Below are 57671 nucleotides of genomic sequence, written 5' to 3'. Positions count from 1 at the left end.
ATCATTATTGATGATGATAATAATTTTATTCATAGTTTTCATTGAAAACCAAATATAAACATAATTGTTAATCCAACTCAAACGGCAATTATTAAAACATCTGTTATTGTTATATTGCGTCAAAAACGATATTTGGCATCTTTTAGTTTTTTTGGTATTACATTTTTCATATTTTGCATCTCTTTCTTTTAAATTAAAAACGACATTTAAAATGCCGGTTTAAAAACTATTTTTATAATAAATATTTTTAATAATAAAATAATTTTAATTGTTAATTTGCCCCTTAAAATGCGTAATAAGGATATTAAATAAAAGGGGAATAAATAGATATTATTTATTGTTTTTTTGTTTCCTTTTTGTTTTTTCTTTTTTTCCCCCAATTTTTTTATTTAATTGATTTTTAATGATAATTCAAGTTATAAATCCACCAACTATCCCACAACTAATCAAAGTCATAAAAAATAAATTAACTGGTTTTCGTAAAAACTTTTTTCATCCTGTTTCATTATTTTCATTAGGATTGGGGTCTATTGGTTTGTTTGATTTTTCTGGTTTATTTGGATTATTATTCTCTCCATTACCATTATTTCCATCGGGATTATTGAGATCCATTGGTTTATTGGAAATGTTAGGTATAATTCCCTCTGTTGGGGTAATTTCATTTGGTTTATTGGGGGCATTTTCTGATGTTGGGTTGTTTGTTAATTTATATGAACCACTCCCAATAACTTTTAAACTATTATCCAAAGCATAAATAGTAATTTTTAGCTCAGCACCTTTATTTTCTTTGATTTTTTCCATAAATTCTTGTAATTCATTATCATTAATGTTAATTTTTTTACCATTTAATCCTTGCAATGATATTCGATAATCAACATCTTGTACTAATATTTCATCTAATTTATTAATCTTAAAACCTTGTTTAATATATTCCATAATATAATTATTAAAAATATTATCTTTTGTTTTATCTTTAAAATTATATTCTTGATTTTTATACTTAATTTTACTTAAATCAATGACTTTACTTTCATCATAATTTAAGTTGTTAATAACTTTAAATTGGTTTGTTTCTCCAATTAGTATCATTGATGTATTTAGTGTTTTAATTCTTATCATTGTTGCTTTTGTTTGTTCTTGTTGATTAGTTATTAGTTCATTTAAATCATCATCAGTTAATTTTTGTCATTGCTGATTTTTATATATTTGAATAATATAATCTTTGTTTATTATTGCTAATAAACTGATTTTATTTATTTCTTGTCAAACATATTTATTAATTTTATCTCTAATAGTTTTAATATCTTTGGCATTCATTTTTAAAGCACTAATATTTAAATCATTTAGCGACTTAAAATTATTGATACTTTCATTGACTGCTAAGTGATTACGAATATCAGAAACATAGTCTCGTCAATATGATAACACTGCTTCATAATTTAATTTTGCTAAATCATTGTCTGTGTTTCACTTTTTATAGTTAATCATGTAATTTTTTAGATGTCTTCCTTGTGTTGTATTTCAAAAATCACTCGCATTTTTATTATCAACTGAATTTAAAAAATACTGATAATTTGAAGTTTTATTTTTATCAACATAGATAAATTTGTGTTGATAAAATGGCGTTTGAGTATTCCCATTTAAATCATTAAAGCGTTTTTGCTGAATGATAAAATGAAATCAACCAGCACTGGTATTAACATCACTAGTTTTGTTTTTTTCTAATTGATAACCATTTTCGAATTTAGTATTTAATTTTTCATTCGATAAATAACGAATAACTTTTTCAATGTTGTCATTATTGTAAAAATTTTCAAAACCAGCTCCGACGGCACTTGCTTCTGCTAAATAACCGATATCATAATCATTAATATTACTAGTTTTTATTAAATTTCCATCTTTGTCAATTGGATCTAATGGAAAGGGGCTGTTAGATTGATGTCGAATTCAGATTAATTGCTTTTTTGTCCCTGTTTCTTTATTAATTTCTTTATCATAATTAGGATTTTTGATTGATTTATTTTCATTGCTAGGGTCTTTGATAAATTCATTTGTTAGTTTTTCATAGTCAATATTCTTTGGCCCTCATCCCATTAATTTTAATTGTAATGATGGGGTAATTGTTTCAATTAAAATGGTTAACTTAAAATTACCTCCAATATCTCCATCAATTTTGGGGTTTGGCCTGTGGATAATTTCAATTTCATATTTATTAACTTTTTCTTTATCATCAAAAGTATATGTATATAAACCATTAACAGCGTTTAAATTAACCCCATTTATTTTAACGATATCATAATCAGGATCATTGTTGTTTTCTTTTGGTTCAATATATTGAAAAAATGTTGTTGTATGATATTTTATTATTCCTTTATTATATTTATTTTCCTTTCCCTCACCATTATTGATAACTTCTTCGACATCATTAATCATTTCAATGCCCTTTTCATCACTAATTTTTCCCGGTGTTATTAAAATCCGTTCCTGAATTTTACTTTTTCAATATTTCGCACTTAATGAAAAATTGAGTTTTGTTTTAAAAACTCAATTTTCTCATTGTTCTGTTAAATGATTAAAAATATTAAAACTTGTTTTAAGATAATAATTATTATTTTCTGTTATTAAGGCGTAATTTGGTTTAATAAGTTTTTTTCATTCAATTATGCTTCCTTTTTTGCTTAAAACATTAAATATTTTATTATCTAAGATAGTTTTAATTGCATTTCAATTAGTTTTATCTAAAATATTGTTTGATGTATCACTTTGATAAATGATTGTTTGCTTTAACTCGTTTTCGATTCTATTTTTGGCATTAACAATATTATAATCGCTATTAAAATTTAAAGGTGTTTTAAATTCTCATATTTTAGAACTGCCATTTTGGTAATTTTCAATATTAAAACTTGTTTTAAGATAATAATTATTGTTCCTTTTTTCTAATTGATAATTTGGGTTTAAAAATTCAATTCATCCCTGTGTATCATTATTATCATTTAGTGCTTTTCTGATTTTTCTATCCATTTCTGTTTTAATTTGGTTTCAATTATTAGCGCTTTGTGGGTTATTATCAATATTAGAATAATAATTAAGTTCTTTATTTAGTTCCTTTGTTAAATTATCTTTCATCTCACTAAAACTAAAACTAGTATTAAAAAACAAACTATTAACTTTTAATCAAGTTTTAGCTCATGTATTCATTGAATTTCATCCATTACCGGCATAAGCATAAACTAGAAAATCAATTTTAATTTGATTATTTTCTAATTGGTATCTTACCTCCACTCATCCTTTCCCCTCGTTTTGTGTATAACCCGCATAAGAATTAAATATTCGTGATGTTTTTTCATTGGCACTTATTTGACTTAAATTTATATAGTGATAAGCATTATAATCAACCATATCTGCCATACTATGATCAACATATCCTTCATAATCTATTTGAATCTGGGAATACTTATTTTTAAAATCATTTCAATTGCTGGCATAATCTAAAATATTAATATAATAATATGGTGATTCTACTTTTTCTGTATAAGCACCACTTCAAGTTCCATCAGTTTCAACATAAATATCATCATTTCAATTAATATTTTTTGTAAAACTTGGGGCTGTTGGGTTAAAACTTTGCTTTGCATTTTTACTGATAATTTGTTCTTGCTTTGATATCAAAAATTTATCATTGATGGTTGATTTAAAAATAAGTGGTTCACTTATACTGATTGTAGCTGTTAATAACAATGACACCAATATAGTTTTTTTAATAGCATATAACCTCCTTTCTCTAAAATTTAAAAATCATTTTTATATTCCTCCTTACTGTTTATTAGTATTGATTAAGAAACAAAACACAATATAATATTCATAATTAAAATACCAAAAATTAAAAATAGTAGTGGTAAGATTAATAAAATAAATAATTTTTTACCCTCGATTTCTTTTTGAAACACAATAAATCTAGTTATTATTTGTCATAAAATAGTTATAGTAAATAGTACAAATATTGCTATAAGTTCAATTTTTCAGTTCATTAAATTTACTTCTTTCTTTAAAATTTAAAAATAATTTTTATTGAAATATAAAAACCACGCAAATGAAGGACCGCGTAGTAGATATTGTGCAAATTCGTTTTTTGAATTTATAAAATCTGGAATAATAAATATTAAAAATTTGAATACTTTTTCCATTTTATTTCAAAGTTGGATATATTAAACCAAATCATAACCCAATCACTAACACAAACAACACCAAACAACCTATACTAACATAAAATATTATTTGGCAAGTTTTTTTGTATTTCGTTAACTCAATTTGTTTTTTCATTTTTTGCACTTTAATACCTAGAAACTTTCATAAACAACCAAGCAAACCAATTACAGCAATGGTTCCCACCATTCCCATTATATTGTTTAACATCATTTACACTTCCTTTCTTTTTTATCTCTTATTTGTGGTAAATAACTTGTCAAGTATTCGTTTCAAAATTCTCATGTTTTTGTTTGCATGTTTTGTTTCGTTAATAACCAATATGCAAATCCCTCTGCCAATAACTCATCATCATCACTTAATCCATAATTACTGTTGGCAAGTATCTTTAACACTTTTTCTTTGTCTAGTTCTGCAAATTTATTTAAGTTATTAATTTTTTGTGCTAAAAATTGCTTTAAATAAAAAATATGATTGATTTTAAATATTTCTCAATCATAAAAATAAAAGATATGTCCTAATTCGTGGATTAAAATATGAAAAAAGTTATTGGTTGTAAATTGTCCTTTGTGTCATTCATTATTTATTGTTTTTTCAAATGTACAAGATAAAATCTTTTTGTTTAGCAAAATAGTTTGGTGATTATTTGTTTGTCCCAAGACATTATTATCACCATCAATCACATTTTTAATTTCTATTTTCCTTAAAATTTCATTGATATTTGTTTTATTTCAAATATTTGCAACAAAATTATAAAACAATAAAATAAGTTGTTTTAAATTATCTTGGTATTGTTGACAAATATTATTAAGTAAATTTTGTCAGTAATTTTGTTGTTCTAATTTTCAATAACCTTGTAGTTGTTTATAAGTACTAAATTTTGTTTTAAATTTCATTGATAAATTATTATCTGCTTTGCTTAAAAAAGCATTTGTTAGATGTTTGATAGTATCTGTCTTATATTGATTAAAGAAAATTCCTTTATAACCTCGCTGTTGGATTAAAACAGGGTGGGGCAAATATCTTTTTTCTAAATCAATATTGGTTTTTAAATTAACTTTTAACTCATTTTCTGTATTGAGCGAATGCAGAGGTGGTTTGTTATTTACAATATTACCACAACTAAACAATGTCATTGTGTTTGTACACGATAACGAAAATATCGTCAACAAACTAAGTAATTTTTTCATCCATTTTTGTATTTCCTTTCTCTTTTGACAAAATAAAAACCAGCAATTAAAATTACTGGTTTGAATAGTTTGCTTATTTTTCACAAACAATTAAACTATTGAAGTATTCAGAACTAATTTTGGTTCTGCTTCTTGTGTAAAAGAAATTTTTGCTTTTCCATTAAAAGTTATACTATTATCTTCATTGATAGTAATTTCGCTTGGCAATAAGCTATATTTTTGTAATATTTGCATTGCTTCTTTAATTGATAATGTAATTGTTTGTTCTTCATTATTATCATCAATTATTTTAGCCGTAATTGTTCCGCTAATTTTTTGTTTTAAATTTAATGTAGTTTCATATTTAATTTCTCTTACTGAATATTTAATTAATGCTTTTTCATTAGGAGCAAGTTCTATTTCATCTTCAGGTTCATTAAAAACTAAAATCATTTCTTGTTCTTGTTTATTTGTGTTTGATAAATCAAATTCATTTGATAATACATTAATGATTTCAGAATTTTTATTATTTATATTTGTAAAATCTGTTAATTTCATTTCATCATTAGAATCTATGTTTCAATCATTTAATTTATTTTCTTGTTTTGTTTTAATTAAGCCTGTTATAATTTGAAATCCTAATTTTGATTTTGGATTATATTCACATTTAGGTATTTTAACTGTTTTTATAACTGAAGAAGTATTAATTCGTTCTCTTTTTTTAAAACATGCCTCTTTAAAATTAACACTATGTAATAATTTTGAATCTCTTGTAACTTCAACATTTCCAAAATTTAAATTATTAATGTTAATAACAAAACTTTTTATTTTAGAGACTGAAACATTTGTTGTTCCTGAATGTAATGTAAATGGAAATAATTCTCGTTTTATATTATAAGGTTCTGCATTAATTAATTTATTTAATAATTTTTCAAAAGAATTAATATTAATTACATTAGTAATTTTATAATTAACATTAATTATTAATCAACTATATCCATTTTCTATTAATATTTTTGAATATATAGAAGATTTACTAATAATTTTTATTTTCTTATTTTTTAAAAAAAGAGGATCTTCTAAAAATAAGTTAGATATTATTATTTTATCTTCATTATTATAAATTTCTCCTAAATTAAAATTGTTATTAATTTCATCTAATGAGCTTTTAAAATATATGCCATTGTCAGTTGCAAAAAATATATTATTATTTTTATCGATACTTATTAAATTAACTATTATATTATTAATTTCTTCATTTTTTATGGCTGTTGTTTCGCCATTTTTTAAAATATAAGTGCCTAATCCTCTTCGTTTAGAAAAACCTTCTTCACAAATTTGTTTATGATTACTAACAGTAAAGCATGATAAAGCGGATGAACCAATATTATGAATATCAATAGTAAAATAATTTTTTATTTTTTGTATAACATTATTATTGTTTTTGATAGTGTATATATCATAATTTTTTGTTCCAAAATAAATATTATTTTTACTATCAATAATAAAATCTAAATATTCATTCATTTTTTTATCTATTATACCTATAAAATTTCCATTTTCAGTACGAAAACTAACATCAACCTCACCTAAAAAAATATTATCATTTTTATCAATTAAAATTGAACTGGGAACAAAATGTTCTTTATTAAATTTTATTAGTTTTGTTTCATTTGATTTTAATAAATACAGCCCATCACGTCACCTAGAAAAATAAATGTTATTTTGACTATCAACAGCTAGTGCTAAAATATTGTTTTTTACTCCATTTATTTTTGTAGCCGTTGTTTCACCGTTTTTTAAAAAATAAGCCCCGTTTAAACCACCAAAATAAATTATATTTTCTTTTATGTAAATTGTTCAAATTGTATCATCAGTATTTATTCCATTTATTTTGGTTGCTGTTAATTCACCTGATTTTAAAATATACAAATCCTTGTTTTTTGTTTGAAAATAAATATTATTATTATTTTTATCTATATAATAATGAATGAAATTATTGGGAATATTTTCAATCTTTGTTGCTGTTAATTCACCTGATTTTAATAAATAAATTTTGCCACTTTCAAAAGAAATATAAACATCATCCTTTTTATTTATATCTAATGATATTAATTTTTCGTTTGAATTAGGAATTAAATTTGAAAAATTAATTGATATTATTTTCTTTTCTTTATATTTAAAAATATAAAGAGAATCAAAATACTTCCCGCCATAACCAGGAGAATCTTTTATAGTATTAAAATAAATATTATTTTGATTATCAGTTGCAATATTTTGTATTGATTTATTAATTTCTTCAATTTCTTTAAAATCTTTGTTAATAAATTTTAAATAATTATTTAAAGAAATTGTTTTTGTTGTATTTATTTCTAAATTATTTATTTGTGAATAATTAACTTCACTATTTATTAATTTTATTTCTTTTTCTTGTGTTGGATAAGGACTATTGGCAACGATTCCGGTCATTCCACCACTTGATATTGTTATTGTACTTAATAAACTAAGTAATTTTTTCATTTTGTATAATTTCCTTTCTTTTTGTTATTTTATTAAATTGTAAAAAATAACTTATTTTTTATTCGCCTTTATTTCCACAAATATATAAAATTGTTAGAATTGTTTGATCTACTTAATTGTAGAAATATTATGCTTTTTTACTAGGTTGATATTTTCTTTTTAATTTAATTCATAACAACCTAAACATTATCTGTTTAGTAAGTTAATACTATCATAAAAGATAAAATATGATAGATGTTGCATATTTTATCTTTCTTTATTTGCGTCTTTTAATTTTAGTTCCATTTCTAAAATTTCTTTTTTCAAGAGTAAATTTTCATTTTCAAGGGTCAAATCATTATTGTTTATATTATTATGTTTTTCCGTCTCAATTAATTTAGTAATTTTTTGGACAATTACATCAACACTTGATTTATCAAATATTTTATCTTTAATTGTTTCTTTAATTTCTCGTGTTGGAACCCCATAATGTGTGGCTTGTTCTTGCAAATCTAACAATCGATTTTTTTGTTCTTCTTGCTTTTTTAATGGTTCCAATTCTGCTTTTAATTTATTAATTTCTTCTTTTTGCTTAGGAATATTTCGTTCCCGATAGTTAATTAATTTATAAGTATCACGATTGGGTTTTATATTTGGCTTATTTTCTTTTGTTTTATTTTCGCTATTTTTTCAGGTATCCCAATTTTCTACTCGTGATTTATACTCCGCTAAATCTTCTTCCATTTCTTCCAATTCTTTTTCGCGAATTTGAATCCGATATTCGAGAAAAAGAATTGCTCCTTTTTTATATTCGTCGTATCATTCTCACGCTTGATCTCAATCTTTTTGCTTAGCATTTTTAGGTAACAAATTTTCAGCACCAATATGTGAATTTTTTAATCATGGATATTTAGCAGTTGTAGGAATATCACGGCCAAATTTTTCTAATACTCACATGACATTATTTTGTTTATCATCATTTAATCTATCAATGCTTAGTGGAATATTGATTGATGTTCCCCCCCAAGTGCATTTAAAATTGTAGTATAAATTTCGGTTGCAATACCTCGGTTTTGCATTTTGGCAACGCGTTCTCAGTTGACTTCGCCACCTAATAATCGTCATAATCCCATAATTTATCACTCCTTTTTATTAAATTATACCTTATTTATAAAATTTGTCAGGTGGTTTTATCTTATGATTATTTATTTTTTTGTTTTTGATTTAAAGTCTTTTTTCGCATTTTTTAAATTATTTTTGAAATTATGAATATTAACTCTATTTGCCATATTTTTTGTTTTATTTAAATCTTTAATATTAGTTTTTATGTCTTGTTTGTCTTTAAGATAATTTTGTTTATCATTAAATTTTTTAATTATATCTTTAACCTTAGTTTCTCTTTTTTGTAATTTCGGAGTTTTATTAATTAATTTAGTAATTTGCTTGTTTAATCTTATTTCTTTTTTAGTTTGTGGATTTGTAATTGGTTTAACAATTAAATTACCTCTTACTTTCTCTAGTTTTTTATTTAAAGATTCTTCTCTTAATCTACTAGAATCTATTGTCTTTGATATATTAGTTTCCGTTCCTTTGCTAGCCAATTGTGGATTAAATTTTTTACCAATTGCTTTGAATGGGGTTGCAATGCCGGTTCCAAATTGTTTTCAGAATCCTTTTGCTCCACCTCCGCGAGCTGCTCCCACTAGTTTACTTGTTGCAAGGGTTGCAACCCCAAGTCCAAAGCCTGCTAAACCAGTAATGCCAGCACGCGAACTCATTCCCTCGGTGGCGTTTCAGAAATGGCGAAAGTCAAGGGGTTTTTCTTGGCGAGATTTACTGCTTGATGTTTTCACACCATCACCCCAATCATCATCACCGCTAGAACCCATCGCATTCATGGTTTTTTCACCCATTCCATAACCATCCATTGCCATCGCTCTTTTCGCTCTTTTGCTTTTGACAAATCCGAATGCTTTTCCTGCCATTTTAGCAGCACCAAGTGCCAATCATTCCGCCGGCAACAGTCGATTTCATCGAATTCATTCCTTCGCGAACACCAGCTGCTTCACCAATTAAGTTGGCAACAACATCCGAAAATGCCATCACTGCCAATCCGCCACCGCACATAAACAGAATAATAAACAATGATTTACCATATCCTTCAATGCCTAAACCTGCTAAATTAGTACTTAAAATCGTTTGAATTGTTGTCATAAATATAAAGTATCCTGTTAAAGTGGCGGTTGACGCTAGAAATTTTGCAATTACCATATCTTTTCAAATAAATGCTCCTTTACCATTATCAATGGTCATAACAACCATTACTCATGGTGAAATAATAAATAAGAAAAACAATTCAATTATTTTTTGCACCAAAGCAATTCCAATCATAAACATTGCAAATAACATAAATCATACCCCAAAAACTTCGGCAATCATATTAAAATCACCAATATTATCAGGATACGCATAATTGCTTGGTATATTATCGCCACTTCCGTCTCAATATTTGTTTCCAATATTGTATAGGTAATTTGCAATATTTCCGTTTTCGCCGCCAAATCCCGATGTAATCATTTTCGCAATGTTAGCGATTGCAAAATTTGCCAAAAAGAAAAAGATTGGGATTAAAAAGATAAAAACAAACGCCTTACTGCCATTTTGCAAGGCAACAATAAATTTTGTTTTTGTTTCGGTGGCATCTTGAAACAAAATTTTAATCATGGTAATTGTAAATATTAAGGAAAATAAGCACAGAGCCGTAATAACAAAATATCAGAATGCCATTGGGATATTTTGAAAACTAAATTCTTGCTTTGATCCAAACATTAAATCGCCAACTACACCTCCTGTTAAATAATTTAATACGTTGTTAAATGATCCAATTAATTGTAATGGCCCTTGTACAAAAATCGATCATATTAACCTATATAATGCATTCATTATCATATATATTCACCTCCTTTTTTAGTTTTTATATAAACTATAAAACTATCCACCGATCGCGGGATTATATTCTTTATAAGCTTGCAGAAAAACATTAATTACGGCAATTACTACCAACGTTCCAATAATTACTATAATTGGTCATTTCAAAGCGCCTAGATCATTTGCTCTTGCCTCTGGATTATCAGCATTTCGCATAATTGAGATTAAAATAATAATTAATTTTCAACCTGCAAATATAACCTCCAATGTTAGAATAACTCCTAAAACAATATTAGTTCACATTATGGCAACATCAATTATTCCACTTAAATCGACTGTGTTATTTGCTTTCATATTTTCTTCCTCCTTTGTTATTTTAAAAATTTGCTTTTGTTAAATTTGTTTCTTTTTTGATAATAAATATTTTTCTTTTTTTGATAATATTGTTGTTGATTATTAAAGTAATTTTTAATATTGTTTTTCTTAGCCATTGCTATCTTTCATTTCGAAAGGCAAACAAAATAAATGCAATAATAAATCACCAAGCATAAAATCACAATCAATTCCAAGGGCAATTAAAAATAAGATAGGGGAAATTAATAGCAACAAAATTCCAATAATAATTGTTAAAGGATATAAAAGTCATTTTCATCAAACTTTTCTCTTATTTTGCATCTTTAATTTTTCCTTTCTATTTGAAACATTGCTGTAAAAATTCTTTCTAACACATCAACAACAATACTATTGCCAGCTTGTTTATAAAGTTGGGTTTCTGAAACAACTTTTCGTGCTTTATCAAAATCTTTATTTCTAAATCCCATTAATAATCAACATTCTCTTGGAGTTAATACTCGCAAAAAATATTCTTTTTCATCAATTAAAAAAGATAGTATTTTAATACTATCTTGTTGTTGTAATTTATGGTTATTAACGATGATTTTATTGACATTACTTGCTACGATTGTTCCCATATGGTTATTTTCTGTTTTTCAAAACCGATTATATGAACCGTTAACTAGTAAACCGTCTTTTGCTCGTGGCAAAACAATAAAATTTCTATAATTTTTAATTGGAATTGCTATTTTTGCTGATTTTGAATTTATAGTTAATGTATCTAGATATATATTTTCATTACTAGCATCATATACTCTACTTTCTTGTTTATAAGAATTAAAGTCTATTTCCGTTTTGCCGCGAGCATTAAATTTTATATCATTTGGAATTGCAATAATTCCAGCATTTCCTCATCGCATTTGTTTTGTTGTAATTGTATAAGCACATTGTTGAATGATTTTAAGTTTATTGTTTTCAATTGCTTTTTTCATTGATTCTTGTCTAATAAAATATTTTTCATTTATATTATTTTCTAAAATATCCTTTATCAAAAATTTTAAATTACAAGGTTGGGGATATTGAAATTTAAAATCTTGCTTTAATGTTGAAATCATAAACAATCTTTTCCGATTTTGGGGAATTCCATAATCCTTGGCATTCATTGTAAAATATTGGTTATAATATCCTAATTCACTAAGTTGATTTTGGAGATTTTGAAATCCGACAAAAAACTTTTTACTTAATAAATTTGGTACATTTTCCATTAAAAGATATTTTGGTTTTGTTGGCATTGTGCTTATTAAATCAACAACTTTGTACGCTAAACCACTTCGCTTGCCATTTAATCCTTGCCCATTATTATTGGCATTTGATATGTCTTGGCATGGAAATGATCAAGTTATTAAATCAGCATACGGTAAAGTTTCTAGTTTAGTAATATCACCTAAATTTGGTGTGTCATAATCATTAAATATTGCTCGATATGATTTTTCAGCGTATTTATCGTTATCACAAAATGCAACTACTTTATGGTTAATTCCAATCTTTTCTAATGCTTTTCTTTGACTTCCAATCCCAGCAAATAATTCAATTATTTTAAGCATATTTTAATAACACTCTTTTAATTCTCTATAAATAATTTGTTTGGGTAAAATATTGTGACATATATATGCTGTTTCACTTGGAGGATTTTTACAAACTATACCATTATAAGCAATAAACTTTATTCTTTTATTAAAAACTAATAATTCACACTGATCTATTTTTTCTCTAATTGGTTTTAATGCAATACTTACTAATGGCATTAACATTGCAAATGGTTTTCCTAAAATAAATAAATGTTCTATTACTTGTTTTCTTTTACTAAATGGAGGGTTAGAAATAATATAATCATATCTACCCACATCACTTCTAATGTAATTAAAGAAATCAATTCCATCATCAATATGACTATTTCAAACTTTATGTCCATTTCTTTTTAAAACACGGACAAATTCACTATCAATATTATCAAAAGGGCATAAAATAGTGCTATTAGGTTTTAAAAATTCTAAAATTGGTTTAATCGCATATTCCTGTGTATATCATTCATCATTAACATTAATTTTATTTAATAAATTAGAATTTAACATAATTAACTACCAATTCCTTTCTTAATTGTTTTTAATTTCATCTAAAATAATTTTTGTATTTTTAATCTTTGTTTTAATTTTTTCTAAATCTTTCTGATCAAAATCACTATTTTTAATTTCACTTAGTAAATTTAAAGCACTATTTAAGTTGTTTATTTGTTTTTCTAATAACTTAATTGCTTGTTGTTTTTGTTCGTCTGTAAACTCATTTTCTTTTTGACATAGTAAAATTTGATATTCACAATTATTTAGTTCAGATATTTTGATAAATTTTTCTGCTTGTGTTTGTTTTAGTTCTGTTTGATAGTCTTCTTCGTTTTCATAATCATTTTTACTATTTTCAATTTCTTTAATTGCTTCATCATATTCTTTTATTTCTGCTGTAATTTCTTGTTTTAATTTTTCATAGTAAAAAAAATCTTTGATTATTGGTTTTTTTGGTTTTGATGGTGGTAAGTGCGGTTTGTTATTTGTAATATTGCCACAACCAATTAATGGCATTGTACTTCCGCACGATAACGAAAATATTGACAAAAAACTAAGTATTTTTTTATATTTGTTGTATCCTAAATAAAAACCATTATCTCAATAATTGGGATTATTAATATTTTCTAAATCTTCTAGTAATTATTTTAGTTCTGTTGCTGTTAATTTTCGTTGTGTTGTTTTGTTATCGTAATGATTATTATATTTATTTAGTAAATTATTATTAGCATCATTTTTGTTTTGCGAATTAAACTGTTTTTTGTTTTCTTGTTTTAATTTTTCAAAAGTTAAAAGTAAATTTTTTCCCACAATATTACCATTTTTATTATTGATACTACTATTGACTACATAGTTTTTATTTTCATCAATTTCTAAACTAAAATAATTTTTATAACTTGATAAGCCTAAACAATTTTTATTTAAAACAACGCAATCTTTTTGTTTGTTTATTAAAATGTGCGTTTTATTATTTATTTCTTGTGAAATTAAATTTTGGTTTAAATAAATTTTTTTTATCATATTTAACACCTCACTTTATTTTTTATATTTTTGGCATTTATAGAATTTATTAAGCGTTAATCATTCTGAATTTGAAATAGTGAACTCTTGTTCGCATCTAATACAATCAATAATTATTTTTCCATTAAATCTTGCTTTTGGTTTTGAATAATCTTTTTTTTATGATAATTACCTACCTTTATTTTTATCTCCATTATTTTTTATTTCTGATAAATAAAAAACCAACTAATTTTAATAAATAGTTGGTTTAATTTATCTTTTATCGTATTTGATTTAAGATATTTTCAATATTGTTAACTTTAACAAGTAAAGCTTCCATAATTTGTTCTAAATTGCTTAAATTGTTTTCTGTTGTTGTTTTAATTTCGTTAATTAAATCGCTAATTGTATTTTTGATACTATTTTCAACCATATATATTTTCCCGGTAGCGTTTAGTTTTCTTAGGTATTTTAAAAAAAAGAAAAAATAATCATTTACTATAAATTATTTCAATATTAAAATTAAGTATACATTTCTTATGTATGCTTTTTGTTGTAAAAAATTATTTTAATATTGTTTTTATAAGCATTTTACTTAGTTTCTATAACCTTTTATTGAGATTATGTTTGTTAATATTAAATATTTTGTTTTATTACTTATTTTTCAAATAAAAAGGTAATCAATTTTTAGTTACTTTTCTTTCAAAATTATTTAAACCTTTTCCTACCTAACAAAACTTTATGCGTCCTATTTTCCCTTCTTCGTTTATTTTTTATTGATAGAAAGAGAGAGATTAATCAATCTTCTTATATTTTTTTCTTTTTGTTTATTATTAGTTATTTGTTAAATTACTTTGTTGCTTGTTATTCTTTAGACATAGTTTCCCTTAGACATTGGTTTAGTTAATCACTCGCGACTACTTCTTCTGCCCCATGTAGTACTAATTTAATTAATTGATTAACCTTATCAGATTTCCTTCCCACTCCGTTTATTTTTTAGTGTTCCAGCTTGACCACTTTGTGAAATTTCTTACCTATATATACCTATTTTTCCTAATTTTTGATATTAATAATTTTCCATTTATTTTGTTCAAAAATTAATTTTTTAATAATTTGATGATTATTTTGGCATTGCAAATTTAAAAATCAAAGTTTAGCATTTATTTTTTGTTTATTGATAAATTCTAACCTTGCTAAACAATGCCGAGCATACTTTTTACAATACCAACCACCTTTTCTGTTTTTAGTTAATTTTGTAAAGTACTCATTGATATAACACTGACATTTGTTAATTAGTGTTGATTTATTTTTTACTTTAATTTTTAATTGTTTTCAACAGAGTTCTTTTAAAAACACTCGCAGAACCTCCTTATAAATAGTAAGATTTCTAAAATTTTTTTATTGTGGAACACTCACCCTTTAACTATTGCAAGTTAAAGATTTATCCCCAAACCACGATAACTCTTTTATATTGCCCAAAAGAATTGCCTCCATTGTGTCGTAGCGGTACGGCCACCCCTATCTTGTTTATCCTCGCTTGCTTGGTTTAACGACATTCCAAGTAGGAGAGTTTTATTTAGTTGGTTTTGCTGTTATTTTGTTAAACTAAGCAAGATTAACGACAATTTTAACCTAATTAAAAAAGACTGATTTTATTTCAGTCTTTTTCTTAGTAGTTTTTTTAAAATTCTCACCAAACGATTTCTTTATGCGGTCTTAACCTGATTTTATTTCAGTCTTTTTCTTAGTAGTTTTTTTAAAATTCTCACCAAACGATTTCTTTATGCGGTCTTAATAATGATTTAAAAATTCTTTTTCTTCTTCACTAAGACCATATGAACCTAAGGTTCGCAACATTTTAAATTTTTCGGTTTTTGTTACTAATAAACTAGAAATCTTAAAATTATTAACATCACGATTAAATTGTTCAACAATATTATTTTCAAAAAAAATTAAATTATTACTATAATTTACAATTGTTAACAATTGAACAATAGCTAATAAACATCCTTTCATATTTTTAAACTCCTTTATTAACTATGAAAATTATCTAACTGGTTCATATAAATCAAATTTTAAATTTAATTTTGCAAAATCCAATGATAATCCATATCAATTATTAACTTTGCTTATTCAATCACTACCACTAGCTAGTTCAATATAGTCATATTGAGCATAAAAATATTGAAAAATAAAATCTCAATTACGATAAGTTGATTTTGACTCATCAGTTATTACTAAATATAATTCACCTCTTTTTCCTAATTTTAAATTTTTATTTATTTTAGAAATAACATCATCTTTAATTGAACCTTGCAATTGTAAATATTTACCAATTTTATATTGCTTACTTTCAACAGAATAATTTCCTGATACCAATTGAATATTAATAAAATAATTAAAAAGTGATTCATTGCTGTCATATTTTTGATGAAGTTTTTTATAAATTTCATCAAATATATCATATTTTTTACTAAAATATTCAGTATAATCGCCACCATTTCGGGTATCAGCAATTTGATTACCGCTAATATCAATATTAACATCAACAGAAATTTTATTAAGTTCAAGATCCAATCAACCAACATTTTCTAAATCAAGAATTTGCGAAAATTTATAAAAATTGCCAATCGTAACATTAAGAGCAATTAAAATATTACCAGAGGCATTTAAATTATGAGCCAATATTTCCAAATTATCTTTAATATTCACAAACTCAAAAGCGATATGTTTTGCTAATTCATTACTAAATACTAAATTCATCTTTTCTTGTAATGTCTTAGTAACAGTTTGATAATTAGTTTTCGAATTAAAACCTCAATCATAAGTTTTATAAAAAAAAGCATTAACTTCTTTTTTTGCATCTTCATAACTTTTAATATTTTTTAATAACACCTTAGTATTTAAAACTTGACCAAAATAATTAACTCTTATTTCTAAAATATCACTACCACTTTTAAATTCTTGCTCATTATTAATTAATGCCATATCAATATTTTCATAAACATTTTTAATTTTATCTTTAATTAAAGCAAATACTGTCTGAACATCAGTGAACTGATAAATATTAAAATCAAATTGTTCATTAAAAAACTGAACAATTTGAACTAACTTAGCTAAACGATTATCTTTAACATTAACTATTGTTATCGGCATATAAAAAGATATATCACTAATAATAAAATGAAAATCAATAATATTGACACCGACTTCTAAATATTTATTTTCACCAGTAAATTCTGGCAATGATATTTGCATTTTATATTTATTAGCAAGCATTTTCGTTAATTCTTGTTCAATTTTTAATAAAACAAGTTGATAAGTATTAGTATTATCTAAATCATAATCAAATTTCTGATGAAAAAAATTAAAAAGATCAGGTTTAATTCACGACATATTAGCAATATTTTGTAATTTTAAATCATATTGATAAATATCATTATTACCAAAAGAATTATCACTAATAACTAGTTTTAAACTAAAAACACTATTATTAAGCGTTTTAATAGCAATCCGATCAGTATTTTTAGCAATCGCAAATTGAACAATAAAATTTTCACTAATAGTTTTTAATTCTTTTTTAAGTTTTACTAAAATATCACCATAAATATTATAAGTACTAAAACCCCAGTCATAAGTTTTAGCAAAAAAAGAAGTTAATTCTTTTTTAATATCGGCAGCTGTTTTTGATACCATTTTAGTTTCATTACAAAATTCTTGTTGCTTAACTTGATTAATAATAACTGCTACTCCCTGACTACTAAGTAATAAACTACTTAATAATGTCAAACGAATTTTCATATATATCAAAACCTTTTATGAGAATTTTTATTAATTATTTTTTATAACTAATTCCTCCTTTTTAAAACAAAAAATATCAAAAATGATTCACTTCTTATGTAATATATAAATTATTAATTTTAAATTAAATACCGATGTTGCTAACTTCAAAAATATTTTATCATATTTAAAAAATATATATTCAATATTTATTAATAAAATTTAAATTGTTTTAAGCACTAACATCAAATTACTTTTGTTAATTTTACAATCAGAACAATTTTACAAAAAAACTTGTTTTAAAATCTGCTGACAAACTTTAAAATTAGGGCAAAATTGCACCACTAATTTTCAAAATGCTTGACTATGATTAGGTTCTCATAAATGTACTAACTCGTGAATAATAACATAGTCAATAACCTCAAAATTAAAATGCATAATTTTGGAATTTAGAACAATTTTCTGCTTGTTAAAATGACAAACACCTCATTTACTACGCATCACTCTAAACTTAAGTTGTTGATAGCTTAAATTCATTGTTTTAGCAAGTAATGCAACTCGGGAACTCAAATATAATTCAGCTTGCTTACTAAGAAATTTATTAAAATTTTTCACAAGTTGCTTTTCATCATTGCCTTTTAAATTAACAACAACAGTTGTTGCGACAAAAATAACTTTATTGTTATTAGCAAAATAATTAATTTGCACCTCATATTTCTTATCTAAGAAATAAACAAAATATGGTTTTTGACGCAAATTAATTAAAATCTTTGAGGATTTATTAATAATTTTCTGTAATTTTTTTCAATTACTAATAAGAAAATCCTCAATATATTGTTCTTTCATTCCTAAGGGGGCATTGACAATAATATCCGATGAATAATATCTTACTGATAATCTTTTACCTTGTTGCAAATAATAATCCAACGCTACATTTTCATAAACTAATTGCTTTTTAAGCATCTAATAACCATCCTCATACTACTTTTTAAATATTGTTTTAATGTTTAAAAACATTATTCCCAAAGCTTTAAAATCCCACGGTTGTTTTACTCTTTTTAAAGGAACAAATTTATTTCCTTTTTTAGAAAAATAAGGTTGCACCTTCGTTAAAATTAAATAACCTAAAGATGTAAAAAATATTCCAAAAGTAAATATAAAAATATAACCTAATGGTCACAAACGACCAGTCCGATCAAAAATATTAGCAGTAGTAACAAGATTATTACCACTACCTCATAATGGATAACCATCACGACCAATAAATAATAAATTAGTTATTTCATTTTCATTTTTCGCAATAACTAATGAAAACGCATTAAAACTTAAAGCCATTAAACTAAATATAATTAAACTAATAAAACTTCATAATAAATAATCACGATGATATTGCACAATACCATACATATATAAAAATCAATAAGTAAAAATGATAATAACATGTAAAACATAATATAACCAGTAAGAAAAATGTTGCGGTCCATACGATTTATCAGCCGGAATTAGTAAACTTGCAAAAACCATAATTACTACTCAAGGTGCAGTAATACTAAATAATTTATCATTAGCCTTAATTAATAAAATGCCACTAATAATTTGTGTTATTGAACTTAAATGAAACGGGAAAATTCAAGGTCAACCTCGTAAATTTTTTCCTGATTCTTTAAAATAATATAAATATAAAAAATGTAAAAAATAATAAAGAAAATATAAGAAAATTTGAAAAATACCAAGAATTCTTAAAAATAATTTATTTTGTGCTAACTTAACATATCCTGTTTTAAAAATAAACAAACAACCCAAAGCAATTAATGATAAAATAACTGGCAATCAATATTGTCAAGTAACACCAATTTTAGTAATAACTTCACCAAAACTTCCTGCTGGATTAAAAAAATCATATAATGATAAAAACATCTTTACTTCTCCCTTAATAGTTATTACTTATTCGTTGATGATTAATCTCATTTTTATTTAAATAGGCTTGAAAAATATCTTGAAAACTAAACTGCAAAACATTAGCAATTGTAAAAAAATGATTTAAAATGTTAGCATAATCATTAGTAATATTTTTTCAAAAAGCAATCGTATGATTAAAAGTTTCTAATATTAACAATGTTAAATCTTGTTCTTGCTTTAATTCATAAGAATATGCTTCTAAATCAATATTAAAACTTAATCCAATACTAATAAGAAAATGCAGACAATCAATAAATTCATCTAAAACTAATTCTTTTGACTTATATGTCATACGATTTGATCAATATTTAAAGCATCGTAATTCATTACTAAATTCCGATAATTCTACTAATAAAGCTAAAAATCGTTTATCAATTGTTTTTTCAACTAATAATTTTTTTTCTTCTAAAATTCTTGCATCTAACTTTTTTTGCAAACTAATAATTTGTTTTCATAATTGTAAATCTAAAATATGTTTCACACATCCCTAACTTATATTGTTTTATTTATTATAATTATATTTTTTCAAGTTGCAAATAAAAAAATAAAAAAACCTAGTAATAACTTATAAATTATTACTAGATAAAATTAATCTTTTTTTTCTAATGCTGATTTAGATAAATCAACTAATTTTTTAAATTCAGCTGGTTGATGAATTGCCATTTCCGATAACATTTTTCGATTAATATCAACATTCGCTTTATGTAAACCATTAATAAATTGTGAATAAGACATATCACATTCTCTAGCAGCACCATTAATTCGTGTAATTCATAAACTTCGAAACTCGCATTTACGCTTTTTACGATCACGATAAGCATATGCTAAAGACTTCATTACTTGTTCTTTAGCAGTTCTAAATAATGTATGTTTTGAACCAAAATAACCTTTAGCTTGTTTTAAAACCTTTTTACGGCGTTTCTTAGTAGTAACGCCTCCTTTAACTCTTGCCATTATTATATTTCCTTTCTAACTAAGTAGTAAATTTTTTAATCTTCGGTAATCAGTTTTATCTACTGTTCCTTCTTTGCTTAAATGTCGTTTTTGTTTAGTTGACTTATTTTGCGCTAAATGAGAAGTAAAAGCATGCTTTCGCTTTCATTTACCAGTTCCAGTAATTTTAATTCGTTTCTGTAATGCTTTTTTTGTTTTCATTTTTGGCATTTTCTTGCTCCTTTTCTTTATTTAAATCTTTATCTTTTCTAGCAATTAAATACATATCATAAAACTGACCAGTTAACTTTGGTGTTTTTTCAATTTCACAATACTCTTTTACTAAATCATAAAACCGCATTAATGTTTCATAACCAAACTCTTTACGATGTGATTCCCTACCTCGAAACTTTAAAGATATTTTAACCCGATCACCATTTTTTAAAAATTCTATTACCTTCTTAGCTTTGAATTGCAAATCATGCTCACCAATATTAGGTGTTAAACGCATTTCTTTGTTTTGAATAATTCGTTGCTTTTTTTTATTATCTTTATCTTTTTTTTGCTCTTCATACTTATATCTGCCATAATCTAAAATTTTCGACACTGGCGGATTAGCATTAGGTGCAACAACAAACAAATCTAGTCCTTGCTCTTTAGCAGTCCTTAAAGCATCATTTCGTGACATCACACCTAATTGATTGCCATCTTGATCAATAACTAAAACTTCACGAAAAGGAATATTTTGGTTAATAAAATCAGTATTTGGCTTATGTTTCATAAAATAGAAAACCTCCTATAACAACATAGAAAAAGTGTGTACTAATACACACTCACCATTAAAATATTTAGATTTAAAATCTAAAATTATTATTAGCTGTTTACCCATAACGATAATATGTTGCTATCAGGTGAGTGTAACACTACTTTCTTTTATTTATGTTCCTATAAATAATAACATAAATAAATAAAAATGCAAAAAAATATTAAACTTATAAAAAATAAAAAGAAAGTAGAAAATCAAAAACTATTGTGGAAACCGTTTTAAATTTTCTACTTACAAAAGTTATTATAACATAAATAATAACGGTACCAATTAAATTAAGTAACTGTTATTAAAATTCTTAGCTAATATTTTTCAACTCCTAGTTTGCCATTTTGCACTTTAACCAAGAATACATAAGGTAGGATCAACAACAACAACAGCATATTTTACAACAACAATTTTTTCATAACCGCCAATTGTAACTTTAACACGAACCTTAGCGTATTTTTTAGTACCTAAAAACCCACCTACTAAATCTAAAGTTTTTTTCAAGACATTAGGAACATCTAGTGATTCAATCGTAACATCATTTAAGTTAGTAAATCCTCTTTCTTCTAATTGCTTAATTATTTGTTTAACTAATACATCTTTAGGTCTTATACATAGCAGTCCTAAATCTACTTCCATATTATTAATTTCTTTTGCTAAATCATTTAAACGCTTAATATTAGGGTCAACTTTAATATTAATTAATTGTCCTCTAACTTGATATTTTTCACCATTAATAGTAACTTCGTAATCAACAGTATCTTTATTAACAGTTAATTTTTTATTGGCATCAGTTTTTGGATATAATAATTTAATCCCAATACCATATTCTTTAATTAAATCTTTTAATAATTTCTTAACTAACACAATAGTTTTTTCCTTACTATCACCACTAGTTAATGATGAACCATCCATTTGCTTTAATTTATCTTGAACTTGTTTTAAAATATCCTCATTAGATATTTTAACACCACCCAAATCAATAATAACTCCTTTTGACTCCTTACCAGAAACAATTTTAAAGGAAATCTTATTATCTTTAGCATCTAATTTTTGATTTAAGTCCATATCAGTAACAATTTTTACATTCTTATCAGTTTCATTAGCAATTTGTTTTAATCTATTAATAACATCACCAATCGTTTCATTAGTAGTTGCATCAATAATTAACATATCTTTATCTTTTTCAATTTGTTCTTTAATTTTTTTAATAATATCTTTATCACTAACAGTAATTTTTGTAATTGTAATTACTGTTGGTTTCGCATCATTATCAGTTTTAATAAGCACTTTAATTTCATTATCATCTTTAGTTAATTTCTTATCTTTTTCATTTTTATCTAATAATTCAACAGTTGTTCCCGGGGCAATCTTATCTAATTGTTCCTGAACAATTTTTAATGCTTCTTCATAAGTTTGATCAGTCGTAAAACCAGAACCATCAATTTTTTCTTCTTTAAATTTATCAATTGCTTTATCAATCAAATCAACTGGTGATAATTTTACTTTTTCAACTGTTACTTCAATCTCTTTTTCAATACCATCCAAAATAATAGTAATCTTAAATGAATTCTCATTTTCTTTTAATTTACTAGTAGCAACATTAATATTAGTAATTTTAGCAATCGCTTTAGGATTATTTTCTCTAATTTTTGCTAATATTAAACTTAAACTATCATTAACTTTATTAGCAGTAGTTAATGATGACCCATCAATTTTTTTATCTTTAAAAGCATTAATAATTTCATTAATTTTATCTTCCGTAGATTTAATAACGCCAGTTACTTTAACTGTCACTTCTTTTTCTTCATTATTAATTTTTATCTTAAATGTTAAAGAATTATCATCAGGTTTTAATTTTGAAATCGGATCACCTATAAATTCTACTTGGGCATTTTTATCAAATTGACTAATTTGATCTTTTATTTGATTAGCAATTTTTTCAATGGCATCATTAGTTGTTAATTTCGAACCATCAATTTCTTTATTATCAAATCCATTAATAATTTTATCTAAGCGATCACTATCAGTTAATTTAACATTTTTAACAATAAAATTAGTTTCTGCACTCTTATCACCCGATTTAATAACAACACGAATATCATTAGTTTCTTTTAACTTACTATTAGGGTTAATATTATCTGGTAATAAAAATATTACACCACTATCAGGATATTTTTCCTTAATTAAATCTAAAGCATTTTTAACAGTATCCGCAGTAGTCAATGATGACCCATCAATCGTATTAGTAGTTATCTTACTAATAAATTCTTTTACTTTATCAGCATCAGATATAACAACACCAGTAACAGCTACAATAATTTTTTGAACTTTTTTACCTGACTTAATGGTTACAACAATTTTATTTTCATCAACAACTAAATTATTATCTAAAATATTATTATCACTAATAGTTATAGTAACATTTTGATCATATTTCTCAATTTCTTGTTTAATTAAACTTAAAGTATCCTTAACTTTATTATCAGTAGTTAATGATGACCCATCAATTTTCTTATCTTCCATAAATAAGTTTTATTTTTTCTAAACGATCAACATCAGATAATTCAATATTAATAATTTTAACTGGAATATCAACTGTTAAATCACCAACATTAACTTTAATCCGAATAATACTATAATCATCAGTTAGTTTTTCCTTAGCATCTTCAATATCATCCAATGAAATTGTTGCAACTGGATATTGCTTCTGAATTTCAGTAATAATTTTTGGCAATGCATCACTAATATGATTTGATGTTGTTAATCCAATACCATCAAATTCCTTTTCTAAAAGTCATTGCTCTAAATTGTTAATAACTTCTTCATTTGATAACTTAACATTAATAATTTTAAAACTAATTTCTTTTGTTTCATTACCAATTTGAAGAATATATTTAATAATATTCTCATTAATATCTAAAGCACCATTTTCTACTAATTTAATAGTAATATCTTTATCTTCTGCTTTTATTTCATCACTAATAAGGGGTAAAGTTTCAGTAAATGTATTATCACTAGTTAATGATGACCCATCAATTTCTTTATTATTAAATTTATTAAAAATATTTTCTAAGCGATCAGCGGATGACAATTTAACATTATCTACTTTAATAGCAACTTCTCTAGTTACTTCTCCTAATTTTACTAATAAAACCAATCTATTTTCAGGACTAACTATTTTATTGGCAATAATATTTGGATCTTTAAGAACAACTGATATTTTATCATCAAGTAAAGCAATTTCTAATTTAATAAATTCTAATAAATCTTTATTAGTTTTGGTAGTATCAAATGAAGAACCATCAAATTTCTTATCTTTAATCTTAGTAACTAAATTTTCAACACGATCCTTATTAGATAAATTAACAGCAACTACTTTAAAAGAAATTTCTTCTGTTTTACCTTCTAATTCAACTTTAACTTTAATAAGATTTTCATTACTATTAAGTTTAACTTTACCATTATCCACTAAAGTAATCGTTGCTTGTTTAACAATTCTTTCAATTTCTGGTTTAATTAACTTATCAAAAGCATCGTGAACCGTATTGTCAGTAGTTAAAATATTACCATCAATAACTTTATTTTGTAATTCAATTTTTAATGCTTTTAAACGATCACTCGCTGATAATTTAACATCATTAATACTAATCCCTATTGTTTCTTTAATTTTATTTAGTTGAAGAATAACATTAAATAAATTATTATTTTCTATTAATTTTGTAGTACCATTTTCTGGTTTTGCTAATGAAACTTTAATATCTTTATCAATTGCTTTTATTTTTGTTGCTACTAATGTTAATGCTTTTGCCATATTATTATCAGTATTTAATGATGACCCATCAATTGGATTATTAAGAACTTCTTTAATAATTTTTTGAATCCGATCTTCATCTGATAAAGTAACATTATTAACTTTAACTTCAATAGTTTCATATTGATCACCAATCGTAACAATAACCTTAATTAAATTTTCATTACCAACTAATTTCGTATTTAAAGATTCTTTTACTAATGTTACAGTAGCACCAATATCCAAAGTTTTAACTTTATTAGCTATTAATTGTAAAGCATCATTATAAGTTTGATTTGAATTTAATGAAGCACCATCAATAATTGTTTCTTTTAACTGCGTACTAACAATACTTAAACGGTCGTGATGTGATAATTTAATATTATTAATTATCACTTCTTTACTGCGTTTAACATCATTTGACTTAATAGTTATATTAATTTTAGAATTCACAGTTAATTTTTTACTACCATCAACTGATAAATTAGTTAATGTTATTTCAACAAAATTATCAAAGTTTGATAATTTATCAATAAGAAAATCTAAGGCATCACTATGTGTTTGTCCCGTATTTAAGGCACTGCCATCAATCGGATTTTCTAAATGTTTTTCAAAATTATTTAACCGATCTTCATCTAATAATTCAACACCAGTAACACCACCAACAATAGTTGCCCATTCTTTACCAGATGAAATTTTAATAACAAAAGTATTTTCATCTTCTTGTAATTTTTCTGTACCATCAACACTAGGATCTAATGAAAATTTTACCTCATCATATAAGGCATCAAACTCATCCACTCATTGATTAAAAGCATCTGCAATTGTATTGGCACTAGTTAAACCTTCACCATAAATTAGTGACCCATCCAATTCTTCTTTTACTGTATTAACATTTATTAAATCTTGATTTTCTTCTTGTTTAAATAACTGTGAAAGAAAGTAATTATCACTTGAATAATTTTTTGCATTTAATGCAACAAAATTATCTCAAGCACTGTGTTGACTACGAACAACAATATTTTTAATATTAAATATTGCGACCTGCGAAATATTTGCAATCCGAATTACTACCCTAACTTGAACACGATTTGCTTTTATTTGCTGAAAACTTTGATTAACATCTTCTAAACTTATTTTTGCAATTGGCAATGCTTTTTCAATATGATTTTTAATTAACTGTAAAGCATCACGATATGTATCATTAACAAATAATGTTTTACCATCAATAACAAGCTTTGGTTTAACAAACGCTGTTAAAATTTCTTGAAAAAATAAATCATTATTGTCTTTAACATTTTTTAAAGATAATATTTTTTGTTTAATAACATTATTAATTTTTACATCAACTTTAAGAAAATTAGTTCCCAAATTTAGCATTTTTTTGCATCTTGAGAATTATTTAATGAAATTTTAATTTTATTATCTTGCTTATTTGCTAATAAATTAGCAAAATTAATTACTTGTTCATAACTAATATCCTTAGATAACTTGCTACCATCAATAGTTTTCTCTAAATGTTTAATAAGTTCACTAATGCGTTCTTCAATGGAAAGACGAACATTAATTAATCGCCCCACAGCTAAACGAACTTCATTACCAACTATTATTTTAACAAAAAAGATATTAGTTCCCTTTGTAAGACTTTTACTTAACAAGTTTTCATTTTGTAAAACAACTTTAGCTGATGCTTCAATTGAACCGATAAAATTATTAAAAAGTTTTAAACCATGAACATAAGTTCATTCATTTTCTTGTAATGAAGACCCATCAATATCAGGAATAAATAATACTCCCTCAGGAATAGTTTGATCATTATTTTGTTCTTTTAAACTATTAATATACTGATCGCTAAGCGGTGCTAATAAATTACTTCCCAATAGAGAAATAATACTTAATTGCAAAAGCAAATTTTTATTCATAGTCCATTATCCCTTCTATGTTAATTTACGCCTTATTAAAAAATAATAATTAATTTAATAGCAAACTACTAATTTAATAAATTTATTTTCTATATTGCTAATATTCATTTTAATAAGACATTAATATACCAATATTTTACCATTACTAACATTGATTACAAGAAAAATAAATGCTTAAATAGCATTTATTTTAGGTTCTAAGGAATAACGATATATTTAATCTCTTTTTCGTTACTTATTATACGACTACCTTCTAGTTTTCATCTAACATTTATTTTTCTTATTTCTCCTGACTTAGTAGGAGTTTCCGTATTAAATACACTTGTTGTCACCGCTACTAATTCTCAATGAATTGCATAATCATAATTATCTTTCATTATTTGATTTTCCATCGCATTATTCACTAAGTTTTTAAAATCAGCAAGATTTTTTTCTTCTTTACTTTCAAACTTATCCAGATGCGTTACTTTTAAGGTAAAGACAATATCATTTTTTTCAACAATATCTATTATTTGTTCTCATCCCATTTTCGGATTAAAAGTTTGAAAATTTCGTAGTGTAATCTTACCAGTTTGAGTTTGATTATTACCATCTTGTAACATAATTGTCAAAATGTTATCTTTAACACCAGATAGTGGTTCTTCTTTTTCCTTTGCATTACCTTCTTCATCAACAACGATTTTTTTATTAACATCAATAATTTCTGTCACCTTTACATCATTTGCCAAGTTTTCTAATTTTTTATTAATATATGCTATTATTCGTTCCTTTTTATGTTGAGTAGTAAGTTCCTTATTAATATCTAAAATTTTAATATATTTAAGGGCTGCATCCAATGCTGATAATTCAACATTAGAAACAGTAATATTAACAATTTTTGTTGCTTCTTCTTCAGCAATTTTAAAAGTAATGGGAATTACATTATTAGCATCTGACATCTTAATATTTTCACTATCTGGCGATAAACTAATAATAAACTTATATTTATCATTTGCGATATGAGAATTTTTCTTAATTAATTCAAATGCATCTTTATATCTTTGATAACTATTTAAACTTGAACCATCAATCGTTTGTCCTTCTAAATCATTAAATAATTCATTTAATCGCATTTGTAATTCTGAATTTACATTTAATAATTTAGCATTAATTAAAATATTTTGGGTTCCCAACATAACTTCAATTTTAACAATAACACTGTCGTCAGTAAAAACAAGCTTTTCTTCTCGTTGGGAGCGATCTGCTAAACTAACCCTAACTAATGATTGTTGTTTTTTAATATAACTAGAAAGATAGTCTAAGCCTTTAACATAAGCATCGCGAACGCTTAAATTACTAGCATCAATACCTGCTTCTAAATGATTCTTAATTTCTTCTAAACTATATGTATAATCATTTTGCTCATCTAACGATTCACTACTACTAGAACAACAAATAATAGGTAAAACTGGTGATATGATCAATGTTAAAGTACATAATTTTTTAAGTAATTTATTCATTAATTTATTCCTCCTTTTATAAATATAGTGAAAATAAGGATTACTTATCATTTATTTAATGATTATTAATGACATTAATATTAATTTGTATAATTGCTTATCCTATTAAATAAATAACTAAGCACATTCTTAATAAACTAATATTACTATTTTCTAGCACAATTACAATAACAATAGTAAAATATTTTAATTTTTTATTATTTACTAAACGATAAAGTTAAATAAAAAAAATTACAGTAATTACTGTAATTTTTCAAATATTTTTAATAATTTTTTAATAATTATTAACTATTTGTATTAACTTTTTCTTTTAAAGTTGTTGAAGGACTAAAACTGACAACAGTTCTCGCAGGAATAGCGATTTTTTCTCCTGTTTGCGGATTTCTTCCTTCCCGAGCTTTTCTTTCTTTAGTTTTAAAAATACCAAAACCTGAAATAGGTGTTCTCTCAGCACTCTGAATTTCTTCGGTTAAAATATTAATAATACTATCAAAAATATCGTTAGCTTTACTTTTTGTAATCCCATATTTTTTATACTCTTCGACGATAAAATCAGCTACTTTGTCTTTAATTGATGGTTTTTTCATTTTTAAACTTCCCTTCTTATGAAATTATAGTTTAAGAATAATATAAAAAATTAAATTTGGCAAGAAAAAAATTACTAATTTTAACTTAAAGCCGTTTTTAATTCTTCTTTGGACTTATAACCATTTAAAGTTCTTTTTAATTGACCATCATCAAAAATTAATAATGTCGGAATTGAACTGATATTAAATCTTTGTGCCAATTCTTGTGATTCATCAATATCAACTTTAACAAAAGAAACTTCTTTCATTTCATCAGATAATTGTTCAAAAATTGGTGCTAACATTTTACAAGGTCCACATCAATCCGCATAAAAATCAATAATAACTTTACCAGTTTTAATAGCTTCATCAAACTTACTTACATCTGTTTTAATAACCATTTTAAATTCTCCTTTCATTCTTTATTATTTTAACATAATTAAAATAATAATATTTTTACTTCAAAATGTGTTTACGGATCATATTACCAACACCATTTTCATTATTACTTTGACAAATATAATTAGATAATTCTTTAATAATCTCAACTGAATTATCCATTGCCACTGGATGACCCACTGCTTGCATTAATCATTGATCATTATATGAATCACCAAACGCCATTGCTTCACTAGCACTAATTCCTAATAAATCACAAATATATGTAACACCATAACCTTTACTCATTTTTGGCAATGTTATTTCATATATTCCTGGATGATATTCTTTAATATCTAAATGCGAAAATTTTTCATTAAATTCATTAATTAATTCCTGAGAAGCAACTTGACTAGTAATAGTTTTAGCAATAATAACAATCCGAGCGATATCACTATTTAAATCATCAATATCATTCAATACTGTATATTTTGCTTGCATAACATCAGCTCAATAACTAGAATTTTCTCCAAGGCGATTAACAAAAGAACCATCTTCAGTATACAATTGACATTTAAAACCTTTATTATCAACTCAACGATAAACCGCTTTAGCAACATCATTATTAATATTTCCATTAAAAATTAATTTTTTATCTTTAAATGAATAAATATGAACACCATTATTAGCAACAACAAAACTTTTAAATTTATGAGCATTAATTTGTTTAGCAATACTAATAGCATTAGCAGTAATTCTTCCTGTATTAATAACAACAATAACACCCTGCTTTTGAGCTGTAATACACATTTCCTTATTAAATTCAGTTAGACAATGATTATCATTAAACAAAGTCCCATCAATATCAATAAAAATTATTTTTATTTTCATTAAACCCACCTTTTTCATTTTTTAAATATCTATTTATTAATTATTAAAATAATACTAATTAATTAAAAAAATAATGCACTATTAAGTGCACATTTTATAGTAAATGGTGCGGGTTAAGGGACTTGAACCCCCACGTCGTAAAACGCCAGATCCTAAGTCTGGTGCGTCTGCCAATTCCGCCAAACCCGCATTACAAATTACTTTAACATTATAATACAAAATCACCACAATTATCAATAGACTAACAACTATATTTTGTAGAAACCACAGATGTTTTGCACATTTGGTTTTTATAAATTATTTGGGGGTATATTCTTTTGGCAGTAATATTTTGTATTGAATGCGACAACGAAAGCTATGTCATCGGTAATAAAAATACAGTTGGAATCTGTAATTCTTGTGATGAAAACGGTTTTTAATTTTGAAAGGAACGATAAATTATAAATAAAAAAATTCATTTCTGAATTTAAACACTAAACAAGTAAATTTAATATAATTTATTTATTTTTTAAAAAGTTTGTAAATTAGGGAAGTTAAAATGGTGAAAAATATTGGTAAAATAATTATTAAAATTGTTAGTCAATCAGTACTTTGAAGATAATAATTAACTGCTTTATTAATTAATTGTCATATCTTATCAAAAACAATTAAAACAGAATTTCAAAGTTTATCCATTACTGTCATTTTTGTCTCCTTTCTTAAACTTGTTTAGTGTTTAAATTCAGAAATGGATAAATTAATTTTATCAAAAATAGTTTAAAAAAATTTTAATAAAAATAAAAGGAGTTTAAAAAATGTTTAAAGTTAAATTAGTTAGTATAAAAAGAAAAATATTTAAAAACAAAGATGGTTCTACTATGTCAGGATATTCTGCCGAATTTTTGCGTTATGAAAATGACTTATTTGAGCCTACCGGCGAACAAAAAGCCTTATGAATTGATGATAACAATCTAGAACAACAAGAAATTTATAAACTGTTAAAAGAAAATGTTAAATCATTTTTTAGTTGCGAATTAACTTTTGATAAAAACCCCAAAATAGTTAACTTGCAAAAAATTGAATTATCAAAAAATCAAAAAAACTTGTCCAGTTAATTGATAAACATCTTGGTCTGCGAAGCGGTGCGGAAAGCGTATGCTCCGCCCGCTAGCGGGTAGTCGGCGAAGCCGACTATTACTTGATTAAATAACACAACTGAACGAAAACCTAAAATAGGAGCAAAAAATATGAATTTACAAGCTCAAAATCCGACTGATTTTTATATGAAAACCATTTATTACGGTCAATACATTCGTAATGTTATTATGCCTTTAGAACGCATTAAAGCAAATACTCGTAATGTTAGTGGCTTAAAGAATAAAGGCGAACGAGAAACCAAAATGTTAAATAGTAATGTGCGTGCTAAATGTAGTGCTGTTAGAAAGGCATATCATAATTTTTCAGTTAAAGAACTTACATTTTTAACTTTGACTTATAAGTTAAATGAAACAGATGTTAAAAAATGTAAAAAAGAATTAAAAAAATTTTTTAGAAATATAAAATATTATTTTAAAAAAAAGAATAAAGAAATTAAATATTTTTATACATATGAATATCAACAAAGAGGGGCTATACATTTTCATATTTTACTTGATAAAAAAATACCAAATAAATTAGTTCTTAAACACTGACCTTATGGGTTGAATAAAAATTTGGTTGTTAAACAAGATACTAATGAAGCAGTTGTTAAATACTGTTCTAAATATATTACTAAAAATGTCTTGAATGAAAAATCATTAAATCAGTATGACTTAAATATCAAGGCTTATCAATTCTCTTACAACTGTCAAAATCCTATTACTAGAAAACAAGTATTTACCGATACTTTGAATAATATTGTTAATCGCACCATAAATTCTGAATTTGTAAAGTACTTAAAATCAGCAGTTAACAAGTTTAAAACTAAAATGTGTGGGGTAATTTATGAATTTAAAAATATTGATTATGTAGGTTTTGAGAGTAAAAATTATGCTTCGTTAGAAAGTTTAAGATTTAGAAATCAACTAAGAAAAATGAATTAAAAAATAAGAATTAAAAGTAGCGAATGACAAATTAGAAATAATTAGAGAAAGGAATTAATAGTTAATTATGTTAAATTCTAATTTATTAAATAAAATTAATGTTAATGATGAATGATATACACAGGAATATGCGATTAAACCAATTTTAGAATTTTTAAAACCTAATAGTACTATTTTATGTCCTTTTGATAAAATTGATAGTGAATTTGTATGTGTTTTAGAAAAAAATGGACATAAAGTTTGGAATAGTCATATTGACGACGGAATTGACTTCTTTAATTACATTAAAAGTGATGTGGATAGATATGATTATATTATTTCTAACCCTCCATTTAGTAAAAGAAAGCAAGTAATAGAACATTTATTTAATTTAGGTAAACCGTTTGCGATGTTAATACCATTAGTAAGTATTGCTTTAAAACCAATTAGAGAAAAAATAGATCAGTGTGAGTTATTAGTTTTTGATAAAAGAATAAAATTTATTGCTTATAATGGTATAGTTTGCAAAAATCCACCAAGTGAAACTGCTTATATTTGTCATAATGTTTTGCCTAAGCAAATTGTTTGTAGAAAATTAAAGGAGTTAAAAAATGAAAATATGAGTTAATTTAAAAGATAAAAATTATCATCGAGAATTTATATATTCTATTAATAAAAAAACCGGATTACAACAAAGATTTTGAGCGTGTAAAAATGTCATTCATTTAATTAGAACTGATTTAAATGGTAAAAAGTGAGTTTGTGTTCGAGCTTGAATAAAGAAAAATAGTTATGATTGAGATATTCGTGCTTATAATTTGTGTACTAAAAAATTAGAAAATTAAGGAGAAAAGAAAAATGAGTATTTTTGGATTAGTGTTTTTTTACGATTTTAACATTATTACTAGCATACTATATTGCGGTTAATATTTATCGGTTTTTTAAAGATAAAAAGAAATATGGTAGTGAAGCAAAACAGCTACCAAAAGATTTTACTTATGCACAACGAATATTTATTGCAAAGTTTAAACGAAATTTGTTAGAACAAGATGAAAAAGAAATTAAAAAGTAGGTTTAGAAAATGTTTAAAAAAATAATTATTGAGCTAATTGAATTAATTTATCCAACCGCTGATTTACCGCCCCAAGTTGTATTTTTGTTTTCAATTTTAATAATTGTAATGCTGTTTTCAGCCATTATTTTTCTACTCTTTTGACCTTTTAAGCGGTAATTATTATGTTTTTAGTTGCTTGAAAAGATTTAGATTGAGAAATGACAAAATTGTATTTTTGAGATTTATTTATTCAAATTAAAGTTATTCCGGCGTGAGTTTCTGGTAAAGAAATTGATTTAACCAAAGAACTACTTTGACTTTTAATAGCAAACATTGCCTTTTGAATGGTATTAGTATTCATTGTCTTATTTATGGTTATTTTATTTTATAAGGTTAAATCATATTTTGTTTAGAAAGGAGGTGATTGTATGATTAGAACTTTCTTAACAGAAGCACCAGCAGTAGCTATTACTGGTGAACAAGCGGTTACTAACTTATGAAAAGCATTAATTAAAGCGTTCGGTAATATTTGAACTGATATTATTGGTGGTAATATGCCAAATGTCGTTAATTTCTTTGCTACATATTGAGTTTTCTTGCTTGGCGTGATTATTGGTTTATTTTTAATTGCTTTCAAAATGTTTGAAAAATTAATGCCCGGCAGATAGTAATAAAAATAAAGAAAGTGTGATTTAGAGATGTTGTTGTTTAAAAAAATAAATTTAAGATTATATGATTTTGTTGCTTTAAATCGCACTTTATTTATTATTGCGTGATTTTATGGTGCGATTTTGTATTATTATAATCCCCAAAGTTGGCGAATGTTATTTGATATTATTTATTTATTAATTGCTTTGTATATTTTATATACTAAAATTTCTCATTTTTTTGCTCGTCGTAGTTTTATTAATTTCTTATTAAATTCGCCTTTAAATTTAGTTATTGGTGCCTTAGGGACTGGAAAAACTGCTTTAATGGTTTTAGCTTCTTATTTATTAAGTGGTTGAAAAACGATTTCTACTTTTCCGATTACTGATAAACAAATGCTTTCATTAGGGCATATGTCTTTATTAGATTATAATTATCCGATATTAGAAGAAAAGCATTTGCTGTTATGAGATGAAACTAATTTATTTCTTGAAGGTACTGACTATAAAGAAAATGATAGGGTAACTCAAGGTTTACAAGAATATTTTGCTTCAGCACGGCAATTTACCCATATCGTATTAGCAAGCGGACAACGAGCTGAACATATATGGGTTAAAGTTCGTGATATTGCGAATTCAATAATTGTTGGCATTAGAAAAAAACCAGTTAGTATTTTCCGGCCCTATTTACAAGTTATTTATGGCACTTTTAAATCGGTAAGCGAATACGAACAATGACGATTAACTCTAATTAATGCAAAAAATGATAAAAAAGGTCGCAAAATCAAGTATCGTAGCATTCCGGAATTAGATATTTATTTCTTTAAATTGAAAATTCCGATGTCAATTTTAAATCTTTATGATAATAAATATTTATCATTCTTGCGTGAATTAAGTAATCGTGCTTTGAACGATAATTATCAACATAAATTTTGAAATGATAATGTAATGGATATTGAAGCATTAGAATACTTAAAAATGGAAAAATTCAGTAAGATACTTACTAAGTTAAAAAATAATCTGAAGAAGAAAAACAAGTAAAGGAGTTTAAAAAATGGAAAACTTAGAAAAAATGGCTAGTTTGATTGGCGATATGTTTTATAAAGTTTTTGATTTAATTTGAACTTTAACCATTCCTGGAACAGATATTCGCATTATTATTTTTCCGCTAATTATGCTTGTGATAAATCTTGTAATTGGTGGCATTTTAGGTATTCATATTGAACGACCAAAAGTTGGTTTTCGTAAAAAATACCAAAAATCAGTTGCTAATTGAGGAACTAAGAAACAATCATCTAGTGGTCCAATTAAGAAATTTAGTGGTAATAGTTCTAAAAACAGACCGTGAATTAACCAACACGGACGGCGAATAAAAAGGTAGGTTTTTAAAATGTTTAAATTGATAATTTTATTTATTCTTGTTGCTGTTTTTTCTATTTTTGCTTTAAATGACTTTTTAGGTTTATGAGCCTATGTGCGTGAGGGTTTAGAATATTTTAATAAAGTTCTATCAAATAATATTAAAATTTTAGATTTGTTTAAACCAATGATAAGGTTATTTTCTCAACATCCGATTTTCCAAATTTTAGGAACGATTTGTATTTTATCAACAATATATTTAATTTTAAGGAGTTAAAAAATGAAAAAATTAAAGAAAATATTAGGTATTAAATGATTTAAAAGCGTTTTAGGTTTTATACATTTTTTTATTATACTTCATAGTGTTGTTATTATAATTTGAATATTTTTAACGGCTCTTCAAATTAAAGGGGATGAATTTTTTAAAGATTTTATATTATTTGATTTTCAAAATGTAGTTCTTAAAGTGTATTTTTGATTATTAATGGTTTATTTGTTAATAACTGCTATTAAGTTATTTATTAGGGGTTATTACTTTAATAAAGTTTTTAGAAAGCATCAAATGCAAGTTACTAATTGTGAATGTCCGCAACATAGTCAATATAAATTTTCTGATGCTTTTAAAGTAATAAAAGAGAGTTTTAAGGCGTGATGAGATGCATAAGATTATTTCTTGATTTATTGTAATGTTTATTGGTTTGGTACCATTAGGGGCGTTCTTTAATACAAAACAACCACCAAAACCTAATATGGAACAATTCTTTATGAAGCGACAAAAACGAGCAACCAATCCTACTCAATGTGGAGATAGTTGTGAATTACAATTTTCTAGTTTATTAAACATTACTCTTGTTCTTGATTCTGGTGTTTATTTTGATTTATCTAAATTTGATATTGAATTACCTAATGATGTTAAAAATCAAAATAAAAATTATCCTAATCGTTTGCCTTTTTTTATGGATAGTCAAACTTTTCTACCTATAAAAGATTTTTTTCAAAAATATGGAACCTTTCAATCTATTGGTAGTAAAAAAATTTATACTATTCCAAAAGTAGTTGATATTGTGATTAAATTAAGAAATTTAAGTCCTTATTCCTTAATCTTTTTCTCAGCGGAAATGCCTAATAAAAATTAGTAATTTAATAAATATTTTTGAAAATCGTATATACAAAATACGATTTTCTTAATTTAAGGAGTTTAAAAATGAAATATATTATTTCTCAAGGTGATTTAGCAGATTTAAAAGCAAAATTACAAAGTTGATTAAGAACAATTTATAACCACAAACATTATCACAAAACTAAAAAACGAGTTACTAGTTATTTAAATTTATGTAATCAATTTTATTTAGAACCAATAACTTTAAATAAATTAGTAAAAAAGCATTTTCACAGTACACGAAATACATTTTATCAATGAGCTAATAAAATTCTTATCGCTTATCAAAATGATGATTTTAATAGTTTAATTTTCAAATATACAAAACCTAACAAAATTAGTTATCAATATGATTTAAATTCTCGTGAAAAAATATGCGATTTATATTTTGATTATAGAAATATCCAAGCTGGTGGAATGTGGTCTTTATTTAACAATTTAAAAATGGGTTTTTACGATATTAAAAATTTAGAAATTCCGAAAAATATTAAAACTTTTTATCGCTGAATTAAATCTGACTCTCGTTGAAAAGAATTAAAACAACAAATCAAACAAACAAAACGCCATTTTAAGCGTTATGAAGTTTCCGAGATTGGTCTTTTACAAATGGATGCCAAAATCATTACTACATCAAATTTTCCAGTTGATAAAAAGTATTATATTTATGATTTCATTGACGAAATAACACGCATAGTATTTGGTTATGTTTATGATAGTTTAGGAACCAATAACGCGATTAACGCTGTGCAAAGAGCAATGAAAGATTTTAGTGAACTTGGCATAACAATTAAACGCCTTCGCACTGATAATGCTCCAGAATTTACTACTACTAATTGAAGTAATAAAAAAGCATACAAAGTAAAAGAAAGGCCTTTTACAACCTTTCTTTCAAAAAATGGAATTATTCACGAAACCACACCGATTCGTTCGCCTCAATCTAATGGGAAGATTGAACGATTCCATCAACATTATACCAAATTATTTTATGCTAAGGATAAAAAACTAAATCAAAATGAACTTCAACATTTCTTAAATCAATATTATTACTATTACAACTTTCAACGCTGTCATTCGGCATTAAATACTAAAACTCCATTTCAAATACTACAAAATTTTATAAATTAATTCCCTCTTAACTTTTAAATCATTATCTCAATTATTTTTTGGTAAATGTGGATTATTATTTTCTACATATTACTACAATTAGATAATGGCATTGTACTTTCGCGTGACAACAAAAACACACCGAATAAACTAAGTAGTTTTTTGATACATTACTTTCATATTCTTTTTACAAAAATAAAAAATAGCAATCTTAATTGCTATAAAATATTTTCATTTTTATTTAATTAATCATTTTCATATATTTCTATTTTTTGCTGTTATATACATAATTTTTTTATCAATAATCAGCGAGGTTATTGAATCATTAATAACTTCACTAAAAATTTTTCTTGCTTGTTTTTTTGGACCATTAAGCTCAATTACAAATAAGCCCTCACTTCCTCCAACATAAAGTTTATCATTTATAGCAATTAAACTTCAAACCGAACAATTAATGGGTCGCGTTTAGTTTTCTTAGGTATTGCTTTGAAGAAGTAAAACAATCAGCTAATTATATTATTTAATTACTAAACTAACCCTGCCTTTCTTGTTATTGTCATTTTTATTCTTTTTCATTTTATCATATTATTGAATTTTTACACAACAAAAATTATTAATATTATTAAATTTTCACTAATATATATTAATTTTATATTTTTACTTACTTAAATCTATTATATTTATTTGTTACAGCATTACCTTTATAATTAATTCAACTATCATCATTTTTATTATTATATTTATTTCATAATGAATTTTTATATATTTCTTTTCTGATTTCTATTTCTGAATTAATATTTTCATTAATGTAATGTAATACATTTAAGTTGTTTAAATTTGCCATTCTTAAATGTAATAGATTATTTAAATTCTTATGATTATATATTTTTGCCCCATAGCCTAATTGTTGTTTTACTAAATGCGATACATCACTTTCAATGCTACAACCGATATTTCATTCTAAATTTTGATGATGAATACCTTGCTTATTATTACTGAAATAATTACTCGCCTTTCTTAAATTTGTTTTAATATCTTTATTTAATTCATTTTTAGCAACATTACGAATGTTTTTGATTAATTCTTGATGATTTTTCCATCCTTATATAATTTAATTCAACTATTTAGTGTTACTTTGCGATTTTCAAAAATAATATTAAATGCGGTTTGTTTTAATTTTTTAATAGCGTGATAACCATCTAAAATATATCTAACATTACCAAAACTGTTCGCAATTTCTCTAATTCAAGAATCACCATCACCACAAACAATTATTCTGTCATAATTAATATTTACATAATTTTTTTGTACTTCTTTAATTAATAAATCACGATAATCCATCGTATTTATTCGTTTACCAACTTTTAACATTAAAAAATGACCTCGTTTGTTTTCTAATTCTCTACGAGCATTTTTGTAATTTTTTTCTTTATGTCCGGTATGAAAAGTAACTAAACGAATTCTTTGGTCTTGTTTAACTTTCTGATCTAATGTTGCTAAAAATGTCTCATCTAGTTGAATATACAAATCCTTATTTTTGACATCAATTCTAGTTTTAGTTTCTTTTTCTGCTAGTTGAAAATATTCAGCAATATCGTATTTATTTAAAATATTTGAAATACTAGCTTTTGAAATATAACAATGATTTAGAGCATCTAAAACATCACGATACCGTTTACCATCTCCCAAAAGACTTAAAACTTTAAATTGGACATCAAAATAAATGCGTTGTTTAGGCAATAAGCCAATTTCTTTATCTAACAAACATACATATTCAAATTTACCTGATTTTTGATTTCAATATTTATATCGGCGTCGTTTAAAAGTAACATCACCAAAAATTGTAATAATTGTTCTTGGTGCAAAATGAACTACTTTATAACCTTGTTTTAACCGATAATGATATTTATATAAGTATTCATCTAATTTTTCATATTCATTAGCCAATTGTTCGCATTTATTGATGTACATATTTTTATGGGTTGTAAATAAACTAAATCAATGGTTGTTTTCTGAGGTTTTTACATTATTATTAATTTTTAACATAATAAATTACCTTTCTTGATAGTAACTTTAACAAATTTTAGTATTCAATAAACCGAAAAAAATGATAAAAATTCTTATTTGATGATTTATAATGAGATTCCAAAGTAAAGAAATTGCAGATTAGGATTTGGAGAAAGGAAAAGGTGTTGTAAATTTTATTAATTAGTAAAAATTCACGAAAGGAATTTAATTAATATGAAAAAATTACTCAGTTTATTAAGCACAATAACAATGGCCGGAAGCGGAATGTCAGGAATTGTCGGAAACGCTCTAACTTCAACAAAAAGTGAAATCAGTTATTTAAAAACAAATAATTTAAAAAATTTAGATAAAAAAGTTTATTTTATTGAAGATAAACCAAACAATTATGATGCTATAGAAATTAGCGAAATAAAAGGGCAAGTTAATGATATTGCAATCCATGACAGAAATATTAAGTCTACAGTTGCTGGTGCTACTTATTTTGCAACAGATGATGGATTATATTTTAAATCAAGACCTTCCTTCATCAAACTTAATTAAAATTAATGGAATAAATAACAAGGTTAATCGCATTATAATTTCTCAATCAACAGGAGAAGCTTACGCAATATCTGCAAATAAAAAAATTTATTTGATTGAAGATAAACCAAACAATTATGATGCTATAGAAATTAGCGAAATAAAAGGGCAAGTTAATGATATTGCAATCCATGACAGAAATATTAAGTCTACAGTTGCTGGTGCTACTTATTTTGCAACAGATGATGGATTATATTTTAAATCAAGACCTTCATCAAACTTAATTAAAATTAATGGAATAAATAACAAGGTTAATCGCATTATAATTTCTCAATCAACAGGAGAAGCTTACGCAATATCTGCAAATAAAAAAATTTATTTGATTGAAGATAAACCAAACAATTATGATGCTATAGAAATTAGCGAAATAAAAGGGCAAGTTAATGATATTGCAATCCATGACAGAAATATTAAGTCTACAGTTGCTGGTGCTACTTATTTTGCAACAGATGATGGATTATATTTTAAATCAAGACCTTCATCAAACTTAATTAAAATTAATGGAATAAATGAAGCAGTTATTTCTATTATAATTGAACAAAAAAGTGGTAATGTATTTGCAATAACTAAAACTAAAATGCTTTTAAATATTATTATTCAAATAAATAATTTACGGTTTAATAACATTATTAATGATGAAATTATTTTAAATGAATTAAATTATTTAAATCCTAATTTAGATATATCACAATTAGAAATTATTAATAAAACAGATACATCAGCTACAATTAAAGCAAAAGACAATGGTAAATATTTTGGTGAAGTTACTGTTAATTATAAAATTAAAAATAAAGATGAAATTAATGCTATTAATTTAAATGAATTAATTAAAAGAGCAGTATTTTTTAAGTTTCGTGATGAAAACCCTAATTTAAAATTTAAAGAAATAAAATATATTGATACTAATAATTTAAATTTTTCAAATACTGAAATAACAAAAAGAGAAAATTCATTTTTATGATCTAATGCTCCTAAAAATGTATGTTCTGATAGAGAAATTATCAATAAAACTCCAAATACAAGATCATTTAATGTACCCACTTGTGAATATAATTCAAAATCAAAATTAGTATTTCAAATTACAACAGGATTAACTAAAACAAAACAAGAAAATAAATTAAATGGTTGAAACATAAATTCTGATGATGAAATGAAATTAACAGATTTTACAAATATAAATAATAAAAATTCTAAAATCATTAATGTATTATCAAATGAATTTGATTTATCAAACACAAATAAACAAGAACAAGAAATGATTTTAAGTATTTTTAAGGTACCCGCTGATAAATTTGAACTTAATCCCAATGAAAAATTAAAAATTACTTATCCAGTAAGAATAATTACATCTAAAGTTATATTAAATTTAAAACAAAAAATTACAGGAAATATTACTGCCAAAATAATTGATGATAACAATAAAGAACAAGTAGTTACATTATCAATTACAGAAGTAATGCAAATTTTACAAAAATATAGTTTATTACCCAATGAAATTACTATAGATAAAAACAATGATAACATAACATTTAACGGTGAAGCATTTTTTTCATCAGAAAGAGAAGGGCCGGTAAAAACAAATACAGTTACTACTATAGTATAAGGTTTTATAAAAACGATATTAGCTATTTAGAACAATAACTTTAATTGGAGCAAGTACACCATGTTTAATTTCTTGTGAAAAATAAGAAAAATATTCAAACCAGTAATTTTAATTAATTACTGGTTTCTTATTTTATTAAAATATAAAAAATGAAAAGTTGCTTAGTTGTTTAAGAGTATTGTCATCATAGACAACCACCTTTTAGGGTAGTAATTTTAACAGTTTTTAAATTTAGTTAACTTATTTTTCTGTTTTAATGATAAATGTTTTTCTAGGATTTATTTCTATTCTATATCCGCTTGAGTGATCATAGTAATTTATTGTCATTTCTAATTGGATAAACTTTTGGATTTTGTATGTTTTTCTATTGTTATTTTGGTTAATTATTTTGCCATATTTTCCTGTTAAATCTTCAATATTTTTTCTTATTTCATTGTTTTTTAAAAAAGCAGGAGTTATAAATTCAAGTTTATCATTTGTTGGTTTTGGTCTTTCTTTAAGTACTTTTTCAAGATTTTTTTTATTTATACTTATAGGAACTTTTATTATTATTTTTAATTCATCATGATGTTGTTGAATATTCTCAATTTCAACTTCTTTTAAATTTTCAAGTTTAACTTCTTTTTCATAAATTTGATTTTTAATCATTGGTGGTGTTATTGATTTATTTGTTTTATTATTACAACCAGTTATGAATAATGTTGCTAATTCCAAGAGAGTTAGTATATTTAAAAATTTCATAATTTTAACTTCTTTATTTTTTCTATATATATATATATATATTACACGAAAATTCTTAAAATCATTAGAAAAATGGCAAAACCGATTAAAAATTGGAAGGTATAGTAAAAAGCTGGTACTGTTTTAAAAACTGGAAAAATATCGGTTGAAAAGTTAACTGTTGCTTTTGCAATAATTGCTAATGGTCGTAAAATCGTGATGATTTGTGACGCTGTCAGTATTCAGTTTATCATTTTGATACCAGCATTTTGAATGGCACAACCAATATCATTAAATGTTGGTATTCATCGTCCCGAATATTTGCAATTTGCTGGTGGAATTAAATCGTCTCATTCACTGTTATTTGAACCATCAGGGATAAAGGCTGTTGAATTTAATACATTAAAGTCATAAATTTTAAAATTGTAGTTAGAAATATTACCTTTGTGATAAAGTGGAAAAGTTAAGGTAAAAATATTAATACCATAACGAATATCAATATCGGTATTGAGATAATTAATACTGTTAGCAGTCTTGCTGGTTGGCAAGGTAATTAGTTTATTGTCGTAAGATTTAAGGACATTAAAATTAATTTGATAAATGCTATTGGTATTGTTAATAGCATTGTAATTCTCTTGGTGCATTTTTTTGTCAAAAGTAAAGAAATAACTTCTTAGTAATAATTCTGAGTTTCCTATAATATTTACTAAGTATTTTTTGGGATAAAAGGTAATTAATGAACGATAAAAGAAACCTATTTGAATAAAATAATCCTTCTTATAGTTTTCTATACCCTTAAAATCAATTTCGGTATGAGTTTTTTCGTCCATATCAAAAGTCGCATAAAATAAACTAGCAAAGAAATTGCCAAGAATTTCATAGATTTCATCAAAAACATTTTTGTAATCGCTGTTGTTAATACTAGGAATGTTATTTTTAAAATATAGGTAAATATCATTTTTTAAATCGGGGTCATATCGTAGAAAACTAAATTTAACATTGAGGTAATTTAAGGTTCCGAAAAGGTACTTAATTAGGTAATAATCGTTAGCTCTTGTGGTGTCATATTTTCATATTTCATTTTCACCGTGTAATAATTGTAAATAGTTATTTCCAGCAATTAGGGTTTTATTAAATGCCTTAATTTTGAGGACATTATCGTTGTTATCATCTTGTTTCGGAATGACCATTTTAATCGTATTTGTTCCTTGCAATTGTGTGCTCGTTTCAATTGCGGTGAATTTAACGGTAAATGTTCTGTCAGCGACATTGTCTGTTGTTAAATCAAAAGTAGTGCTATCGTCTAAGTAATTGTTGTCATTATCTTTAATTTCTGTATTATAGTCGATGCCTTCAATTGCATTATTTACGCCAGCAAGATTGTTAATTTTTTCATTAAGTCTTTTTTTAATTTTTTTTATAACTTCAATTTTGGTTGCATTTGTAGGGTCGATTATTTCTGAATTTGGTAAAATAGTTGAAGTCTTATGATAAAAATAGCTCTCGTCTTTAAAGCCGTGATTTTTAATCGTAAATTCTTTGTAATAACCTTTTTCTAAGGTGTCAATGAAATTAAATACTGGTGTTCAATAAAGATAAGAATAATTGAATTTGTCAAAATCACCGCGATGAATCATTAAATAATCAAGATTATCAACAACATCGTTATAGTTATGGTTTCCATCAAATTTTTTGGTTATTTCTGGCAAATCAATGTCGGTTGTATCTTTTTCTGTTTTAATGATAAATGTTTTTCTAGGATTTATTTCTATTCTATATCCGCTTGAGTGATCATAGTAATTTATTGTCATTTCTAATTGGATAAACTTTTGGATTTTGTATGTTTTTCTATTGTTATTTTGGTTAATTATTTTGCCATATTTTCCTGTTAAATCTTCAATATTTTTTCTTATTTCATTGTTTTTTGAAAAAGCAGGAGTTATAAATTCAAGTTTATCATTTGTTGGTTTTGGTCTTTCTTTAAGTACTTCTTCAAGATTTTTTTTATTTATATTTATAGGAACTTTTATTATTATTTTTAATTCATCATGATGCTGTTGAATATTCTCAATTTCAACTTCTTTTAAATTTTCAAGTTTAACTTCTTTTTCGTAAATTTGGTTATTTTGTCTTTTGTTTCTAATTAGTGATTGTGTTGTTATTTCGTCATTATTAATATTTTGGGGAATGGTAAAAATGTTATTGAAACTAATAATTAACACGGTAAATATTTTCATAAACATTTTTATCACTCCTTTTTAAAATATTTTATTTTTCATTGTTCTTTTGGTTTTGATTTTTTTAATAAGTCACTCAATGCTACAGTTTATAACTACTGCTATTGTAATGCATATATCTAAATATCCTAGTATCATAAGTGAAATTAATACTTCAAATTTTTCATATAATAATTTCAAATCATTAGTTTCCAATTTTAAAAATGGAATAAAAAAGATAATAATCATAAAAATGTAAGGTAAAATTCTCCATCAATATTTTTTTAAAGAATTAATTAGTTTGTTTGATTTCATTTTTTAAGGTTCTTTTTGCTTTAATTTTCTGAATAATAAAGCGGATGAATTTTTCAAATTTAATTGCAAAATATATTGCTCCGCCTCATCAAAAAACAAATATTCCTGCTAGCATAATACCACTATTGAACTTGCCAAAGAAATCAACCATCTCTTTATTCATAAACTCATTAAATTCGTTACTTGTTCCAGTTATTCATTTAGTATCAATTGCTGTTAATGCACAAAGTAATAAGCTTATAAAAATGAAAATGATACTTAATACTATTTTTAACCACTGCTTTTTAAAAGAATTTTTAATTCTTAATTTTAATGGCATTTTTTCTTTTGAATTATCTTTTTTAAATAATTTTCCTAAAAGTTTCTTCATTTTAATTTTCCTTTCATATTTTTATCGTCCTTTAATCACAATAAATAAAGCAATAAGTACACAAGTGACACCAAGAATGGTAAAAATTGGGTGTTGCGAAAATGTCCGAGCCATTGGTTTAAATAGTTCTAAAATTGTTAAATTGCTAGTAATAAACTTTTGGAAATTGGCAAGTCCCTCGCTAATATAGTTCGTTAAAGTTTCAAAATGACTACCAGCCAATAATCCAAGAACAGTTATTAAGATAAAAATAATAATTAGTTTAAACATTGTTAGTTCCCTTGTTTTGTTTTTATTGGTTTTATTTGTTTTTTAGCTTTTCCTCAGGCACTTAAACGACCTTTATTTTTAACCGCATATTGGCGTTGTTTTTCCAAATTAACTTGTTGACTACCAAATCCAAGAATAATTGCCATAAGAAATTCTACAGCCAGTGTTAAGAATAGAGGAAATATTAGTTGAATATTCGTTCCCGGCACTTCTAAACTTCAAATTAAGTCAAAAACTTTATAAAGCATTTGAGCGAGAAAGTCGGCCATTTTTGCGAGATTTTCCATTTTTTATTATTCCTTTTCTTTCATTTTTCTTAAAAATTTGCTAAATTTATCCATTTTTAAGTATTCTAAGTCTTCTAAATCAATTGCGGTGTCAGTATAGTATTTGTCTTCATAATCAGGATTTACTTTTGCATTTAAGTAATCTCTTAAAAATGCTAGGTAAAAAGAATTGTAAGTGTTAAGTATTGGTAGAGGAATTTTTAGTTTAAAAAAATAGATATCGAGTTCAGGAATATCACGATATTTAATGCGACGACCTTTTTTGCTATTTTTCGCATCGATTAAGGTGTTTCGTCAGCGTTCATATTCTTCAATGCTCGTAAAGGTACCATAGATGACTTTTAAGTAGGGGCGAAAAATATTAACGGGTTTTTTACGAATTCCCACAATTACATTATTGGCAATATCACGAACTTTAACTCAAATATGTTTATCTCTCTGACCGCTAGCAAGCACAATATGACCAAAATGCCGTGCCAGAGCGAAATATTCTTGAATACCGCTTTCTTCGTTTTTGGTATTATTTTTTTCTCAATCGGTTCCTTCTAAAAATAAATTGGTTTCATCTCACAAAAGCAAGGTTTTGTCAGGCAATACTGGATAATCAAAGTCTAACAATCCCATATGCCCTAAACTTAATTTTTGGGTTTCTAGTAATGGAAATGTTGATGCGATATGATATTTTTTCTTTTTTAGTAATTTTGATGCGTATACTAGAAAAGCAGTTTTTCCAGTTCCTAATGAACCAATAACGATGTTTAATGGTGAATTTTTTAAAAAATTAATAACTTTGTTAATTTGCGTTAAATTACTGATTTTAAAAAGGAAAATTAAAATACAACCTGCTAAAAATAAATAACTTACAATGTTTTTAAAATAACCGTTGTAAATATATCAAATTGCTCCTCAATGTCATAAAATTAAAAATGAGGTGCGATTTAATTCAATAAAATGGTTATTTTTTTCTATTATTCATTTGCAAAATTTCATCTTGCACCTCACTTTATTTTTTTGTTAGCGTACCGCTCCAAGTAATTTTTCAAACATTTTAAAGCAAATAAAGAATATTGCCAAAATAAATGGAAAAATGAATATTCAGTAGTCAGCAAAGAAGTTACCGACTTGTGGCATATTAACAGCAATAATTTCTCACATTTTAGTAAACGCCGTTATAATCGCATTTCATAATTTAGTCATTGCGTCACTAGCTGTTATTTTTGTTACTGCTGGTGCTTCTATTAAGAAAGTTCCAATCATATAATCACCCCCTTTCTTTTTAAAGCATTCATCATTTATATTCAAAATTTTTCTTAAATTTGTTAAAACCACGATTAATCTTAACACGATTATATTTTTTCCTAATTAATTTTGAATTTCTTTGGGAATGCATCACAATGTAACTTCTTGACATTAATTTTTTCCCTATCTAAATACTGATATGGTTTTTCAAAGTAGCATTAGAATAAATCACACCATAATCGCTGTTAAGAATCAAAAAGCAATGTTTGCTATTAAAAGCCAAAGTGTTTCTTGAGTTAAATCAATTTCTTTATCACCACTAATATGAGCCGGAATAGTTGTAATTTGAATAAATAAATCTCAGAAAGTTTGTTTGATTTGTTCTCAATCAAATTCTTTTAAGTTTATTGTCATTTTTTATCTCCCAAAAATCATTTTTATTGGTAAATATATAATTGAAATTAACGCGAAAAGAAAAGTAATGATAATAATTAATCCGGCAATAAACGCAACTTGTGCAGGCATTTTTTCTATCGGAACAAACAGTTTTAAAAATTCCATAATAATTTCTCAAAACATTATTTTTTATCCGCATTATTTTCTTTTGAATTAGGGGTTTTAACTCATTCTTCAAAGCGAGCAATAAACACTTTTTCGTCTTTTGTGAAATTACCAGTATTATTTTTAATGGCATTTTTATATTTAATTCGCATTTTTATTTTGGCATAAATTTTATAAGCAAAATATGCCAATAGCATGATGCTGATAATAATAAATATTAGTCCAATTGCAATATTCATTTTTAAGCTCCTTTAAAATAGTTATAATTTATATCCTTTTTGTTGTTTTCTTTTTCGGCAATGAAGAAGCCTAATAATTCTTGTCCCTTAATTAATTTGGTTTCTTGCTCTTGTTGATTAATTGAAATTACTTGATATTTACTATCTTTTATTATTCCAATACAAATCGAATTTTCATATTTTCCTTTATAAACAAATCGCTTTGGAAACCAAATGCCGATTTGTTCATTAAATCATGGAATTTTAGGTGCTTTAATAAACATTGCGTTTTGTGTTTCTTTTAAGAGATATTTTTTAGTATTTAAGAAAATGTTTTCAATGTTTTTCATAATAAATTACCTTTCTTATTTGTTATAAACTAAGTTACATTAACTAAGTTAGTTGACTCAGTTTTTTAAACACTTATATATCGCAGATTTAAGTGTTTAACAAGCTTTGTTAGTAAATTTTGTTTTTTTAATTAGATAAAGATTTTAATAATTTTAAACTTAATATACCCCTATATAGAAATTTCTACACTTTAACATCCGCATCCTACCCTTGGAACTAATTTAATAGCGTGTATATTTTTAGGAAATCCACCCATTCATTTTTTTATTGCAAAATGAAACAAATTGCTATAGCTAATAGGATGTTATCTATCAACTGGTAAACTTCTTTTGGTTATGGCGACCACCCACAATTTATCGTGCTTTAATACATACCAACATTATTAATTCACTTGTATTTAATTTTCAAAGAACAAATTTTTAACACCTTATAAAATAAAAAGACAATCATTGCTGACTGTCTTAATACTTATTCAAATCTTTTCTTACCTAACAAAACTTTATGCGTCCCAATTAATGTTTTTAATTTCTATAGGTTTTTTATTGGAATCATCTAAATCTAATTCATATAATTTCCCATTTCCTGGATCAGAATATCAAGAATTTCTTGTATGAAAGTAAAGTTTATTATTTACAACATATGAAACATAAATAGTTCTTAAATTATCGTTATTGTTATCTTTTTCTTTAAAAATAGAAAAATCATTAGTTTTTGTATTTAATTTAAAAATTTTACCTTCATTTCCAAAATATTTTGTTTCTATTCCAATATAAATATTATCTTTATAAGAAGAAAGCGTTTCAAGTCTATTTTTTTCATATGGAATATTATTTGGAATACTATCATTTTTTTTAGGTTGTTTTTTTGAATCATTAAGCTCAATTACATATAAACCATCACTTCCTCCAACATAAAGTTTATCATTTACAACAAGCAAACTATCAACTCAATTACTTATTCCTTCTATTTTTTTAGGTTGTTTTTTTGAATCATTAAGCTCAATTACATATAAACCATAATTTTTTGTTCCAATGTAAAGTAGTTTATCATTTACAACAAGCAAACTTCAAATTTCATCATTAATACCTTCAATTTCATTAAGTTTTTTATTCGGATCATCTAAATCTAATTCATAAAACTTTTTTTCGTCATCTTTTGTCCCGCTTACATAAAGTTTATTATTTCAAATTGCTGATTTATAAAATACATTATGTTTATCATAAAATAAGCTCTCTAAATTATTTTGTTGTGGTAATTTATTTGTTTCAGATTTGCCATTACAAGCAACTAAACTTGTTACATTTGTTCCTACTAATGTAATTGCACCTAAAGTACTTAGAAATTTTTTCATAATATTTTATCCTTTATTAATTTTAAATTTATATTCTTACATCTTATCATAAATTAATAAATTAATTTCTCCTTTTTTAAGATTTTTATTGATTGTGCAAAACATCTGTGGTACATTACACTAACAACTATATTTTAAAATTTAACCTTTTTCATTATTAACATTAAATGCTTCTAACCAGCGCAAATACTTTATAACCATTTCAATATCATAATAAACATTATCCAAAATAACATTTCTAATTTGATTTAAAGAATGAACTTTATGAAAAGAACATAATAATTCGGAATTTGGACTAGCAACTGGACCTAAATCTCATATAAACGAAAATTCATCATTATTAATTAATATTTGCGGAATTTTCTTATTATTATCAAGAGCCACTGTTGTTAATTTTTCCATAACTATTGGTGTAAAAAGTTTTCTTAAATTAATTGGATCATCATCTTGTAATTTAAATAATGAGGCAAATTCTGCTGATTCAAAACAATCTTTATTTTTTCTTAACGAACGAATAATTTTTAAATCTTCACGATTAACAGTAGTTATTAAATTTGTTGCTTTTGTTTTCGCAATTAAATACAACTTGCGATAATATGTTCTTCTTAAATAAGAATTTCCTTTGTTATCACTGCTAGTAGTTAAATGTTCATAAATAATAGTTCCAAATTGAAAAGGAAAATCTTTATATTTACCCACAAAAGTATTTTTATAAAAAAAATCATTATAGAAACTCTGATGTTTAACTGGCAAATTAGTGAGTCCTGCTTTAACTTCACTAATAACTACTTCTGGATAAGCAATATTTGTATAATATGAATAAAAACTACTTAATGTTTCTAAATTATTAAAAGCACTAATTAACTTAGTTCAAGCCTTATTTCTTAAAAATAAAATTGTTATCCCAGTTAATATACAAATAATAGTAATAATAATTAGAAAAACAGGAATGGCCATTGCTCATTGAAAAACAAAAGATAAAAAAATTACCGGCAACATCACAATAAAACTTAAAATTATTAATAACAAACCTCAGTACCGATATCAAAGATTTAAATATTTTTCATCAGTTGCAGAGAGCATTAATCCATTAAAAATAACATTAATATTTTCATTAATAGCACATTCAACTTCTACAGGAATTTTATTTGTTAATGAATTTTCCATCCTTTATCACACTAAAAATTAATTTTAACATCTTCCCTTTCTAAAACTTATTAGTATTAGTATGGTTAGTATTTCTTAAAGCTATAACTTGATTCAAAGTTTCTTTTTCACATTTCATATATAACTTTAGTAGCATCAATTAACTTCACTAATATCGTCTTGCGTTCTTAACAATCAATTGCTTTTTAAAAAACTATTGCTCATAATTTACTCCTTAAATATTTACAATAGTTTCATTATATAATAATTACTATAAAATAACACCACCAATAAATTATCATAAAAACAAAAAAATCCAACTTTATTGTAAAGTTAGATTATTTATATCACTTAATGGTGACCCGTACGGGATTTGAACCCGTGAATGCACGCGTGAAAGGCGTGTGTGTTAACCGCTTCACCAACGGGCCCTAAAATGGCGCCTAGTGTAGGGCTTGAACCTACGACCTACCGGTTAACAGCCGGTTGCTCTACCAACTGAGCTAACTAGGCAATTGTTTAATTCAATCATTTTAAATTATATCTACTTTTAATTTTTTTGCAACTAAAAATGCCATAGTTTAACAATTTTGCATTTATTAAATTTCCGGATTTTTTAGTTACAATAATTCTAACTTTAAGATACAACACAAGAATAAATTTAAATACGATTATTCCTTATTTAATAAAATTTTAAGTTTAATTCATAAATTACTATGCAATAATAAATTTAAAATAATACCAACAATTGAAGATAATGACATACCTGTTAATCTTAAACCATCTGCAATATTCAGAACAGCTTGACCAATGGCTAAAATTAGCATAATACCAATAACAAATATATTTTTCATATCATTTAAATTTACTTGATTATCAAATAATACTTTAATGCCATTAGTAGCAATTAATCCAAAAAGAACAATTCCTACTCCTCCCATAACGGGTTTAGGAACCATCGTTATTATTTGCGTAACCGGAGCTAAAAATGAAACCCCAATTGCGATTACTGCCGCTCCACCAGTTACCCAAACAGAACCCATTCTAGTAATTGAAACAACCGAAGCATTTTCACTATATGTTGTATTAGGTGGCCCCCCAATAATTGCTGACACCGAAGTAGCTAAACCATCACCTAACAATGTCCGGTGTAATCCTGGATTTTTTAAATAATTATTTCCTGTAATTTGACCAATATTTATATGATCACCAATATGCTCAGCAATCGTAATAAATATTAATGGTAATAAACTAAAAATAGCAGTAACTAATATTTTATTATCAATGTTTCAAATTCCTTTAAAAACACTTTTATTTCAAGGGTGTCAGCTTCAATTATTAATATTTGTAAGTAAAGATGTATTAATAATTTCATAACTACTACTAAAATGAAATATTAATGCGACTAAATATCCAACAATCATTCCCAATAAAATCGGAATTACCTTAAAAATTCCTTTACATAAAATATTAAAACTAATAATTGCCAATAAAGTAATTCCTGCAATTAAAATTGCTATTCAGTAAGGATAAACCTCTTTTTCACTTACTCAATTTGGAGGATTTAAACCTGAATTATTAATAGCAATTCCTGCCACCGATAAACCAATTATAATAATCATTGGTCCAATTACTACGGGTGGTAAGATTTTATTAATTCACTTATTACCAATAAAATATATAATTAAAGCAACTAACATATATCCTAAACCAACAAAAAATAACGCTAAAAAAACAGAACCATTGCTAGTCCGATCCGTTATTTTTAATAATGTGCCTATAGTTGTCATATATGCAAAAGAAGAACCTAAATATATTGGAACTTTTGCCTTAGTAACTAATATATAAATTAAGGTTCCTAATCCCGAAGCAAATAATGCCATTGAAGTAGTAATTATCATTTGACCGGAAATATTATTGATAACTAATGGTGCTAAAATATTCGCACCAAACATTGCAAAAACATGCTGACAAGAAAATAAAAACCATTGATAATAATTTTGCGGTTTTTGTGATGCTGTTAAAAGTAAATTTTGAGCCATATCTGCTTCCTTTCTATATTGAAAAAGCACTTAAATATAAATATTTAAGTGCTAAAAACTGGAATTAATTTAAGAAAAGAATTATTGGTAATTATTATCATTTTCATTACATTAACTCCTTTCTTTTTTTTCGCCAATATAAATGATAACATTAATCCGTTTAAATGTCAAAATAATATTTTAATTGGGTCGCGTTTAGTTTTCTTAGGTATTGCTTTGAAGAAGTAAAACAATCAGCTAATTATATTATTTAATTACTAAACTAACCCTGCCTTTCTTGTTATTGTCATTTTTATTCTTTTTCATTTTATCATATTATTGAATTTTTACACAACAAAAATTATTAATTTTATTAAATTTTAACTAATATTTTTACTTACTTAAATCTATTATATTTATTTGTTACAGCATTACCTTTATAGTTAATTCAACTATCATCATTTTTATTATTATATTTATTTCATAATGAATTTTTATATATTTCTTTTCTGATTTCTATTTCTGAATTAATATTTTCATTAATGTAATGTAATACATTTAATTTGTTTAAATTTGCCATTCTTAAATGTAATAGGTTATTTAAATTCTTATGATTATATATTTTTGCCCCATATCCTAATTGTTGTTTTACTAAATGCGATACATCACTTTCAATGCTACAACCAATATTTCATTCTAAATTTTGATTATGAATACCATGCTTATTATTACTAAAATAATTACTCGCCTTTCTTAAATTTGTTTTAATATCTTTATTTAATTCATTTTTAGCAACATTACGAATGTTTTTGATTAATTCTTGATGATTTCCATCCTTATATAATTTAATTCAACTATTTAGTGTTACTTTGCGATTTTCAAAAATAATATTAAATGCAGTTTGTTTTAATTTTTTAATAGCATGATAACCATCTAAAATATATCTAACATTACCAAAACTATTGGCAATTTCCCTAATTCAAGTATCACCATCACCACAAACAATTATTTTGTCATAATTAATATTCACATAATGTTTTTGTAATTCTTTAATTAATAAATCACGATAATCCATCGTATTTATTCGTTTACCAACTTTTAACATTAAAAAATGACCTCGTTTGTTTTCTAATTCTCTGCGAGCATTTTTGTATTTTTTTTCTTTATGTCCGGTATGAAAAGTAACTAAACGAATTCTTTGGTCTTGTTTAACTTTCTTATCTAATGTCGCTAAAAATGTCTCATCTAGTTGAATATATAAATCCTTATTTTTAACATCAATTCTAGTTTTAGTTTCTTTTTCTGCTAGTTGAAAATATTCAGCAATATCATATTTATTTAAAATATTCGAAATACTAGCTTTTGAAATATAACAATGATTTAGAGCATCTAAAACATCACGATAGCGTTTGCCATCACCCAGAAGACTTAAAACTTTAAATTGGACATCAAAATAAATGCGTTGTTTAGGCAATAAACCAATTTCTTTATCTAACAAACATACATATTCAAATTTGCCTGATTTTTGATTTCAATATTTATATCGGCGTCGTTTAAAAATAACTTCACCAAAAATTGTAATAATCGTTCTTGTTGCAAAATGAACTACTTTATAACCTTGTTTTAAGCGATAATGATATTTATATAAGTATTCATCTAATTTTTCATATTCATTAGCTAATTGCTCGCATTTATTGGTGTACATATTTTTATGGGTTATAAATAAACTGAATCAATGCTTATTTTCTAAGGTTTTTACATTATTATTAATTTTTAACATAAAAAATCACCTTTCTTGGTAGAGAAAATTTAACAAAGTTAAATTTTGTTAGTTTATTTTTAAAGATAAATGTTTTTCTAGAATTAGTATTCAATATTTTGAAAAAATAATAGAAATTATTATTTGATAGTTTATAATTAATTTGTATTAATTAGACTGTACAAATTTGAGAAAGGATGTTGATTGTTTGGTAAATTTTATTAATTATTAAAAATTAACGAAAAGGATTTGATTAACATGAAAAAGTTGCTTAGTTTATTAAGTACAATAATAGCGAGCAGTGGAATAGCGGGAATTGTTGCTAATAGTCCTTATAAAAAAGAAAAATTAGAAAATATTAATAATAAAAGACAAAAACGGAGTAATAACCAAAATAATAAAATAAATAGAACAAAAATTGTCATTACAACAAAGGGAACAATTCGATCTGATGGGATTATTTTAAATAATAAACTCTATTTTGGTTCTAGTGATAATCATGTTTATGAATATGATCCTGCAACAGGACAACAAAAAATAGTTATAACAACAAATGGCGAAGTTTGGTCTTCTGGTGTACTATTGAATAATAAACTATACTTTGGTTCGGCAGATGGTAATGTTTATGAATATGATCCTGCTACAGGACAACAAAAAATTGTCATTAGAACAAATGGCAATATTTGGTCTTCTGGTGTAGTATTTAATAATAAACTCTATTTTGGTTCTAGTGATAATCATGTTTATGAATATGATCCTGCAACAGGACAACAAAAAATTGCTATTAAAACAAAAGGATTAATTCGTTCTTCTGGTGTAATATTGAATAATAAAATCTATTTCGGTTCATGAGATTATAATGTTTATGAATATGATCCCGTTACAGAACAACAAAAAATAGTTATAACAACAAATGGCGCAGTTTGGTCTTCTGGTGTGGTATTGAATAATAAACTATACTTTGGTTCAGATGATGGTAATGTTTATGAATATAATTCTATTTTAAAAGAACAAAAAATTATTTTTGAAGCAATTAATAATAATTCTATAAAATCTTCTGGTGTGGTATTGAATAATAAACTATACTTTGGTTCAGATACTCCCGGAAATGTTTACGAATATGATCCTACAACAGGACAACAAAAAATAGTTATTAAAATAAATAATGCTGAAAATATAAGGTCTTCTGGTGTTATTTTTAATAATAAATTATACTTCGGTGCTGGTGATAATAAAGTATATGAATATGATCCAGAAACAGGACAACAAAAAGTTGTCATTACAGCAAATTCATGAATTGAGTCTTCTGGTGTAGTGTTGAATAATAAACTATACTTTGGTTCGGCAGATGGTAATGTTTATGAATACAGTAATTATGATTTAAATTCAAATTTAGGACAAATTAATAATAATTCTGATAATACAATTTTAAATAAATTAAATTATTTAAATCCTGATTTAGATATATCACAATTAGAAATTATTAATAAAACAAATAATTCAGCTGTAGTAAAAGAAAAAAATAATTTAAATAATGATATTATAAATATCTATTATTTAATTAATAATGAACAAAATAAAATTATTAATTTAAATGAATTAATTAAAAATGCAATATTTTTTAAATTTAGAGATGAAAATTCTAATTTAAAATTTAAGGAAATAAATTATATTGATACTAATAATTTAAATTTTTCAAATACTGAAATAACAAAACAAGAAAATTCATTTTTATGATCTAATGTTCCTAAAAATGTATGTTCTGATAGAGAAATTATCAATAAAACTCCAAATACAAGATCATTTAATGTACCCGCTTGTGAATATAATTCAAAATCAAAATTAGTATTTCAAATTACAACAGGATTAACTAAAACAAAACAAGAAAATAAATTAAATGGTTGAAACATAAATTCTGATGATGAAATGAAATTAACAGATTTTACAAATATAAATAATAAAAATTCTGAAATCATTAATGTATTATCAAATGAATTTGATTTATCAAACACAAATAAACAAGAACAAGAAATGATTTTAAGTATTTTTAAGGAACCCGCTGATAAATTTGAACTTAATCCCAATGAAAAATTAAAAATTACTTATCCAGCAAGAATAATTACATCTAAAGTTATATTAAATTTAAAACAAAAAATTACAGGAAATATTACTGCCAAAATAATTGATGATAACAATAAAGAACAAATAGTTACATTATCAATTACAGAAGTAATGCAAATTTTACAAAAATATAGTTTATTACCCAATGAAATTACTATAGATAAAAACAATGATAAAATAACATTTAACGGTGAAGCATTTTTTTCATCAGAGATAGAAGGGCCAGCAAGAATAAATACAGTTACTATTATAGTATAAGGTTTTATAAAAACGATATTAGCTATTTAGAACAATAACTTTAATTGAAACAAGCACAACAAGTTTAAATTTCTTGTAAAAATAAAAAATATTCACACCAGTAATTTTAATTA

67 protein-coding genes and 3 tRNA genes (1 of these 70 only partly in view) are annotated in these 57671 nt (G+C 24.8%); 15 read left to right on the top strand and 55 right to left on the bottom strand.

Annotated elements, in window-relative coordinates; all coding sequences use genetic code 4:
• The 34 genes from AAHM88_RS02330 to AAHM88_RS02165 all read right to left on the bottom strand — a co-directional run.
• Positions 1-170, bottom strand: the 5' portion of a protein-coding gene (locus AAHM88_RS02330; RefSeq protein WP_342263123.1) for a helicase HerA domain-containing protein. It extends 1651 nt beyond the left edge of the window; 170 of the gene's 1821 nt are visible here — the first part of the coding sequence; the start codon lies at positions 168-170; the stop codon falls past the left edge of the window.
• A gap of 160 nt (positions 171-330) precedes the next feature.
• Entirely contained in the window at positions 331-3744 is a 3414-nt protein-coding gene (locus tag AAHM88_RS02325) for an Mbov_0399 family ICE element protein (protein ID WP_342263122.1), read from the bottom strand.
• 441 nt (positions 3745-4185) lie between these two features.
• On the bottom strand, positions 4186-4416 hold the full coding sequence (locus AAHM88_RS02320; RefSeq protein WP_342262500.1) for a hypothetical protein: 231 nt from the start codon (positions 4414-4416) through the stop codon (positions 4186-4188).
• Positions 4407-5393: a hypothetical protein gene (locus AAHM88_RS02315; protein WP_342263121.1), complete on the bottom strand. Its 987-nt coding sequence runs from the start codon at positions 5391-5393 to the stop codon at positions 4407-4409. The genes AAHM88_RS02320 and AAHM88_RS02315 overlap by 10 nt, the downstream gene beginning before the upstream one ends.
• Positions 5394-5483: 90 nt before the next feature.
• A complete protein-coding gene (locus AAHM88_RS02310; RefSeq protein WP_342263120.1) occupies positions 5484-7892 on the bottom strand; it encodes a hypothetical protein in 2409 nt (802 codons plus the stop codon).
• Positions 7893-8138: 246 nt separating this feature from the next.
• The gene (locus tag AAHM88_RS02305; protein WP_342263119.1) at positions 8139-8828 is read right to left on the bottom strand and encodes a hypothetical protein; all 690 of its coding nucleotides are present in this window, start codon (positions 8826-8828) and stop codon (positions 8139-8141) included.
• A gap of 38 nt (positions 8829-8866) precedes the next feature.
• Positions 8867-9004, bottom strand: coding sequence for a hypothetical protein (locus AAHM88_RS02300; RefSeq protein WP_342263118.1), 138 nt, complete (start codon positions 9002-9004; stop codon positions 8867-8869).
• Positions 9005-9076: 72 nt separating this feature from the next.
• Positions 9077-9856 (bottom strand): hypothetical protein, encoded by a 780-nt coding sequence (locus tag AAHM88_RS02295; RefSeq protein ID WP_342263117.1) that lies wholly within the window; start codon positions 9854-9856, stop codon positions 9077-9079.
• A gap of 1 nt (position 9857) precedes the next feature.
• Positions 9858-10820, bottom strand: a complete 963-nt coding sequence (locus tag AAHM88_RS02290) for an Mbov_0396 family ICE element transmembrane protein (RefSeq protein WP_342263116.1) — start codon at positions 10818-10820, stop codon at positions 9858-9860.
• 42 nt (positions 10821-10862) lie between these two features.
• The gene (locus tag AAHM88_RS02285) at positions 10863-11153 is read right to left on the bottom strand and encodes an Mbov_0395 family pilin-like conjugal transfer protein (RefSeq protein ID WP_342263115.1); all 291 of its coding nucleotides are present in this window, start codon (positions 11151-11153) and stop codon (positions 10863-10865) included.
• Positions 11154-11282: 129 nt separating this feature from the next.
• Positions 11283-11474 carry a hypothetical protein gene (locus AAHM88_RS02280; RefSeq protein ID WP_342263114.1) on the bottom strand — a complete coding sequence of 64 codons (192 nt, stop codon included), beginning with the start codon at positions 11472-11474 and terminating at the stop codon, positions 11283-11285.
• Positions 11475-11476: 2 nt separating this feature from the next.
• Positions 11477-12736 (bottom strand): DNA (cytosine-5-)-methyltransferase, encoded by a 1260-nt coding sequence (locus tag AAHM88_RS02275; RefSeq protein WP_342263113.1) that lies wholly within the window; start codon positions 12734-12736, stop codon positions 11477-11479.
• A 3-nt stretch (positions 12737-12739) separates the two neighbouring features.
• Entirely contained in the window at positions 12740-13264 is a 525-nt protein-coding gene (locus tag AAHM88_RS02270; RefSeq protein WP_342262826.1) for a hypothetical protein, read from the bottom strand.
• Positions 13265-13285: 21 nt separating this feature from the next.
• The gene (locus tag AAHM88_RS02265; RefSeq protein ID WP_342263112.1) at positions 13286-13765 is read right to left on the bottom strand and encodes a hypothetical protein; all 480 of its coding nucleotides are present in this window, start codon (positions 13763-13765) and stop codon (positions 13286-13288) included.
• A 126-nt stretch (positions 13766-13891) separates the two neighbouring features.
• Positions 13892-14269 (bottom strand): hypothetical protein, encoded by a 378-nt coding sequence (locus AAHM88_RS02260; RefSeq protein WP_342263111.1) that lies wholly within the window; start codon positions 14267-14269, stop codon positions 13892-13894.
• 259 nt (positions 14270-14528) lie between these two features.
• A complete protein-coding gene (locus AAHM88_RS02255; protein ID WP_342263110.1) occupies positions 14529-14681 on the bottom strand; it encodes a hypothetical protein in 153 nt (50 codons plus the stop codon).
• Positions 14682-15301: 620 nt separating this feature from the next.
• Positions 15302-15604 (bottom strand): replication/maintenance protein RepL, encoded by a 303-nt coding sequence (locus tag AAHM88_RS02250; protein ID WP_342263109.1) that lies wholly within the window; start codon positions 15602-15604, stop codon positions 15302-15304.
• Positions 15605-16039: 435 nt separating this feature from the next.
• Positions 16040-16264, bottom strand: a complete 225-nt coding sequence (locus AAHM88_RS02245) for a hypothetical protein (protein ID WP_342263108.1) — start codon at positions 16262-16264, stop codon at positions 16040-16042.
• A 30-nt stretch (positions 16265-16294) separates the two neighbouring features.
• Positions 16295-18049 (bottom strand): hypothetical protein, encoded by a 1755-nt coding sequence (locus AAHM88_RS02240; RefSeq protein ID WP_342263107.1) that lies wholly within the window; start codon positions 18047-18049, stop codon positions 16295-16297.
• A gap of 261 nt (positions 18050-18310) precedes the next feature.
• Positions 18311-18991, bottom strand: coding sequence for a SprT family zinc-dependent metalloprotease (locus AAHM88_RS02235; RefSeq protein WP_342263106.1), 681 nt, complete (start codon positions 18989-18991; stop codon positions 18311-18313).
• A gap of 18 nt (positions 18992-19009) precedes the next feature.
• Positions 19010-19945 (bottom strand): hypothetical protein, encoded by a 936-nt coding sequence (locus tag AAHM88_RS02230; RefSeq protein WP_342263105.1) that lies wholly within the window; start codon positions 19943-19945, stop codon positions 19010-19012.
• Between the two features lie 13 nt (positions 19946-19958).
• Entirely contained in the window at positions 19959-20468 is a 510-nt protein-coding gene (locus tag AAHM88_RS02225; protein WP_342263104.1) for a dUTP diphosphatase, read from the bottom strand.
• A gap of 107 nt (positions 20469-20575) precedes the next feature.
• Positions 20576-20941, bottom strand: a complete 366-nt coding sequence (gene rplT / locus AAHM88_RS02220) for a 50S ribosomal protein L20 (protein WP_342263103.1) — start codon at positions 20939-20941, stop codon at positions 20576-20578.
• A gap of 15 nt (positions 20942-20956) precedes the next feature.
• The gene (rpmI, locus tag AAHM88_RS02215; RefSeq protein ID WP_215825815.1) at positions 20957-21151 is read right to left on the bottom strand and encodes a 50S ribosomal protein L35; all 195 of its coding nucleotides are present in this window, start codon (positions 21149-21151) and stop codon (positions 20957-20959) included.
• Complete coding sequence (infC, locus tag AAHM88_RS02210; RefSeq protein WP_342263102.1) at positions 21108-21701, bottom strand: translation initiation factor IF-3; 594 nt, start codon at positions 21699-21701, stop codon at positions 21108-21110. The genes rpmI and infC overlap by 44 nt, the downstream gene beginning before the upstream one ends.
• Positions 21702-22085: 384 nt before the next feature.
• Positions 22086-24260, bottom strand: a complete 2175-nt coding sequence (locus AAHM88_RS02205; RefSeq protein ID WP_342263101.1) for a hypothetical protein — start codon at positions 24258-24260, stop codon at positions 22086-22088.
• Positions 24250-26907: a hypothetical protein gene (locus tag AAHM88_RS02200; protein WP_342263100.1), complete on the bottom strand. Its 2658-nt coding sequence runs from the start codon at positions 26905-26907 to the stop codon at positions 24250-24252. The genes AAHM88_RS02205 and AAHM88_RS02200 overlap by 11 nt, the downstream gene beginning before the upstream one ends.
• Positions 26901-27449, bottom strand: coding sequence for a hypothetical protein (locus tag AAHM88_RS02195; protein WP_342263099.1), 549 nt, complete (start codon positions 27447-27449; stop codon positions 26901-26903). Before AAHM88_RS02195 ends, AAHM88_RS02200 begins: the two co-directional genes overlap by 7 nt.
• Positions 27450-27646: 197 nt before the next feature.
• Entirely contained in the window at positions 27647-28948 is a 1302-nt protein-coding gene (locus AAHM88_RS02190) for a hypothetical protein (RefSeq protein WP_342263098.1), read from the bottom strand.
• Between the two features lie 284 nt (positions 28949-29232).
• The gene (locus AAHM88_RS02185; protein WP_215825698.1) at positions 29233-29535 is read right to left on the bottom strand and encodes an HU family DNA-binding protein; all 303 of its coding nucleotides are present in this window, start codon (positions 29533-29535) and stop codon (positions 29233-29235) included.
• 80 nt (positions 29536-29615) lie between these two features.
• Positions 29616-29915, bottom strand: a complete 300-nt coding sequence (trxA, locus tag AAHM88_RS02180) for a thioredoxin (protein ID WP_342263097.1) — start codon at positions 29913-29915, stop codon at positions 29616-29618.
• Positions 29916-29970: 55 nt separating this feature from the next.
• Positions 29971-30783, bottom strand: a complete 813-nt coding sequence (locus AAHM88_RS02175; RefSeq protein ID WP_342263096.1) for a Cof-type HAD-IIB family hydrolase — start codon at positions 30781-30783, stop codon at positions 29971-29973.
• A gap of 104 nt (positions 30784-30887) precedes the next feature.
• Positions 30888-30972, bottom strand: a tRNA-Leu gene (locus tag AAHM88_RS02170).
• Positions 30973-31284: 312 nt separating this feature from the next.
• Complete coding sequence (locus AAHM88_RS02165; RefSeq protein ID WP_342262943.1) at positions 31285-31467, bottom strand: hypothetical protein; 183 nt, start codon at positions 31465-31467, stop codon at positions 31285-31287.
• 110 nt (positions 31468-31577) lie between these two features.
• Here AAHM88_RS02165 and AAHM88_RS02160 point away from each other — a divergent pair, with 110 nt between their 5' ends.
• The 12 genes from AAHM88_RS02160 to AAHM88_RS02105 all read left to right on the top strand — a co-directional run bounded on the left by AAHM88_RS02160 (position 31578) and on the right by AAHM88_RS02105 (position 38166).
• Positions 31578-31877, top strand: a complete 300-nt coding sequence (locus AAHM88_RS02160) for a hypothetical protein (protein ID WP_342262942.1) — start codon at positions 31578-31580, stop codon at positions 31875-31877.
• Between the two features lie 132 nt (positions 31878-32009).
• A complete protein-coding gene (locus AAHM88_RS02155) occupies positions 32010-32843 on the top strand; it encodes a rolling circle replication-associated protein (protein ID WP_342263095.1) in 834 nt (277 codons plus the stop codon).
• Between the two features lie 67 nt (positions 32844-32910).
• Positions 32911-33450, top strand: coding sequence for a hypothetical protein (locus AAHM88_RS02150; RefSeq protein WP_342263094.1), 540 nt, complete (start codon positions 32911-32913; stop codon positions 33448-33450).
• The gene (locus AAHM88_RS02145; RefSeq protein WP_342262939.1) at positions 33434-33667 is read left to right on the top strand and encodes a hypothetical protein; all 234 of its coding nucleotides are present in this window, start codon (positions 33434-33436) and stop codon (positions 33665-33667) included. Before AAHM88_RS02150 ends, AAHM88_RS02145 begins: the two co-directional genes overlap by 17 nt.
• 391 nt (positions 33668-34058) lie before the next feature.
• A complete protein-coding gene (locus AAHM88_RS02140; RefSeq protein ID WP_338981367.1) occupies positions 34059-34289 on the top strand; it encodes a hypothetical protein in 231 nt (76 codons plus the stop codon).
• A gap of 15 nt (positions 34290-34304) precedes the next feature.
• Entirely contained in the window at positions 34305-34544 is a 240-nt protein-coding gene (locus AAHM88_RS02135) for a hypothetical protein (protein WP_342262938.1), read from the top strand.
• A gap of 30 nt (positions 34545-34574) precedes the next feature.
• A complete protein-coding gene (locus AAHM88_RS02130) occupies positions 34575-35564 on the top strand; it encodes a hypothetical protein (protein WP_342263093.1) in 990 nt (329 codons plus the stop codon).
• A gap of 13 nt (positions 35565-35577) precedes the next feature.
• Positions 35578-35904: a hypothetical protein gene (locus AAHM88_RS02125; RefSeq protein WP_342263092.1), complete on the top strand. Its 327-nt coding sequence runs from the start codon at positions 35578-35580 to the stop codon at positions 35902-35904.
• Between the two features lie 9 nt (positions 35905-35913).
• Positions 35914-36159, top strand: coding sequence for a hypothetical protein (locus tag AAHM88_RS02120; RefSeq protein ID WP_338967003.1), 246 nt, complete (start codon positions 35914-35916; stop codon positions 36157-36159).
• A 3-nt stretch (positions 36160-36162) separates the two neighbouring features.
• Positions 36163-36546: a hypothetical protein gene (locus tag AAHM88_RS02115; protein ID WP_342263091.1), complete on the top strand. Its 384-nt coding sequence runs from the start codon at positions 36163-36165 to the stop codon at positions 36544-36546.
• On the top strand, positions 36539-37018 hold the full coding sequence (locus tag AAHM88_RS02110; RefSeq protein WP_342263090.1) for a hypothetical protein: 480 nt from the start codon (positions 36539-36541) through the stop codon (positions 37016-37018). Before AAHM88_RS02115 ends, AAHM88_RS02110 begins: the two co-directional genes overlap by 8 nt.
• A 68-nt stretch (positions 37019-37086) precedes the next feature.
• Positions 37087-38166: an integrase core domain-containing protein gene (locus tag AAHM88_RS02105; protein ID WP_342263089.1), complete on the top strand. Its 1080-nt coding sequence runs from the start codon at positions 37087-37089 to the stop codon at positions 38164-38166.
• A 640-nt stretch (positions 38167-38806) separates the two neighbouring features.
• On the opposite strand, the gene AAHM88_RS02100 is transcribed toward AAHM88_RS02105, so the two are convergent.
• Positions 38807-38989 (bottom strand): hypothetical protein, encoded by a 183-nt coding sequence (locus AAHM88_RS02100; protein WP_342262628.1) that lies wholly within the window; start codon positions 38987-38989, stop codon positions 38807-38809.
• Between the two features lie 233 nt (positions 38990-39222).
• Positions 39223-40191 (bottom strand): Mbov_0401 family ICE element transposase-like protein, encoded by a 969-nt coding sequence (locus AAHM88_RS02095; protein ID WP_342262629.1) that lies wholly within the window; start codon positions 40189-40191, stop codon positions 39223-39225.
• Between the two features lie 195 nt (positions 40192-40386).
• Here AAHM88_RS02095 and AAHM88_RS02090 point away from each other — a divergent pair, with 195 nt between their 5' ends.
• On the top strand, positions 40387-40713 hold the full coding sequence (locus AAHM88_RS02090; RefSeq protein ID WP_342263088.1) for a hypothetical protein: 327 nt from the start codon (positions 40387-40389) through the stop codon (positions 40711-40713).
• Positions 40664-42355, top strand: coding sequence for a hypothetical protein (locus AAHM88_RS02085; RefSeq protein ID WP_342263087.1), 1692 nt, complete (start codon positions 40664-40666; stop codon positions 42353-42355). Before AAHM88_RS02090 ends, AAHM88_RS02085 begins: the two co-directional genes overlap by 50 nt.
• A 240-nt stretch (positions 42356-42595) precedes the next feature.
• On the opposite strand, the gene AAHM88_RS02080 is transcribed toward AAHM88_RS02085, so the two are convergent.
• From AAHM88_RS02080 to AAHM88_RS01990, 19 genes are all read right to left on the bottom strand, one after another.
• On the bottom strand, positions 42596-43096 hold the full coding sequence (locus tag AAHM88_RS02080; protein WP_342262530.1) for a hypothetical protein: 501 nt from the start codon (positions 43094-43096) through the stop codon (positions 42596-42598).
• 41 nt (positions 43097-43137) lie between these two features.
• A complete protein-coding gene (locus AAHM88_RS02075) occupies positions 43138-45318 on the bottom strand; it encodes a hypothetical protein (protein WP_342262531.1) in 2181 nt (726 codons plus the stop codon).
• 15 nt (positions 45319-45333) lie between these two features.
• Complete coding sequence (locus tag AAHM88_RS02070; protein WP_342262532.1) at positions 45334-45540, bottom strand: hypothetical protein; 207 nt, start codon at positions 45538-45540, stop codon at positions 45334-45336.
• A 43-nt stretch (positions 45541-45583) separates the two neighbouring features.
• A complete protein-coding gene (locus AAHM88_RS02065; RefSeq protein ID WP_342262533.1) occupies positions 45584-45976 on the bottom strand; it encodes a hypothetical protein in 393 nt (130 codons plus the stop codon).
• A gap of 21 nt (positions 45977-45997) precedes the next feature.
• On the bottom strand, positions 45998-46246 hold the full coding sequence (locus AAHM88_RS02060) for a hypothetical protein (protein ID WP_215826579.1): 249 nt from the start codon (positions 46244-46246) through the stop codon (positions 45998-46000).
• A gap of 2 nt (positions 46247-46248) precedes the next feature.
• Positions 46249-46533: a hypothetical protein gene (locus tag AAHM88_RS02055; protein WP_338968736.1), complete on the bottom strand. Its 285-nt coding sequence runs from the start codon at positions 46531-46533 to the stop codon at positions 46249-46251.
• A gap of 6 nt (positions 46534-46539) precedes the next feature.
• Positions 46540-47523 carry a hypothetical protein gene (locus AAHM88_RS02050; protein WP_342262534.1) on the bottom strand — a complete coding sequence of 328 codons (984 nt, stop codon included), beginning with the start codon at positions 47521-47523 and terminating at the stop codon, positions 46540-46542.
• Positions 47524-47547: 24 nt separating this feature from the next.
• Positions 47548-47790, bottom strand: a complete 243-nt coding sequence (locus tag AAHM88_RS02045) for a hypothetical protein (protein WP_342262535.1) — start codon at positions 47788-47790, stop codon at positions 47548-47550.
• A gap of 19 nt (positions 47791-47809) precedes the next feature.
• Positions 47810-47944 carry a hypothetical protein gene (locus AAHM88_RS02040; protein WP_342262536.1) on the bottom strand — a complete coding sequence of 45 codons (135 nt, stop codon included), beginning with the start codon at positions 47942-47944 and terminating at the stop codon, positions 47810-47812.
• A gap of 11 nt (positions 47945-47955) precedes the next feature.
• Positions 47956-48186 (bottom strand): hypothetical protein, encoded by a 231-nt coding sequence (locus tag AAHM88_RS02035; RefSeq protein WP_342262537.1) that lies wholly within the window; start codon positions 48184-48186, stop codon positions 47956-47958.
• 3 nt (positions 48187-48189) lie between these two features.
• Complete coding sequence (locus tag AAHM88_RS02030; RefSeq protein ID WP_342262538.1) at positions 48190-48351, bottom strand: hypothetical protein; 162 nt, start codon at positions 48349-48351, stop codon at positions 48190-48192.
• Positions 48351-48572: a hypothetical protein gene (locus tag AAHM88_RS02025; protein WP_342223528.1), complete on the bottom strand. Its 222-nt coding sequence runs from the start codon at positions 48570-48572 to the stop codon at positions 48351-48353. The genes AAHM88_RS02030 and AAHM88_RS02025 overlap by 1 nt, the downstream gene beginning before the upstream one ends.
• A 2-nt stretch (positions 48573-48574) precedes the next feature.
• Positions 48575-48901, bottom strand: coding sequence for a hypothetical protein (locus AAHM88_RS02020; protein WP_338967359.1), 327 nt, complete (start codon positions 48899-48901; stop codon positions 48575-48577).
• Positions 48902-49401: 500 nt separating this feature from the next.
• A complete protein-coding gene (locus AAHM88_RS02015; protein ID WP_342263086.1) occupies positions 49402-50253 on the bottom strand; it encodes a hypothetical protein in 852 nt (283 codons plus the stop codon).
• A 141-nt stretch (positions 50254-50394) separates the two neighbouring features.
• Positions 50395-51420 (bottom strand): hypothetical protein, encoded by a 1026-nt coding sequence (locus tag AAHM88_RS02010; protein WP_342263085.1) that lies wholly within the window; start codon positions 51418-51420, stop codon positions 50395-50397.
• 334 nt (positions 51421-51754) lie between these two features.
• A tRNA-Glu gene (locus AAHM88_RS02005) sits at positions 51755-51830 on the bottom strand.
• Between the two features lie 6 nt (positions 51831-51836).
• Positions 51837-51912, bottom strand: a tRNA-Asn gene (locus AAHM88_RS02000).
• A 158-nt stretch (positions 51913-52070) separates the two neighbouring features.
• Complete coding sequence (locus AAHM88_RS01995) at positions 52071-53441, bottom strand: uracil-xanthine permease family protein (protein WP_342263084.1); 1371 nt, start codon at positions 53439-53441, stop codon at positions 52071-52073.
• Positions 53442-53817: 376 nt separating this feature from the next.
• Positions 53818-55200, bottom strand: coding sequence for an Mbov_0401 family ICE element transposase-like protein (locus tag AAHM88_RS01990; RefSeq protein WP_342263083.1), 1383 nt, complete (start codon positions 55198-55200; stop codon positions 53818-53820).
• Positions 55201-55437: 237 nt separating this feature from the next.
• Here AAHM88_RS01990 and AAHM88_RS01985 point away from each other — a divergent pair, with 237 nt between their 5' ends.
• Positions 55438-57558 carry a PQQ-binding-like beta-propeller repeat protein gene (locus AAHM88_RS01985; RefSeq protein WP_342263082.1) on the top strand — a complete coding sequence of 707 codons (2121 nt, stop codon included), beginning with the start codon at positions 55438-55440 and terminating at the stop codon, positions 57556-57558.
• The last annotated feature ends 113 nt before the right edge of the window (positions 57559-57671 follow it).

This window comes from Spiroplasma endosymbiont of Dromius quadrimaculatus (assembly GCF_964031155.1).
GTDB lineage: Bacteria > Bacillota_I > Bacilli_A > Mycoplasmatales > Nriv7 > Nriv7.
This window is presented reverse-complemented; position numbering and strand designations above follow the sequence as displayed.